This window comes from Rathayibacter caricis DSM 15933, from assembly GCF_003044275.1.
Lineage (GTDB): Bacteria > Actinomycetota > Actinomycetes > Actinomycetales > Microbacteriaceae > Rathayibacter > Rathayibacter caricis.
The window spans coordinates 3,111,638-3,168,681 of record NZ_PZPL01000001.1 but is presented as its reverse complement, the minus strand read 5'-3'; the positions used below and the strand labels follow the sequence as shown (position 1 = coordinate 3,168,681).

Genomic DNA, 57,044 nt, shown 5'->3' with positions numbered 1-57,044 from the left:
GTCGCGACCGGCGCCCTCGTGCCGCGCGACCTGCCGATCCCGGGCCGCGACCTCTCGGGTGTGCACTTCGCCATGGAGTACCTCGTGCAGTCCAACCGCGTGCTCGCGGGCGACACCGTCTTCGAGCAGATCAGCGCCGAGGGCAAGCACGTCGTGGTCCTCGGCGGCGGCGACACCGGAGCCGACTGCATCGGCACGGCGCACCGTCAGAAGGCCGCCTCGGTCACCAACCTGGCGATCGGCAAGCAGCCGCCGTCGGAGCGTCCGGACAGCCAGCCCTGGCCGATGGACCCGACCGTGTTCGAGGTCTCGAGCGCCCACGAGGAGGGCGGCGAGCGGATGTTCCTCGCCTCCACCGTGGAGTTCCTCTCCAACGAGGTCGGCGAGGTCCGTGCCGTGCGCGTGGCCGAGACCGAGTACCTCGACGGCCGCCGCGTCCCCAAGAGCGGCACCGAGCGCGAGATCCCGGCCGACCTGGTCCTGCTGGCCCTGGGCTTCACCGGCCCGGAGTCGGACCGCCTCGCCGGTCAGCTGTCCGTCCCGTTCACGGAACGGGGCAACGTCGACCGCGGCGCCAACTTCGAGACGACCGCGCCCGGCGTGTTCGTCGCCGGAGACGCCGGTCGCGGCCAGTCGCTCATCGTGTGGGCGATCGCCGAGGGCCGCTCAGTCGCGGCCGAGGTCGACCGCTACCTCGAGGGCACCACGCAGCTCCCCGCGCCCGTCGGCCCGAACGACCGCGGCTTCACCCTCTAGTCCCGCCGAGGCGATAGTCTCGCGCTGGCAATCCCTGCTCACCCTCCCCGCTAACGACGCGCCTCCGGGCGCAGAACAACGGAGCACCCCCTCAATGAGACGAGCGAAAATCGTCGCCACCCTCGGCCCGGCAACGTCGTCGTACGAGACCATTCGTGCGATCATCGACGCCGGCGTGGACGTGGCCCGCATGAACCTCAGCCACGGCAGCTACGACGTCCACGAGGGCATCTACCGCATCGTCCGCAAGGCGGCCGACGACGCCGGCCGCGCGGTCGCGATCCTGGTCGACCTCCAGGGCCCGAAGATCCGCCTCGGCAAGTTCGAGGGCGGCCCGTACGCCCTCGCCGAGGGCGACGTCTTCACCATCACGACCGAGGACGTCCTGGGCACCAAGGAGCTCTCGGGCACCACGTTCAAGGGCCTGCCCGACGACGTGAACCCGGGCGACATGCTCCTCATCGACGACGGCAAGGTCGCGGTCCGCGTCACGGCCGTCGAGGGCCCCCGCGTCGTCACCGAGGTCGTCGTCCCCGGCAACGTCTCGAACAACAAGGGCATCAACCTGCCCGGTGTCGCCGTGAACGTCCCCGCGCTGTCGCAGAAGGACGAGGACGACCTGCGCTGGGCGATCCGCCTGGGCGCCGACATCATCGCGCTCTCCTTCGTGCGCAACGCGAGCGACATCACCCGCGTGCACGAGATCATGGCGGAGGAGGGTCGCAAGGCCCCCGTCATCGCCAAGATCGAGAAGCCGCAGGCGGTCGACAACCTGCAGGAGATCATCGACGTCTTCGACGGCATCATGGTCGCCCGCGGCGACCTCGGTGTCGAGCTGCCCCTGGAGGCGGTGCCGATCGTGCAGAAGCACGCCGTCGAGCTGGCCCGCCGCTGGGCCAAGCCCGTCATCGTCGCGACGCAGATGCTCGAGTCGATGATCGAGAGCCCCCGCCCCACCCGCGCCGAGGCGTCCGACGTCGCGAACGCGATCCTCGACGGCGCCGACGCGGTCATGCTCTCGGGCGAGACCAGCGTCGGAGCCTGGCCGGTCGTGACCGTCCAGACCATGGCGCGCATCGTCGAGTCGACCGAGGAGCACGGCCTCGAGCGGATCCCCCCGCTCGGCAGCAAGCCGCGCACCCAGGGCGGCTCGGTCACCCTCGCCGCCGCCGAGGTCGCCGAGTTCGTCGAGGCGAAGTTCCTCTGCGTGTTCACCGAGTCGGGCGACTCCGTGCGCCGCATGACCCGCCTGCGCCACGGCATCCCGATCATCGGCTTCACCCCGGAGCCCGCCGTCCGCCGACGGATGGCGCTCAACTGGGGCGTCCAGTCCTTCGTCACGCCGCGCGTCAACCACACCGACGCGATGTTCGCGCAGGTCGACGCCGTGCTGCTCAACAAGGGCCTCGCGAAGCCCGGCGAGACGGTCGTCGTCGTCTCCGGCTCGCCCCCCGGACGCGCGGGCACCACCAACGACATGCGCGTGCACGTCGTCGGCTCCTCCAGCTCGGTCGAGCCGGTGGAGAACTGGGACCACTGAGTCGTCGAAAAGGGCCCGGCCGCATCGCGGCCGGGCCCTTTTCGACGTCCTCCTCGTTCCTCGTCGGACGTCGCGCAGTCGGCTACCGCAGATGGTTGCGGGGGGAGGAGCGGGTCGCGTTCCGGGTACGACGATCCGCTCGCACGCGGATCGCCGGTGACCCGTCGCACCTTTGTCGACGTTCTCCTCGTTCCTCGTCGATCGTCGCGCGGTCGGCTTTCGCAGAGGGTCGCGTATCAGGGAGCGGGTCGCGGTCCGGGTACGACGATCCGCTGGCACGCGGATCGTCGGTGACCCTGGGAGGGGCGGAGGTGGTCGTCCGCGGCACTGCGGGACCAGGAGCCTGCGCCACCCCGGCTGGTCGATGAGTCGCGCTGCGCCTGGACCAGGGGCGGACGCCACCCTTGCTGGTCGAGTAGCCGCGCAGCGGCGTATCGAGGCCCACGTCCTCCCGGCTGTCGGACCCCGCTCACGCGGTCGTCCTGCTGATCTCGCCGCGCGAAGGGAACGGCTCGGGAGGCCGCATCGGCTCCGGACCTCGGTCGCGGACCACTCAGGCGTGTCCGGAGCGCGGGCGGCGCCGCGCTAGCGTGGGCGCATGCGACTCGGCGTGCTCGACATCGGCTCCAACACGGTCCACCTGCTCCTCGTCGACGCTCATCCCGGAGCCCGCCCCGTCCCGTACCGCTCGCACAAGCGCAGCCTCGCGCTGGTCGCGTACCTGGACGCCGCAGGGGACATCACTGAGGAGGGGCAGCGCGAGCTGATCTCGTTCGTGACGGAGGCGCGCGACGTCGCTCGCGAGCACCGCGCGGAGGACGTCCTCGCCTTCGCGACCTCGGCGATCCGAGAGGCGGGCAACGGCGCCGAGGTGCTCGCCCGCGTCCGCGAGGAGACCGGCGTGCACCTCCAGGAGCTCGGCGGAGAGGCCGAGGCGTCCGCCACCTTCCTGGCCGTCCGTCGCTGGTTCGGCTGGGGCGCCGGCTCGATCCTCGATCTCGACATCGGCGGCGGCTCGTTCGAGCTGTCGATGGGCGTCGACGAGGTGCCGGAGCTGGCCGTCTCGGTGCCGCTGGGTGCGGGGCGGGTGACGCGCGACCTGCTGCAGGGCGATCCTCCGTCGGCCGTGAGCGTCAAGGCCGCACGACGGCACGCGCGCGACCTGCTCGCCGATCCCGCCCGCGCGTTCCTCGCGCTGGGCCGTCCCGATCTGGTCGCCGGCACCTCGAAGACGTTCCGCTCGCTCGCGCGCATCACCGGCGCCGCTCCGAGCGCCGCGGGCCCCCTGGTGCGCCGCGAGCTGCACCTCGTCGACCTCCGGCTCTGGAGCTCGCGACTGGCGGCGATCAGCGCGGCCGACCGCTCCGCGCTGCCCGGCGTCTCCTCCCTCCGCGCGCCGCAGCTGCTCGCCGGCGCCCTGGTCGCCGAGGCGGCCATGGACGCGCTCGGCGTCGAGAAGCTCGTGATCTGCCCGTGGGCCACCCGCGAGGGGCTGATCATCCGCCGCTTCGAGCTCCTCGACGCGCAGCTGCAGCGCGAGGACCTTCAGCTGAGTGCGATACTGTAGGAGAAGGCCCGCTGCTCGCCCGGTGCCAGCACGAACTGCCCGGGCTTGTCGACGATGTCGCCGTCCCAGCCCGCCGGCGTGGGGATGCTGCGCCAGGGCTCGATGCAGACGAACGGGGCGCCGACCGGCTTCCAGATGCCGACGACGTCGAAGTCGCCCGCGTCGACGGTGATCGAGCGGGCTCCGTCGGCCTCGAGGGTCATCACGCGGCGCTTCGGAGTGTCGAAGATCACCGCGTCCTTCTCGAACCAGGCGTCGTCGACGACGAGGGCGCCGTCGACGAGCGGTGAGGGGAAGCGCGGCTCGGCGAGCAGGTTCCCCGGCGCGCGGCGGAAGCCCTCCGGCTCCTCCTCGGCGAAGCGGATGCGGTGCTCGCCGTTCCCGCCGGGGAGCGGCAGCGCGAACGCCGGGTGGTTGCCCACCGACGCGCCCAGCGGCCCGGTTCCGCGGTTCTCGACGGTCTGCGTGATCCGCAGCGTCGATCCGGTCACGGCGTACGCGACGAGCAGGGTCCAGTCGAACGGGAAGACCTCGCGGGTCGCAGTGTCGCTGCGGAGCCGGAACACGGCCTCGTCGCCCGAGGCGCCCGCGAGCTCGAACGCCCGATCGCGCGCGAAGCCGTGCTGCCCCATCGGGTAGGAGACGCCGTCGTGGTGGAGGGTGTCGTCGGGCAGGCGGCCGATGATCGGGAACAGGACGGGCGCGTGCCGCCGCCACTCCGGGCCCGCCTGCCAGAGGTACTCGAGTCCTCCGGCATCGCGGAGCGACGTGAGCTCGGCTCCGGCCGTGGTGACGGAGACGCGGAGCTCATCGCTCCCGATCTCGAGGCGGACAGGGGTGGGGGAGTCGCTCGTGGTCATGCGCCGATTCTCCTCGCCGCAGCGGTCCTGCGGGGGACCGGCGAGCGTGTCGGAGGGCCGTGGGAGCATGGGGCCGTGCCTCCCGAACCGCTCCCGTCCGCCTGGCGCGCCCGTCTCGGCGAGCTCAGCGGCTCGGAGGAGCGGCCGGACGTCGTGGCCGGGCCGCTCACTCCCATCGGGCTGCAGTTCGAGCTGCGCCGTCTCGTGCGACGCGCCGACGATCCGTGGCGGGCGCCGACGAGCGAGCGCGTCGGCGCGAAGGACTACGACCCCGCCGCCCGCGACGACCACCGGCTCGCCACGCGGCCCGTCGTCCCGGGGCGCGGCGGGGCCTGGAACCGCTCGACGCTCACCTGGAAGTCGCTGAACTTCCAGACGCACCGCCTCTCGCTCGATCCGGCCCACCAGCGCTGGTTCGCGGAGTTCGCCGCCCTGCACCGCGCGACGCGGACCGTGCACCTCGGGCAGGACCCCGACTGGATCCACCTCGACGACTACGAGAGCCCACTGCTCTGGCGCCTGCTCGAGCAGGCCCCCGCCCTCGGGATCCCCCTCCTGGCGCCGGACCGCAGCGCGGTGCGCCTGGGTCCGGCGGCGCACGTCGCACTCCTCGCGACCGACCGGTCCGGAGCGCTCGAGCTGCGACCGGTCCTCCGCCTCGGCGAGGAGGACCGGCAGCTCGACGAGGTCCGCCCGGTCGCGCGCCACGGCGTCTACCTCGTCGAGGGCGGGGATCCGTCCGCACTGCTCCTCGCGCCGGCCGCGGCAGCGCTGGAGGACGAGGAGCTGCGTCTGCTCCGCCATCCGGAGGCGACGAGCGTGCCCGCAGAGGACGTCGACGAGTTCCTCCACGACCACCTCCCCGCCCTGCGCGGGCGGGTCGCCGTCCGGCCGAGCGGACCGGGCGTCGAGATCGACGAGCCGGAGCCGCCGAGGCTGGTCTGCACAGTGTCCTTCGAGCCCCGCCGCGCAGTGCGGGTGAGCTGGCGCTGGCGGCGCAGCGCCGATCGCTCGAGCGAGATCGACGGCGAGGGCACGGGGTTCCTCGAGGCGGCGATCCTGCGCCGCGCGACCGCCACGCTCGCGGATGTCGGGTCCCCCGTCGTCCCCGATCTCGCGGCCGGTGCCCTCCTGCGCGGAGCGGACGCCGCGGTGTTCGTCGTCGAACACCTGCCGCGTCTCGAGGAGGTCGGCGGGGTGCGGGTGGAGCGCGAGGGCGTCCCGCCAGACTACCGGCTCCTAAACGGCGATCTCACCCTCACGGTGACCGCCGTCGACACCGCGGACGCCGACTGGTTCGACCTGGCCGTCGTCGTCAGGATCGGCGACGTGAGCGTGCCCTTCCTCCCACTGTTCCGCGCGCTCTCGGCCGGGGGCGACCGCATCCGGCTCGTCGACCACTCCTACCTCTCGCTCGCCCATCCGGGGCTCGATCGACTGCGCGAGCTGCTGAACCGCGCCGATCAGCTCGACGAGTGGGAGACGGGTCCGCGGCTCGGCCGGCACCAGACGGCGCTGTGGGAGGAGCTGGAGGAGCTCGCCGACGACAGCGTCGCCTCGGACGCGTGGCGGCAGGTCCTGCAGCAGGCGCTGGCCGCCGGGGTTCCGGGAGACGTCGCCGCTCCGGAGGGCCTCCGCGCCGAGCTCCGGCCCTACCAGCAGGAGGGGTACTCGTGGCTCGCCCACCGCCGACGGCACGGTCTCGGCGGGATCCTCGCCGACGACATGGGGCTCGGCAAGACCCTGCAGGCCCTCGCGATGATGCTGGAGGCGGTCGAGCAGGCGCGCGCGTCGGGGGAGCGGTGCGCGCCGTTCCTCGTGGTCGCTCCGACCTCGGTGGTGCCCGGCTGGGCCTCCGAGGCGGCGCGCTTCGCCCCCGGGCTGCGGGTGCACACGGTGTCGAGCGCGCGGACCGGGGTCGCGGGGATACCGGACGATGCCGATCTCGTCGTCACGAGCTACGCCGTCCTGCGCCTGGCCGCGGAGGAGTGGGCTGCTCGGAGCTGGTCCGCCCTGGTCCTCGACGAGGCCCAGTTCGTCAAGAACCCCGCCTCGCAGACCCACCGGGCGGCTCGCTCGCTCGGCGCGCCGATCGTGCTCGCGCTGACCGGCACTCCGCTCGAGAACTCGCTCGACGAGCTCTGGGCGATCCTCGCGCTGACGGCGCCCGGCCTCCTGCCCCCGCTGCGCCGGTTCCAGGAGGAGTACACGCGGCCGATCCAGCACGCGGAAGCGCCGCTGGGCATCGCGTCGCCCGACCTGTCCGAGGGGCGGACCGTCTCGCAGGAGGAGGGAGCCCGCCGCCGGCTCGAGCGCCTCCGCCGACGCGTGCGCCCGTTCCTCCTGCGCCGGACGAAGGAGGCGGTCGCGCCCGAGCTGCCCGAGAAGCAGGAGCAGACGATCGAGGTGACCCTCGCTCCCGCGCACCGCGTGCTCTACGACGGCTATCTGCAGCGCGAGCGGAGGAAGCTGCTGGGCCTGGTCGAGGACCTCGACCGGCAGCGGTTCACCGTCTTCCGCTCGCTCACCCTCCTGCGGATGCTGGCGCTCGACGCCTCCCTGGTCGATCCCTCCTACCGGCACGTGCCCTCGGCCAAGCTCGACGCTCTGGTGGAGCAGCTCGACGACGTGCTGGCCGAGGGACGGCGCGCGCTCGTCTTCAGCACGTTCACCACGTACCTGGAGCGGGCGGCGGAGCGACTGCGGGCGCGCGGGGTCCCGTTCGTGCAGCTCGACGGATCGACGCGCGACCGGGCGGGAGTCGTCGAGTCCTTCCGCTCCGGCGACGCGCCGGTGTTCCTCATCAGCCTGAAGGCGGGCGGCACCGGCCTCACCCTCACGGAGGCGGACCACGTCTTCATCCTCGACCCCTGGTGGAACCCGGCGGCCGAGGCCCAGGCCGTCGACCGGGCGCACCGCATCGGGCAGCAGCGCCGGGTCAACGTCTACCGTCTGGTCGCCCTCGACACGATCGAGGAGAAGATCGTGCGGCTGAAGGAGCGCAAGGCCCGCCTCGGCGCCGCCGTCCTGGACGACGGGGAGCTGTTCTCGCAGGCGCTGACGGCCGACGACGTACGCGAGCTGCTGGCCGAGTAGCGAGGCGCGTTAGGCCGAAAGGGTGACAGACAGCCGCGGTACAGGGGGCGAGCGCACACTGGCCGGATGAGCCGCCGCCGCCCCCGTCCCCGCCCCGACTGGGTCGTCGCACTCGAGCAGGGCGAGGGCCCGGGACTCTTCGGTCCCGGCAGTGCGGTGTGGGCGGTCAACGGAGCGATGCCGACGATGATCGCCGGTGTCAGGGCGCTCCTGATGCAGACCCTGCACGCGGGCGCGATGGCCGGGGTCCACGACCATTCGACGTATCGCGAGGATCCGATGGGGCGTCTGGACAACACCGTCCGCTGGGTGCTGACGACGAGCTTCGGCGACCGCGCGGCCGCCACCGGGGCCGCCCGCTGGGTGACCGGCGTGCACGAGCGGATCACCGGGACCTACGAGGACGCGGCCGGCGCCGAGCGCCCCTACTCGGCGCAGGATCCGCACCTGCTGCTCTGGGTGCACGACGCCTTCACCGACGCCTTCCTCAGTACCCACGAGATCTGGGGTCGTCCGATTCCGGGCGGTCCCGACGCCTACGTCCGCGAGTGGGCGGAGTCGGGCCGCCTGCTCGGAGTGCCGAACCCGCCCGAGAGCGTCGCCGAGCTCCGGGAGCAGCTCGTGGGCTTCGCGGCGGAGCTCAAGCCGGACGAGCGGGTCCGCGAGGCGGTCGGGTTCCTCCGCGACATCCGCCTCCCCGGCGAGGCCGGCGTCGTCTACCCGCTGCTCTTCGCCGGTGCCGTCGCCTCCCTCCGTCCGGAGGTCCGCCGGCTGCTCGGGCTCCGCCGCCCCTGGTGGCCGGCGATCACGGCCAACCGGCTCCTGATGCGGGGCCTGGAGATTTATCTCGGTCGCCTCTCGCCCAGCGAGCGCGCGGCGAGGACGCGACTCGGCCGACTCGAGGAGGCGCACCGCCGCTGACTGCGGCACCACGTGACCGTCACTCCCGAACACCTGTCCGGGAAGTGGTAGACTGTCGTCGATGACTTCCGCTCGCGTCGCCTCCCTGCACGGAGCGGGCGCACCCCACGGCCCCGCGTCGGCCGATCCCCGGGCCCGCCGGACGCGTCGCCGCGTCTTCGATGCGGTCGAGCGGCTCGTGATGCACGACGGCGAGCAGCGGACCGAGGGCATCGCCGTCAGCGACATCGTCCGCGAGGCCGGCATCAGCCGCAGCTCCTTCTACGCGCACTTCGAGGACGCGGCCGCGGTCGCCTCCGCTCTGCTGCGCGAGGACCTTGTCGTCGCCGAGGTCGCCGAGGGGGACGCGGAGGACCGCACCGGAGCCACCGCGCTGCGGCGCGGCTACGCGCGGCTCGTCGAGCGCCTCGTCGACCGGCACGCCTTCCACGCCCGGCTCCGCGCCCGCGCGTCGGCCCGCGTCGCCTCGGACGACGCCGTGCTCGACACAGTGCTGGGCCTGCACCGCGAGGTCCTGGCCCGTGCCGGCGTCCCCGCATCCGTCGACCCGGAGCTCACCGCGACCTTCGCCGCGGGCGGCGTCCTCGCCGTCGTCGGAGCCTGGCTCGCCGGCTCGATCGACGGCACTGACGAGGAGCTGGTCGAGCAGCTCGTCGCCCTCCTTCCTCCGTGGCTGGCCGATGCGCCGCTCGGAACCCCGATTCCTCCCACCACAGGCCCCACGATGAAAGGCACGACATGATGACATTCGAGGTCGGCGAGACCCTGGTCTACCCGCACCACGGAGCGGTGACGATCACCGGGCTCGAGAAGCGCTCGGTCAAGGGCGTCGAGAAGACGTTCATGACCATGAACGTGCACACCAGCGAGCTCACGATCACCCTGCCCGTCGAGAACGCCGAGCTGGTCGGCGTGCGCGAGATCATCGACGACGCCGGAGTCCAGGCGGTCTACGACGTCCTGCGCAGCGACGTCGCGGAGGAGGCCAGCAACTGGTCCCGCCGCTTCAAGGCCAACCAGGAGAAGATGGCCAGCGGCAGCGTGTACCGCGTCAGCGAGGTCGTCCGCGACCTGTGGCGCCGCGAGCAGGCCGGCGGAGTGTCGGCCGGCGAGAAGCGCATGCTGCTGAAGGCGCGTCAGATCCTGGTCTCGGAGCTGTCGCTCGCGCTCAAGGGCTCCGACGAGGAGGCCTCGGCCAAGCTCGACGAGGTCCTCGCCTCGGCGATCTGAGCCGCCGTCGCGGCGTGCCCGGTCACTCCGACCGGCACGCCGCGGCCACCCGTCGGGCGACCTCGTCCTGTCCGGCGCTGCCGTCGACGCGGACGAGGATCCCCGCCTCGGCGTAGACCTGCTCGAGCGGAGCGGTCTCCTGCTCGTACACCGAGATCCGGTGACGGATCACCTCGGCGTCGTCGTCGGCTCTCTTCTGCTGCACCGCGCGCGAGAGCAGCCGGTCCACCACCACCTCCGTGTCCGCCACGAGCAGGACCGCCCGCGCCAGTTCCACGTCGCGCTCCCGGAGCATCCGGTCGAGCTCCGCGACCTGCGCGAGCGTCCGCGGGTACCCGTCGAGGATGAAGCCGTCCTGCGCGTCCGATTCGTCGAGCCGCTCCGCGACGAGCGCGTTCGTGATCTCGTCGGGGACGTAGCGGCCCGCCTCCACGATCGTGCGCAGGCGCCGTCCGAGGTCCGTGCCATCGGCCACGTGGGCGCGGAAGAGCTCGCCGGTCGAGATCGCCGGAACGCCGAGCGTCCCGGCCAGGATCGCCGCCTGGGTGCCCTTGCCCACGCCGGGCGGTCCCATCATGATGACGCGCATCGCTCGTCCTCCCTCGGTGTCGTCAGGCGATCGTATCCGGGCCCGTCCACCCGGCCCGCCGATTCGGATCCGCTCTGCCACCCGTTCTAGGCTGGCCGGCACGGACCGGAGGAGGCCCATGACGCACTCGACCGACGCGGCGCGGGCCGCTGAGCGCCTCGGGGAGGTGCTCGCCTCGATGGTCGCCGAGCTCGAGAGCCGAGGCGTCGCCGATCAGGCTCTCGCCGAGCTACGCCGGCCCCGGGCGATCCTCGGCTTCCGCCGCGCGCCGGTCATGGCGCCGGTCACCAGGGCCTGGCGACTCGGCGTCCTGCTCCTGGAGAGGACCGGTTCGCTCTACGCCGTCGGATCGGTCACCCGCGCGGTGGCGCCGCTGCACGCGAACAACCAGTCGGAGTCGCAGGAGGCGCGCCGCGAGATCCGCCGCGCCGCCTTCGACGGACCGTTCCGCGAGGGCGAGATCGTCAACTACGGCTGGCGGAGGCTCGCGCTGGACGCGGACGGCCTGAGCGCAGATCCGGAGCCGCTCGCCCTGCGGGGCGCGGACGTCCTGGTCCGCTGGGCGCCGGGCCTCGGCGAGCAGGGTCTCATGCCGATCGAGCGCTACCTCTCGGAGCGCCTCGATCTGCAGAGCGGGACGTGATCCGCGCTCACTCCTCCTCGACCGCGACCGGGTGGAACCAGGGCGGGTAGACCGCGACGCGCGGTGAGGCGGAGCTGCCCTCGAAGAGCGCCTTCACCTTGTTGCGGGTGGTGACCGAGGGCACGCCGACCACGGCGATCTCCTCGAGCGGGAACCGCTCCGGCACGAGTGCCTCCGCGCTGCGCAGCGCGGGCTCGTCGACGAGCAGGCGGGCGAAGGTGCGGACGAGGGCGTCGCCCTCCGTGAAGCGGGTCAGGACGTGGGACGCGTCGCCGTCGCTCAGGACCGGTGCCGAGGCCAGCGATCCGACGAGGACGACGTACTGCGACGCCGTCGTGTCGTGGGCGCGGGGCGACCAGTGCGGCAGCACCCGCTCACCGCGGAGATCGGCCCAGAGGGCCGCGTCGGGCGAGAGGAAGAAGGGGACGAAGCCGGCGACGCTCGCTCCGTCGCGGACCTGGACGGCGCGGCGGTGCTCGCGCGTGGTCTCCGCGCTGACGTCCATGGCGGGACGCTCGGGGAGGTGCTCGTCGGCCAGGATCGCTCCGGCCGCCACGATCGCGGCGAGGTTGTCGATGTGCGTGACGTGGTAGATCCGCTGGGCGGCGATGTCGACCTTGGGCAGGGGCTTCTCGCGGGCCGTTCCTCGCGCCGCCGCTCGCGCGGTGGCCGCGCGGGAGGTCCCGGGGACGCGCGCCGGGGTGCGCGTGCGCCCGGCCGCGGGCTCGGGAGCCTTGGCGGGGGAGCAGACGTCGCAGAGCGCGATGTCGAGGCCGTGGATGCATTCGGTGGGCACGCTGGATCCTTCTGCGCACGGTCTCGGGGGGTCCGGCGCAAGGACGACGTTACGCGACCGACGGGTCGGCGTGCCGCCGGGGCGGTGATCCGCGGTCGCGGGACGCGGAGCCGCCGGGCATCGGCTGGGAGGCGGAGGACCGCTCGGCGGTGGCGCGTAGCGTGGAGGGATGAAGCGCGTACCGCCCGCCGAGGGCCAGGAATCCGTCTGGGACTACCCGAGGCCGCCACGGGTCGAGGCGAGCTCCGAGCACGTCGTCGTGCGGCTCGGCGGGGTGGTCGTCGCCGACACCCGCGCCTCCTTCCGGGTCCTCGAGACCAGCCACCCGCCCGTCTACTACCTGCCCCGCTCCGCGTTCGCGGACGGCGCGCTCGAGCCGGCTCCGGGGCGCAGCGTCTGCGAGTTCAAGGGCGCGGCCTCGTACCTGAGCGTCCGCGGCGGCGGATCGATCGCCGAGAGCGCGGGCTGGACCTACCCCGAGCCGATGCCCGGCTTCGAGGTGCTGCAGGACACCGTCGCCGTGTACCCGGGGCGGATGGGCTCGTGCACGGTCGACGGCGAGACGGTGCAGCCCCAGCCGGGCGACTTCTACGGAGGCTGGATCACCTCCCGCGTCGTCGGACCCTTCAAGGGCGCGCCGGGCACGATGTTCTGGTGATCCGGTCCGGTCGTCACCGCCTCTGCTGAAGGAGGCCCGGCACCGGCTCCCGCCCGTCCCGCGCGCTGCGCGTCACGGCGGGTAACGTCCGCGACCCTCCGCTGTGTCGCATGCCATCGTGGGGCACCGCCGCGGGGCGGGGACGGGAGGCGGAGCAGGATGAGCGAGCGGACGCACGACTGGGGGTTCTCGACCCGCCAGCTGCACGAGGGGGCGGCAGAGGACGCGCTGCACGCCAGGCGCACCCCGATCTACCTCACCGCCGGCTTCAGCTTCGACTCGTTCGACGAGGCGCGCGACCGGTTCGCGGGAGCGGACGGATACACCTACACCCGCGTCGGCAACCCGACGACCGATGCGGTCGAGCGCCGTCTCGCCGCGCTCGAGGGCGGTGCGGAGGCGCTCCTCGTCGGCAGCGGGCAGGCCGCGGTCTCGGTCGCCCTCCTCGCCCTCGCCTCGGCCGGCGACCACGTCGTGGCCGCCGCAAGCCTCTACGAGGGCACCAGGAACCTCCTGCTCGAGAACCTCGCGCGCCTGGGCATCACGACCACCTTCGTCGAGGACGCCGACGATCCGCTCGCGTGGGAGGACGCCATCACTCCGCGGACCCGGGTCGTCCTCGTCGAGTCGATCCCCAACCCGCGGAACGACGTCGTCGACCTCCGCCTCGTGGCCGATGTCGCGCACCGCGCGGGCGTCCCGCTCGTCGTGGACAACACGTTCGCGACCCCGTACCTCCTGCGCCCGATCGAGCACGGCGCCGACGTCGTCGTCCACTCGGCCAGCAAGTTCCTGGCGGGGCACGGCGCCGTCATCGCGGGAGCGATCGTCGACGCCGGTCGGTTCGACTGGAGCGCCCGGTCCGGCGCGTTCCCGCACCTCGCGGCGACGTCGGCCGCTCCCGGCCGGGCCTTCCTCGCCTACGCCAGGGACGTGGTCGCCGGCCGCATGGGCCCGACCGTCTCCCCGCTGACGGCGTTCCTGCTCGAGCAGGGACTCGAGACGCTCTCGCTCCGCGTGCGCCACCAGTCGCGCAGTGCACTCGTCGTCGCGCGCTGGCTCGAGGGCCGTCCCGAGATCGAGAGCGTCGACTACAGCGGGCTGGCCTCGAGCCCGTCGCACGCTCTCGCGCAGCGCTACCTCCCGCGCGGGCAGGGCTCGGTCTTCTCGTTCACGCTGCGCGGGGGAGCGGAGGCGGCGCGCCGCTTCACCGACGCCCTCGCCCTCTTCACCCGCATGACGCACCTCGGCGACGTCCGCTCTCTGGTCCTGCACCCGGCGAGCACGACGCACACGGGTCGGACGGAGGCGGAGCGCGCTGCCGCCGGGATCGGCCCGGGCCTGCTCCGCCTGTCCATCGGCATCGAGGACGTCGAGGACCTCCTCGCCGACCTCGAGACCGGACTCCTCGCCTCCGCCTCCCCGCTCGTCCTGGCGGCGGCCTCGTGAGCAGGCCGCAGCACTTCGCCTGGTTCCTCTCGCGCGGCTTCGGTCCGCAGGCCTGGGGGCAGCCGAACTGGGACTGGGACCGGCGCTGGACCGGGCCCGACCTCTACCGGCAGAGCGCCCGCGAGCTCGAGCAGGCGGGCTTCGACCTCGTGATCATCGAGGACGCCCTCTCGCTCGGCAGCGCCGACACTCTCGATCTCCGCGTGCGCCGCGCCTACGGCGGGCCCAAGCACGACCCGCTCCTGCTCGCTCCGTACCTCTTCGAGGCGACGCGGCACCTCGGTGTCGCGCCCACCGTGAATCCGATGGCCTGGAGCCCGTACCAGGCGGCGCGCCAGTTCGCGACGCTGCAGCACCTGAGCGAGGGCAGGCTCGGGCTCAACGTGGTCACCGACGTCGGCAGCAGCCGGCACTTCGGACTCGAGCCGCTGCCGCACGACGGGGCCTACGACCGCGCGCACGAGTGGCTCGACTCGATCCGCGAACTCTGGCGCAGCTGGGACGACGGCGCTCTGATCCAGGACGCGGCGACCGGCGTGTTCGCGGACGGCACCCGATTGCGCCCGGTCCGCCACCGCGGCGAGCACTACACCTTCGACGGTCCGCTGAACGCGCTGCCGTTCGACACGGGGGAGCCGGTCATCGTGTCCCCCGGAGGCTCGCCGCGCGGCATCGACTTCGCGGGAGCGCAGTCCGACGTCCAGCTCGCCCTCGCCTCGCTCGACGTCGCGACCGTGCGCGCCTACCGCGAGAAGGCGCGGGCGGCGGCCGCGTCGCACGGCCGCGATCCGGACGACCTCACGGTCCTCTTCGTCGTGAAGCCGATCGTCGTGTCGAGTCGGGAGGAGGCGGAGCGCCTCGTCGCCGCGTCGGCGCACCCGGACGAGGCCGCGCTCCTCGCGATCGCCTCCGCCTGGTCCAGCGATCTCGAGACCGACCTCACCGCGCTCGACCTCGATCGGGCGATCGATCCCTCCGTCTTCGGCGGGCACGTCTCGCGCGGCAGCATCGCCGGCCTCTACGGCTCGGCGGACTCGGATGCGCCCCTGCGGGAGCTGCTCACGGCGAAGGCGCGGCTCGGACTCGTCGCCGACCGGGCCGGGCTCGTGGGCACGGCGGAGGAGGTCGCCGACTTCGTCCAGGAGCTGGGCGACGACGCCGACAACGACGGCATCGCCTTCTCCGGCGACTTCCATCCCGTGACGCTGCACCGGATGCTCGACGAGCTGGTCCCGATCCTGCGGCGGCGGGGGATCCTGCGCCGCGAGCATCCGGGCGGCGGCCTGCGGCGGAGCCTCACGGGGTTCTAGTCCGCCGGAGGGCCGAGCAGGACGCGGCGCGCGTCCTCCACGCCGCCGACGTCGAGGGTCCACGAGGGCCGCACGAAGGTGTCCGGAGTGAGGCGGAACCGGGTCTCCTCGACGCCCGCGCCGTCCGCTCCCACGGTCCGGCTCGTCCCGTTGGGCTCGTAGCCGAGTGCGGAGGAGACGCGGATCGAGGCGTCGTTCCAGGCCAGGGCACTGCTCTCGGCCACCTCGGCGGCCAGGTGGTCGAACGCCAGCATCAGCACGGCGGCCCGCATCTCGCGCCCGAGTCCGCGCCCCTGCGCCGGGCGGGTGAGCCAGGATCCGGAGGAGACGGAGCGGGTCGCGCGGAAGCGGTCGGCGAGCAGGTCCTGGCAGCCGATCACGACGCCGTCCTCGAGGATCGCGAACGCGACGCGCCAGGAGTCGTGCGTCGTCGCGGCCCGCAGCGACCAGTGGTAGCGGGCGAGCTGCATGGGCAGCTCCTCAGCGGGCGCCTCGGCCCAGGGCGCCGGGAAGGGCGACCGTCCCGGCTCGTGGATCCCGGCGGCGGCGGCCTCCGCGAGTCCCGGCAGATCGCTGTCGCGCACCGGGTGCAGCTCCAGCCGCGGCGTCCGCAGCACGAGATCGAACAGGGGCCAGGTCGAGGTCCATGCGCTCATCCGTCGACGCTAGCGGACCCGCCGGGTCGGGTCGGGCCGCTCCGGTACCGGTGGTGGGACTCGAACCCACAAGCCCTCTCGGACAGAGCATTTTGAGTGCCCCGCGTCTGCCATTCCGCCACACCGGCTCATCACGAGCCCGTCGAGAATACCGTAGGCTCGTCCGCGTGACAGACCAGGAAACCGCGCCGACCGCACCCCGTCGTGTCGTCGTCGCCGAAGACGAATCGCTCATCCGCCTCGACATCGTGGAGATCCTCCGCGACAACGGCTTCGAGGTCGTGGGCGAGGCGGGCGACGGCGAGACCGCTGTGGCCCTCGCCACCGAGCTCCGCCCCGACCTGGTGATCATGGACGTGAAGATGCCCCAGCTCGATGGCATCTCCGCGGCCGAGCGCCTCTCGAAGGCGCACATCGCCCCCGTCGTCCTCCTCACGGCGTTCAGCCAGAAGGAGCTCGTCGAGCGTGCGAGCGAGGCCGGCGCGCTGGCCTACGTGGTCAAGCCGTTCACGCCGAACGACCTGCTGCCCGCGATCGAGATCGCCCTCTCGCGCTACGCACAGATCCTGACCCTCGAGGCCGAGGTCGCCGACATGGTCGAGCGCTTCGAGACCCGCAAGCTCGTCGACCGGGCCAAGGGGCTCCTCAACGAGAAGATGGGCCTCACCGAGCCCGAGGCGTTCCGCTGGATCCAGAAGGCGTCCATGGACCGTCGGCTCACGATGCACGATGTCGCCCAGGCGATCATCGAGCAGCTGAGCCCGAAGAAGTAGCCGCCGGGGCGACGTCCCCGATCACGGCCAGAGGCGGGTGCGCTCCCACGGGGAGCCGCCCGCCTCCGCCGTTCCCGGGCGGTACTCGAGCCGGACGTGGTTCTGCTCGGGTGCGCTGGACCCCTGCCAGAACTCGATGCGCTCGGGGACGACCCGGTAGACGGCCCACTCGCGGTCGAGCGTCGCGGGAGAGCAGCTCACGGCCACGCTGGTCTGGAGCGTGACGAGGCCGAAATCGGCGGCGGAGGCCATCGGCTCGCTCTGGCGACCGACCAGCAGCGCGGTCCGCCCGGCTTCCGAGCGGCGGCGGAAGTCCTCGGCCGACTCGGTGGCGGAGCCGCGCTCGACGCGGCCCTCCACGCGCACCTGGCGCCCCTGGACCGGCCAGAAGAAGGTCAGCGCGGCGTGCGGGTTCTCCTCCATCGCGCGGCCCTTCGGGCTCGTGGCGTGGGTCGAGAACGCCCAGCCCTGCTCGTCCGCGTTCCGCAGCACGAGGATCCGCGCCCCGACGACTCCGTCGGCGTCGGCCGTCGAGAGGGTCGCGCCGTGGGGGAGGAGCTGCCCGGCGGTGGCGGCCTCCTCGAGCCACTGCCCGAACAGCTCGAGCGGCTCCTCGGGAGCCGCGTCGACGTCGAACGCGGGGAGCTCGGAGGGCATGGACGGGAGGCTCTTGAGGAGATCGCGGAAGGTCACGCTGCGAGCCTAGGCTCCGAGCTTCCCAGCGACCGGGGCTTGCGTTCGCGCCCGGGCCGGTCGCCTCACCGCAGGATGTTGGTGATCCGCACCGTCGAGAGGCGGCGTCCGGCCTCGTCGCGCACCACGATCTCGTGGGTCGCCAGCGTGCCCCCGAGGTGGATCGCGTCGCAGGTGGCGATCACGAAGCCGGAACGGACGGAGCGGCTGTGGCTCGCGTTCAGCTCGATCCCCATGGCGATCCGGCCCTCGCCGGCATGGATGTTCGCGGCGATCGAGCCCATCGACTCCGCGAGGACGACGTGGGCGCCGCCGTGCAGGATCCCGACCGGCTGGCGGTTGCCCTCCACCGGCATCGAGGCGACCGAGTGCTGCGGGGACAGCTCGTGCCAGACGATGCCCATCCGCTCGGCGAGCTCGCCCATGCCGCGACCGATGCCGGCCACGAGGTCGAGCGCCGGAGGACGGACCCAGGGGCTGTCGAGGGGGGCTGAGTCGGTCACGGATCTCCTCGTCGTCGCGTCCTGCGAGGCGCCCGACGAGCGGCTCGGAACCGTCCTGATCCGGTGTCGGAGGCGCTGTGTAGTCTTGCCGTGTGTCAGATCCGGAACAGCCTACCCTCCTGCTCGTCGACGGCCATTCCCTGGCGTTCCGGGCGTTCTACGCGCTCCCGGTCGACAGTTTCCAGACCCGTGACGGCCAGCACACGAACGCCATCCACGGCTTCCTGTCGATGCTGATCCTGCTGATGAAGAACGAGAAGCCCACGCACCTCGGCGTCGCGTTCGACATCTCCCGGTACTCGTTCCGCACCCGCGAGTACCCCGAGTACAAGGGGACGCGCGGCGAGACGCCGCCGGAGTTCAAGGGCCAGGTGCCGCTGCTCGAGCAGGCGCTGCACGCCATGAACATCCGCACCGTCTCGAAGGAGGACTTCGAGGCCGACGACATCCTCGCCACCCTCGCCAAGCAGGGCGCCGAGGCCGGCTACCGGGTGCTCGTCGTCTCGGGCGATCGCGACACGATCCAGCTCGTCACCCCCGACGTCACCCTTCTCTACCCCTCCACTCAGGGGGTCTCGCAGCTCACGCGCTACGACCGCGACAAGGTGTTCGAGAAGTACGGAGTCGAGCCGCACCAGTACCCCGAGATCGCGGCCCTGGTCGGCGAGACGAGCGACAACCTGCCCGGGGTCGACAAGGTCGGGCCCAAGACCGCGGCCAAGTGGGTCAACCAGTACGGCACGGTGGCCGACATCATCGCCCACGCCGACGAGATCAAGGGCGTCGTCGGCGAGAAGCTGCGCGAGCAGAAGGAGAACGCGCTCCGCAACCGCCGCCTCAACCGGCTCGTCACCGACGTCGAGCTCCCGCTGGGCCCCACCGACCTCGCCCGGCAGCCCATCGACCCGGACGCCGTCCGCGAGATCTTCTCGCGCCTGGAGTTCAAGACGCTCCAGGAGCGCGTCCTCACGATCGCCGCCGACGAGGGCGTCGAGGGCGCGGCCGCCGCGCTCGCGGGCGACACCGTCACGACCGCGGCCCCCGCGGTGCGGACGATGGTCGACGAGGAGCTCGCGCACTGGCTCGCCACCGTCTCCGGCAAAGGCACGACCCCCGTCGCCGTCCAGGCGCAGGTCGGCCCCGACGGCCTCGAGGGCATCGGTCTGTCGGTCGAGAAGGAGTCGGCGTACGTCCCCTGGGCGGCCGACCGCCCCGACTACACGGGTCTCGAGCAGTGGCTGGCGAGCGACGCTCCCAAGTACTTCGCCGACGCGAAGCCGCAGGTGAAGGCGCTGCGCACCGCCGGTCTGCCGGTCGCCGGCCTCGCCTTCGACACGCGCATCGCGGCATGGCTCCTGCAGCCCACGGGGCACGCGGCGACGCTGCCCGCGCAGGTGTCGCAGTACCTCGACGAGACGATGGCGCAGGGCGATCCGAACCAGCTGGTGCCGACGGTCGAGCCCATGAGCCCGGCGACCGAGGCCTGGTACGCGTTCCGCCTCGTCGGAGCTCTCACCGAGATGCTCGGCGAGGGCATGCTGTCGGTCCTCGTCGACATCGAGCTGCCGATCGTGCAGGTCCTCGCGACGGTCGAGCTCACGGGCGTGGCGATCGACCCCGAGGTGCTCGCGCGCCTCCGGAGCGAGCTGACCACCACCTCCGCCGACCTCGCGAGCCGCGCGTTCGCCGAGATCGGCCACGAGATGAACCTCGGCTCGCCGAAGCAGCTCCAGCAGGTCCTCTTCGAGGAGCTCGCGATGCCGAAGACCCGCGCGACCAAGACGGGCTACACGACCGACGCCTCCGCTCTCGCCGATCTGCAGGAGTCGCACCCGCACCCGTTCCTCGGCCTCCTGCTCGAGCACCGCGACGCGACCAAGCTCAAGCAGATCATCGAGACGCTCGAGAAGTCGGTGACGCCCGACCGGCGGATCCACACCAGCTACGACCAGACGGGGACGGCCACCGGTCGCATCTCCTCGAACGACCCCAACCTGCAGAACATCCCCGTGCGCAGCGAGGTGGGCCGCCGCATCCGCACCGCCTTCGTGCACAGCGACGAGGCGAGCACCCTGCTCACCGCCGACTACTCGCAGATCGAGATGCGGATCATGGCGCACCTCTCGGGCGACGCCGGGCTCATCGAGGCGTTCCACAGCGGCGAGGACCTGCACCGCTTCGTCGGCTCGCGCATCTTCGGCGTCGAGCCGGGCGACGTCACCTCGGCGATGCGCAACAAGGTGAAGGCGATGTCCTACGGGCTCGCATACGGACTCAGCGCCTTCGGCCTGTCGAAGCAGCTCCGGATCTCGAGCGCCGAGGCCAAGCAGCTGATGACCGACTACTTCGTCCGCTTCGGGGCGGTCCGCGACTACCTCCGCAGCGTCGTCGAGCAGGCCCGCGAGACCGGTTACACCGAGACGATCTTCGGCCGGCGCCGTCCCTTCCCGGATCTGCAGAGCGCCAACCGGGTGCTGCGCGACAACGCCGAGCGCGCGGCGCTGAACTCGCCGATCCAGGGCTCCGCCGCCGACATCATGAAGATCGCGATGATCGGCGTGCAGTCCGACATCGACGAGCAGGGCCTGGGCTCGCGCATGCTCCTCCAGGTGCACGACGAGCTGATCTTCGACGTCGCCCCCGGCGAGGAGGAGGCGCTCGAGAGCGTCGTGCGGGCGCGGATGGCGCACGCCGTCGACCTCTCGGTGCCGCTCGAGGTCCAGGTCGGTCACGGAGCGAACTGGGACGCGGCCGCGCACTGACCCGTCCCGTCGGTCGCGCCGTGGTCGTGGCTAGGCTCGCAGCATGACCGTCACCCCCCGCGAGCCCACGTCCGTCGACCAGGTCGCCGAGCGCTGGGTCGACACCCTCGTCGAGCTCGATCCCACCGTCGGGACCTGGCTCGGCCGGTCCGGCGGCGGGCTCGCCGATCTGTCCCCGGTCGGTCTCGAGCGTGCGCGCAGCGCGACCGCTGCGGCGCTGGCCGATCTCGATGCCGCGGAGCCGGTGGACGACGTCGACCGCGTCACGGTCGCCGATCTCGGCGCCGAGCTCCGCCTGACCCTCGACGCGCACGAGGCCGGCCTCCCGTTCCGCGATCTGAACGTCATCGCGTCGCCCGCGCAGGAGTTGCGCGACGTCTTCGACCTGATGCCGACCGCCGCGGTCGGCGACTGGGAGGACGTCGCCGAGCGGCTCCACGCACTGCCGGCTGCGCTCACCGGGTACGCCGAGACCCTCCGCGAGGGCATCCGCAGGGGAGTGGTCCCCGCGCGACGCCAGGTCGGCCTCGTCGCGGAGCAGGCCGCGAAGATCGCGGCACCCCGCGGCTTCTTCGCCGAGCTCGCCGCTGACGCGGCGCCGGCAGAGGGTTCCCTGCCCGCCTCGCTCGCCGGTCGGCTCGAGGACGGTGCGAGGCGCGCCGCCGCCGCCTACGGCGAGCTCGAGCGCTTCCTCCGCAGCGAGCTCGCACCCGCCGCGACCGAGCAGGACGCCGTCGGTCGCGAGCACTACGCGCTGCAGTCGCGCCGCTTCCTCGGCGCGGCGGTCGACCTGGACGAGACCTACGAGTGGGGGATCGAGGAGCTCGCCCGGATGACGGCGGAGCAGGAGGCCGTCGCCCGCGAGATCCTCCCCGGCGCCTCGGTCGCCGAGGCGATCGCGCACCTCGAGGCCGATCCCTCCCGCACGCTGCACGGTGTCGAGGCTCTGCAGCGCTGGATGCAGGAGACCAGCGATCGCGCCGTCCGCGAGCTGGCCGGCACGGCGTTCGACATCCCGGACGAGCTCCTCGCGCTCGAGTGCCTGATCGCGCCCACCCACGAGGGCGGGATCTACTACACCGGCCCCAGCGACGACTTCGCGCGCCCCGGACGCATGTGGTGGTCCGTCCCCGACGGCGTGACCGAGTTCGCGACCTGGCGCGAGCTGACCACCGTCTACCACGAGGGCGTCCCCGGACACCACCTGCAGGTGGGCCAGGCCGTGTACAACCGGGCAAGCCTGAACACCTGGCGTCGCCAGCTGGCCGGGAGCTCGGGCCACGCCGAGGGCTGGGCCCTCTACGCCGAGCGGCTGATGGAGGGCTTCGGCTACCTCGACGACCCGGCCGACCGTCTCGGCATGCTCGACGGCCAGCGGATGCGCGCCGCGCGCGTCGTGCTCGACATCGGCGTGCACCTGGGCAAGCGGATGCCGGGGACGGACGAGATCTGGTCCGCGGACTCCGCCCTCGCCTTCATGAGACGGAACGTGAACATGGACGACGCCTTCATCCGCTTCGAGGTCAACCGCTACCTCGGCTGGCCGGGGCAGGCGCCGTCCTACAAGGTCGGCCAGCGGATCTGGGAGCAGCTGCGCGACGACGCGGCGGCCCGCGAGGGGGCCTCCTTCTCGCTCGCGGCGTTCCACCGTCGGGCCCTCGACCTCGGGGGAGTGGGCCTCGACACGCTCCGCGCGAGTCTCGCCTCCTGACGCGGCACCGCTCCGTCTCCCGGATCGCTCCGAGCGGAACCGCGGACGATTGCCACTGCGCTCCCGGGTTCGATAGTCTTGACCGTCACGTTTGTGGCGCCGCCGTGCCACGGCGAGCGAAGAGGCCCCGGGTCACGGCCCGGTGGCGTTCGGAGCCGCCTCCGGCCGACGGCACATCCCCTCACACACCGCGGTGGTCACCACTCGGTCGCGTCGCCAGTCGCGCCGGTGCCCGCCGCCCGATACCCATCCATCCTGGAGCATCCCTTAATGACAACCGCAACGACCGAAAAGGCAGCCAAGCAGGTCGCGATCAACGACATCGGGTCTGCTGAAGACTTTCTTGCCGCGGTCGAAAAGACTCTGAAGTTCTTCAACGACGGAGACCTCATCGAAGGCACCGTCGTGAAGATCGACCGCGACGAGGTCCTCCTCGACGTCGGCTACAAGACCGAGGGCGTCATCCCCTCGCGCGAACTCTCCATCAAGCACGACGTCGACCCCTCCGAGGTCGTCAATGTGGGCGACAGCGTCGAAGCCCTCGTCCTGCAGAAGGAGGACAAGGAGGGTCGCCTGATCCTCTCGAAGAAGCGTGCGCAGTACGAGCGCGCGTGGGGCGACGTCGAGAAGATCAAGGAGTCCGACGGTGTCGTCACCGGTTCGGTCATCGAGGTCGTCAAGGGCGGGCTCATCGTCGACATCGGCCTCCGCGGCTTCCTCCCGGCCTCGCTCATCGAGCTGCGCCGCGTCCGCGACCTCACCCCGTACCTCGGCCAGGAGATCGAGGCGAAGATCCTCGAGCTCGACAAGAACCGCAACAACGTGGTCCTGTCGCGCCGTGCGCTCCTCGAGCAGACCCAGTCCGAGAGCCGCACCACGTTCCTGAACAACCTGCACAAGGGTCAGGTCCGCAAGGGCGTCGTGTCCTCGATCGTCAACTTCGGTGCGTTCGTCGACCTCGGCGGAGTCGACGGTCTCGTCCACGTCTCCGAGCTCTCCTGGAAGCACATCGAGCACGCCTCCGAGGTCGTCGAGGTGGGCCAGGAGGTCACCGTCGAGATCCTCGAGGTCGACCTCGACCGCGAGCGCGTGTCGCTCTCGCTCAAGGCGACCCAGGAGGACCCGTGGCAGGTCTTCGCCCGCACCCACGCGATCGGTCAGGTCGCCCCGGGCAAGGTCACGAAGCTGGTGCCGTTCGGTGCCTTCGTCCGCGTCGCGGACGGCATCGAGGGCCTCGTCCACATCTCCGAGCTGTCGGGCAAGCACGTCGAGCTCGCGGAGCAGGTCGTGTCCGTCGGTGAAGAGGTGTTCGTCAAGGTCATCGACATCGACCTCGACCGTCGTCGCATCTCGCTCTCGCTCAAGCAGGCGAACGAGAACGTCGACCCCGAGGGCACCGAGTTCGACCCGGCCCTCTACGGCATGGCCACCGAGTACGACGACCAGGGGAACTACAAGTACCCCGAGGGCTTCGACCCGGAGACCAACGAGTGGCGCGAGGGCTTCGAGTCCCAGCGCGAGGCCTGGGAGCAGGAGTACGCCGCTGCTCAGGCTCGCTGGGAGGCCCACAAGGCCCAGGTCGCCAAGTCGCAGGAGGAGGCGGCCACCGTCTCCGAGGGCGTCTCGGTCGGCGGCGGCTTCACCAACGAGTCGACCACCGGCGGCACCCTCGCCGACGACGAGTCGCTCGCCGCACTGCGCGAGAAGCTGTCCTCGAACAACTGATCGAGTGCACACCACGAACGGCCGGTCCCCTCGGGGGCCGGCCGTTCGGCGTTCCCGGGGGCGCTGGGTAGGGTGGCGGCGTGCATCTCGTAGCCCTGACCGGAGGCATCGCCTCGGGGAAGTCGACCGTCGCCCGCCGTCTCGCCGAGCACGGGGCGGTCGTCGTCGACGCGGACCGCCTCGCCCGCGAGGTCGTCGAGCCGGGCGAGCCCGCCCTCGGCGCGATCGCCGAGCGCTTCGGCGCCTCGATGCTCCGGAAGGACGGCACCCTCGACCGCGCCGCGCTCGGAGCACTGATCTTCTCGGACGCTCAGGCGCGCGCGGACCTCAATGCGATCACGCATCCCGCGGTCACGACCCGGTCGCAGCGGCTCTTCGCCGCGGCCGCCGAAGCCGACCCGCACGCGGTCGTCGTGTACGACGTGCCGCTGCTCGCCGAGGGGCGCGGCGTCGGCGAGTTCGACGAGGTCGTGGTCGTGCACGCCCCGCAGGACGTCCGCATCGAGAGGCTCGTCACCCTCAGGGGCCTCAGCGAGACGGAGGCGCGCGCCCGCGTCACCTCCCAGGCGAGCGACGAGGAGCGGCTGGCTCTGGCCGACCGCGTCCTGGACTCGAGCGGAACGCTCGAGCAGACGCTGGCCCGGGCGGACGCGCTGTGGGCGGAGCTGAGCCGGGGACGCTGACGGTCGCTGGCAAGGGCTGAAGCGGGACCGTTCGCCGCCAGCGCACGCCGCCTCCGGTGTCGGTGGTCGCGGCTACGCTTCGAGTCATGGAGCCCACCCGTGCCGTGCATCCGTTCGAGGTCGTCAGCGAATACAAGCCGAGCGGCGATCAGCCCCGCGCCATCGCCGATCTGAGCGCCCGCATCACCGCCGGTGAGACCGACGTGGTCCTCCTCGGCGCGACCGGCACCGGCAAGTCCGCGACGACCGCCTGGCTGGTGGAGGCCGTGCAGCGGCCCACTCTCGTGCTGGCGCACAACAAGACCCTGGCCGCGCAGCTCGCGAACGAGTTCCGCGAGCTGTTCCCGAACAACGCCGTCGAGTACTTCGTCTCGTACTACGACTACTACCAGCCCGAGGCCTACGTCCCGCAGACCGACACCTTCATCGAGAAGGACAGCTCGGTCAACGCCGAGGTCGAGCGCCTGCGGCACTCCACCACCAACTCGCTGCTCAGCCGGCGCGACGTCATCGTGGTGTCGACGGTCTCGTGCATCTACGGTCTGGGCCAGCCCGAGCAGTACCTCGAGGCGATGGTCGCCCTGCAGGTGGGGCAGCGCGTGGACCGCGACCGGTTGATCCGCAAGTTCGTGTCGATGCAGTACGCGCGCAACGACGTCGACTTCGCCCGCGGGACCTTCCGCGTCCGCGGCGACACGATCGAGATCATCCCGATGTACGAGGAGCTCGCGATCCGCATCGAGATGTTCGGCGACGAGATCGAGGCGCTGTACACGCTGCACCCGCTCACCGGCGACATCGTCCGCAAGCTCGACTCCGTCTCGGTGTTCCCCGGCTCGCACTACGTCGCCAGCCAGGACGTCATGCACCGGGCGATCGACACGATCCAGCAGGAGCTCGAGGTGCGCCTCTCCGACCTCGAGAAGCAGAACAAGCTGCTCGAGGCGCAGCGCCTGCGGATGCGCACCACCTTCGACCTGGAGATGATGCAGCAGATCGGCTTCTGCTCCGGCATCGAGAACTACTCGCGCCACATCGACGGTCGCGAGTCCGGCGAGGCTCCGCACTGCCTGCTCGACTACTTCCCGGACGACTTCCTCGTGGTCATCGACGAGTCGCACGTCACCGTGCCGCAGATCGGCGCGATGTACGAGGGCGACGCCTCGCGCAAGCGCACCCTCGTCGAGCACGGCTTCCGCCTCCCGTCCGCGATGGACAACCGCCCGCTGAAGTGGGAGGAGTTCAAGGAGCGCGTGGGCCAGACGGTCTACCTGTCGGCGACCCCGGGCCGCTACGAGATGGGCATCGCCGACGGCATCGTCGAGCAGATCATCCGCCCCACCGGACTCATCGATCCCGAGATCGTCGTCAAGCCGACCAAGGGCCAGATCGACGACCTTCTCGAGGAGATCAAGCGCCGCACCGAGCGCGACGAGCGGATCCTGGTCACGACCCTGACCAAGAGGATGGCCGAGGAGCTCACCGACTTCCTCACCGAGGCGGGCGTCCGGGTGCGCTACCTGCACTCCGACGTCGACACCCTCCGCCGGGTGGAGCTGCTGTCCGAGCTCCGCGCCGGCGTCTACGACGTCCTCGTCGGCATCAACCTGCTCCGCGAGGGCCTCGACCTCCCCGAGGTCTCGCTGGTCGCGATCCTCGACGCCGACAAGGAGGGATTCCTCCGCTCGTCCACCTCGCTCATCCAGACCATCGGCCGCGCGGCCCGCAACGTGTCCGGCGAGGTGCACATGTACGCCGACAAGGTGACGGACTCGATGCGGCTCGCGATCGACGAGACCGATCGCCGCCGCGAGAAGCAGGTGGCCTACAACCTCGAGCACGGCATCGATCCGACCCCGCTGCGGAAGAAGATCGCCGACATCACCGAGGTCCTCGCCCGTGAGGGTGCGGACACGGCGAAGCTGCTCGCCGGCCGGGACGCCAAGAAGAAGAGCCCCACGCCCAACCTGCGACGCCAGGGTCTCGCCGCGAACGGCGGCAACGATCTCGAGGCGATCATCGGCGACCTCAACGGGCAGATGCTGCAGGCGGCGGGCGAGCTCAAGTTCGAGCTCGCAGCGCGCCTGCGCGACGAGGTGTCGGAGCTCAAGCGCGAGCTCCGGCAGATGGAGAAGGCCGGTCACCTGACCTGATCCGCAAGCTCGGAGGGGCCGGATCAGCGCCCAGCGAACGCCCGCCGGCGATGTCGGTGGCTCCGCATACACTTTCGAGGTGTCGATCTCGAACGCTGTCAAAGACCCTGCTCCCGCTCCCTCCGAGCACTCCCACCACCCCCACCGGTTCGTCTCCCAGCTCGACGACTCCGTCTCGAAGCTGGTGGTGAGCGGCGCCCGGGTGCACAACCTGCAGGACGTCGATCTCGAGATCCCGCGCGACTCCATGGTCGTGTTCACGGGCCTGTCCGGGTCGGGCAAGTCCTCGCTCGCGTTCGACACGATCTTCGCGGAGGGGCAGCGCCGCTACGTCGAGTCGCTCTCGGCCTACGCCCGCCAGTTCCTCGGGCAGGTCGACCGACCCGACGTCGACTTCATCGAGGGCCTCAGCCCCGCCGTGTCGATCGACCAGAAGTCGACCAACCGCAACCCGCGGTCGACCGTCGGCACGATCACCGAGATCTTCGACTACATGCGCCTGCTCTGGGCGCGCATCGGAGTCCCGCACTGCCCCGTCTGCGGCGAGAAGATCTCTGCCCAGACCGTCCAGCAGATCGCCGATCAGCTGATGGAGCTCGACGCCGGCACGCGCTACCAGATCCTCAGCCCCGTCGTGTCCCAGAAGAAGGGCGAGTTCGTCGACCTCTTCAAGGAGCTGACCGCGGGCGGCTACTCCCGTGCCATGGTCGACGGCAAGCTGGTCCAGCTGAGCGAGCCGCCGACGCTCAAGAAGCAGTTCAAGCACGACATCTCGGTGGTCGTGGACCGCCTCGTCGCGGGGCCCGACATCCTCGGACGCCTGACCGACTCGCTCGAGACGGCGCTCCGCCTCACCGACGGCATCGTGCAGATCAACTTCGTCGACGGCGAGGGCGACGGCGCCTGGACCACCTACTCCGAGAAGCTGTCCTGCCCCAACAACCACCCGATCTCGCTGACCGAGATCGAGCCGCGCACCTTCTCCTTCAACGCGCCGTTCGGCGCCTGCCCCGAGTGCTCCGGCCTCGGCACGCGCATGTCGGTCGATGACGAGCTCCTGCTCGGCGACCCCGACCTCAGCATCGCCGAGGGCGTCATCATCCCGTGGACCACCCAGGGCAAGGGCCTCTTCCAGTACTACGAGAAGCTCCTGGACGGCCTCTCCCGCGACCTCGGCTTCTCGCTGTCCACCCCGTGGAAGCGCCTCAGCTCCGAGGTGCAGCAGGCCGTGCTCCACGGCGACAACTTCGAGGTCAAGGTCAAGTGGAAGAACCGCTACGGCCGCGAGATGAGCTACACCTCCGGGTTCGAGGGCGTCGTGCCCTACATCGAGCGCCAGTACGTCCAAGCCGAGACCGACGTGCAGCGCTCGCGCTGGGCCGAGTTCCTCCGCGAGGTGGCCTGCCCCGTCTGCAAGGGCTCGCGGCTGAAGCCCGAGGTGCTCGCCGTCCTCGTGCACGGGGCGAGCATCGCCGACGTCGCCGACCTCAGCCTCGGCGACGCGCAGGAGTTCATGGGCAAGCTGGAGCTGACCGATCGCGAGGCGCACATCGCCGCGCAGGTGCTCCGCGAGATCAAGGCCCGCCTCGACTTCCTGATCGAGGTCGGGCTGAACTACCTCAACCTCTCGCGCGCCGCGGGATCACTCTCGGGCGGTGAGGCCCAGCGCATCCGTCTCGCGACGCAGATCGGCTCCGGACTGACCGGCGTGCTCTACGTCCTCGACGAGCCGAGCATCGGCCTGCACCAGCGCGACAACCGCCGCCTCATCGACACCCTGATCAAGCTGCGCGACCTCGGCAACACCCTGATCGTGGTCGAGCACGACGAGGACACCATCCGCACCGCCGACTGGATCGTCGACATCGGCCCCGGCGCGGGCGTGAACGGCGGCAAGGTCGTGCACTCCGGGTCCTACGAGGAGCTGCTCGAGAACACCCACTCGCTCACGGGCGACTACGTCTCGGGGCGCAAGTCGATCGAGGTGCCGAAGAAGCGCCGCAAGATCGACCGCAAGCGCGTCATCAAGGTGGTCGGCGCCTCGGCGAACAATCTGCAGAAGGTCGACGTCGAGTTCCCGCTCGGCGCCTTCGTCGCGGTGACCGGCGTCTCGGGCTCGGGCAAGAGCACGCTGGTGAACGACATCCTCTACCGGGTGCTCGCCAACCAGCTCAACGGCGCCCGCAAGGTGCCGGGCAAGCACACCCGCGTCACCGGGCTCGAGAACCTCGACAAGGTCGTGCACGTCGACCAGAACCCGATCGGCCGCACCCCGCGCTCCAACCCGGCGACCTACACGGGCGTCTTCGACCGCATCCGCAACCTCTTCGCCGAGACGACCGAGGCGAAGGCCCGCGGATACCTGCCGGGCCGGTTCAGCTTCAACGTCAAGGGCGGCCGCTGCGAGGCGTGCTCGGGCGACGGCACGATCAAGATCGAGATGAACTTCCTGCCGGACGTCTACGTCTCCTGCGAGGTGTGCGGGGGAGCGCGGTACAACCGCGACACCCTCACGGTGCACTACAAGGGCAAGAACATCGCCGAGGTCCTCGACATGCCGATCGCCGAGGCGGCCGAGTTCTTCGAGCCGATCACGGCGATCCACCGCTTCCTGAAGACCCTGGTCGACGTCGGTCTCGGCTACGTCCGGCTCGGACAGAGTGCCACCACCCTCTCGGGCGGCGAGGCCCAGCGCGTGAAGCTCGCCACCGAGCTGCAGCGCCGCTCCAACGGGCGGAGCGTCTACGTGCTCGACGAGCCGACCACCGGTCTGCACTTCGAGGACGTCCGCAAGCTCCTCCTCGTGCTGAACGGCCTCGTCGACAAGGGCAACACGGTCATCACGATCGAGCACAACCTGGATGTCATCAAGTCGGCCGACTGGCTGATCGACATGGGACCCGAGGGCGGTGCGGGCGGCGGCCAGGTCGTCGCCATCGGCACTCCCGAGAAGGTCGCGAAGGTATCCGAGAGCCACACCGGCTCGTTCCTCGCCGAGATCCTCGAGTGACCGGGGCGGACGGACAGACCGAGGCATGACGCAGACCGTCGACTACCGGCCCAAGGCCGGCGAGATCCCGACCCTCCCGGGCGTCTACCGCTTCAAGGACGCCCGGGGCCGGGTGCTCTACGTGGGCAAGGCCAAGAACCTCCGCGCCCGGCTGAGCAACTACTTCGCGCCGCTCCCGTCGCTCCACGAGCGCACCCGGCGGATGGTTACCTCGGCGTCCGGCGTCGAGTGGACCGTCGTCGGCACGGACGTCGAGGCGCTGCAGCTCGAGTTCACCTGGATCAACGAGTTCGACCCGCCCTTCAACGTCAAGTTCCGCGACGACAAGTCCTACCCCTACATGGCGGTGACCCTCGGCGACGAGGCGCCCCGGGTGATGGTGACGCGCAACGCCAAGATCCGCGGCGCCCGTTACTTCGGGCCCTACCCCAAGATCTGGGCGATCCACGAGACGATCGACCTGATGATCAAGGCGTTCCCGATCAGGACCTGCAACGACTCGAACTACAAGCGCGCGATGCAGAGCGGCAAGCCCTGCTTCGCCTCGCAGATCGGTCGCTGCGGCGGACCGTGCTCGCACCGGGTCACCTTCGCCGAGCACCGCGCGATGGTCGATCGCTTCGTCGCCTTCATGGGGAGCCACGACCGCCGGATGATCGGCGAGCTCGAGAAGGAGATGCGCGAGGCCGCAGCCGATTTCCAGTACGAGCGCGCGGCGAAGCTGCGCGACCAGGCCGCCGCACTCGACGCCGTGCTCGCCAAGAGCGCCGTCGTGCTGAAGGACAACGTCGACGTCGACCTCTACGCGATCGTCCACGACGAGCTCGCGGCCTCGGTCCAGCAGTTCCGCGTGCGCGGTGGGCGGATCCGCGGCGAGCGCGGCTGGGTGGTCGACAAGGAGCTCGACATGAGCACCGCCGAGCTCGTCGACACCGCGCTCCAGGCCGCGTACGAGACGGGCGACATCCCTCCGCGCGAGGTCGTCGTGCCCGAGCTGCCCGAGGATCACGAGGCGCTCGAGGAGTGGCTGAGCGGCCTGCGCGGCGCGAACGTCAAGCTCCGTGCCGCCCAGCGCGGCGACAAGGCCGCGCTGCTCGAGACGGCGACGCAGAACGCCGGTCACTCGCTCATGCTCTACAAGACCCGGCGCTCCGCCGACTTCACCGCGCGCACCCAGGCGCTGGAGGACATCCGCGACGCCCTCGGCATGGAGGAGGCGCCGCTGCGGATGGAGTGCTACGACGTCTCGCACCTCAGCGGTACGAACATCGTCGCCTCGATGGTCGTGTTCGAGGACGGGCTGGCCCGGAAGGACCAGTACCGCCGCTTCTCCATCGCCGACTCGACGGACGACACGGAGTCGCTGCACCAGGTGCTCACGCGCCGTCTCGCCTACCTGAAGGAGCCGGTCGAGCCGGCCGCCGTCGATCCCGAGACGGGGGAGGCGAAGCGGCGCAAGTTCGCCTACCCGCCGAACCTGCTGATCGTCGACGGCGGTCAGCCGCAGGTCGCCGCCGCCCAGCGGGCGCTCGACGAGTCCGGAGTCACGGGCATCACGCTGTGCGGCATCGCGAAGCGGCTGGAGGAGATCTGGCTCCCCGACTCCGACTTCCCCGTGATCCTCCCGCGCAACAGCGACGCGCTCTTCCTCTTCCAGAGGATCCGCGACGAGGCCCACCGCTTCGCCATCACGCACCAGCGGCAGCGCCGCAAGCGCGACATCTCCTCGCAGCTGAGCGAGGTCCCGGGCCTCGGCGGCACCCGCGTCCGCGACCTGCTGAAGCACTTCGGCTCGGTCGCTCGACTGCGCGACGCGAGCGATGCCGAGATCGCCGAGGTCAAGGGCATCGGCCCCACCCTGGCTGCCGCGATCCACTCCCACCTCCACCCCTGAGGGGCGGCCTCGCAGGGCGCACACCCTAGGCTGGACCTCCGGGCGCCCGTCCACCGGGGCCCGACACTTCACACACGAGCACGGAGACACCATGAGCACGGAGAGCGAGCAGCAGGACGTGCTGATCGTCACGGGGATGTCCGGCGCAGGCCGATCGACGGCCGCGAACGCCCTGGAGGACCTGGGCTGGTACGTCGTCGACAACCTGCCGCCGCAGATGCTCCGGCCGCTCGTCGACCTCGCTCAGCGCGCGGGCGACACCCTGCCCAAGATCGCCGCGGTCGTCGACGTCCGCGGGCGCGACTTCTTCGCCGACCTCGGCGAGATCGTCCGGGAGCTGCGAGCCGGGGTCGATCTGCGGGTCGTGTTCCTCGAGGCGACGGATGCGGCGCTCGTCCGCCGCTTCGAGCAGGTCCGCCGCCCGCACCCGCTGCAGGGCCGCGGCACGCTCCTCGACGGCATCACGGCCGAGCGGACGCGGCTGGCGCAGCTGCGGGAGTCGGCCGACATCGTCATCGACACCTCCGACCTCAACATCCACCAGCTGGCGACCTCGATCACCGAGCGCTTCGCCGAGGCGGGTCGCGCCGGCCTGCAGGTCACGGTGATGAGCTTCGGCTTCAAGTACGGACTGCCCACCGACGCCGACATGGTCGCCGACGCGCGCTTCCTCCCCAACCCCTACTGGATCCCCGAGCTGCGACCGCACACGGGGCTCGACGAAGAGGTGCGAGAATACGTGCTGGCCCAGCAGGGCGCGGAGGAGTTCATCGACTCCTACTCGCGCGCGCTCCGCCCGGTCCTCGACGGCTACCAGCGCGAGAACAAGCGTCACGCGACCATCGCGGTCGGATGCACGGGCGGGAAGCACCGCTCTGTCGCCATCGCCGGCCGCGTCGCGGCCCGGCTGGCCGAGCTCCCCGGAGTCGCCGTCAACGTGGCGCACCGCGACCTCGGCCGAGAATGATCCCCGCGCGCTCCGCCGCGCACCCGACGTAAGGAAGACTCCGTGGCCCTCACCGCAGACGTCAAGGGCGAACTGGTCGCGATCGTCTCGCGCAAGAACACCGTCCGCGCCGCTGAACTGGCGACCGTCCTCCGCTTCTCCGGAGGACTGCACATCATCTCGAACCGGCTCGCGGTGGAGGTGGAGCTCGACTCCGCGCCGCTCGCGACCCGCGTCCGCCGCGACCTCGCCGAGCTCTACGGGGTCCGCAGCGAGGGCAGCATCGTCTCGGCCGGCGGCTCGCGCCGCACGACCAGCTGGCTGGTGCGCGTGGTCGAGGGCGGAGACACCCTCGCCCGCCAGACCGGACTGCTCGACCAGCGCGGGCGTCCCGTGCGCGGGCTGCCCAACCGCCTGACCACCGGATCCCGCGAGGAGCTCGCGGCGGTCTGGCGCGGGGCCTTCCTCGCGCAGGGCACGCTCACCGATCCCGGACGCTCCGCCGCGCTCGAGATCGTCTGCCCCGGGAACGAGGCCGCCATGGCGATCGTCGGAGCGGCCGGCCGCCTCGGCGTGCAGGCGAAGTCGCGCGAGGTCCGCGGCGTGCACCGCGTGGTCGTCCGCGACGGGGAGAGCATCAGCGCGATGCTGACCCTCATGGGAGCGACCGCGACGGTCGCCAGCTGGGAGGAGCTGCGCCAGCGCCGCGAGGTCAGGGCGACGGCGAACCGGCTCGTCAACTTCGACGACGCGAACCTCCGCCGCTCGGCGCAGGCCGCCGTCGCCGCGTGCGCCCGCGTCGAGCGCGCGATGGAGATCCTCGGCGACGACATCCCCGAGCACCTGCGCTACGCGGGACGTCTCCGCCTGTCCCACCGCGACGCGAGCCTGGACGAGCTGGGTCACCACGCCGATCCGCCCATGACCAAGGACGCCGTCGCCGGACGCATCCGGCGCCTCCTGGCGATGGCCGACAAGCGCGCCTCCGAGCTCGACATCCCGGGCACCGACGCGAACCTCCCCCCGGAGCTCCAGGACCTGTGACCGGCTGAGACGGGTGCGCGAACGCTGAGTGTCTCCTGGTTGAACGGCGGAGGGACTCCGAGTGCGAAGGTCCCCCGTCACTAGACTGGGCAGGTCGCTCAGGTCGCCGCCGGCGCCCGTCCTCCTCCCCGTGAGGAGACGGATCGAGGCCGGCCGACCTCTCGAGATCGACGATCACGAACAGGAGATTGCGAATGGCTGACTACACGCTCGCCGAACTGCCCTACGACTACTCGGCCCTCGAGCCGAACATCAGTGGGCGGATCATGGAGCTCCACCACGACAAGCACCACGCCACCTACGTGACGGGCGCCAACACCGCCCTCGCCGCGCTCCAGGACGCTCGCGACAGCGACAACCTCGCGAACGTGAACAAGCTGCAGAAGGACCTCGCGTTCAACCTCGCCGGTCACGTGAACCACACGGTCTTCTGGAACAACCTCTCTCCCGACGGAGGCGACAAGCCCGTCGGAGAGCTCGCCGCGGCGATCGACGACTCCTTCGGGTCCTTCGACAAGTTCCGCGCGCACTTCACCGCCTCGGCCCTCGGCATCCAGGGGTCCGGCTGGTCGATCCTCGCCTGGGACTCGCTGGGCGAGAAGCTCATCATCGAGCAGCTCTACGACCACCAGGGCAACCTCGCCGCCGCCACCGTGCCGGTGCTGCTCCTGGACATGTGGGAGCACGCCTTCTACCTCGACTACGTCAACGTGAAGGCCGATTACGTCAAGGCTTTCTGGAACATCGTGAACTGGGCGGACGTGTCCGCGCGCTTCGAGAAGGCCCGCGAGAAGACTTCCGGCCTGCTGCTACTGTCGTAGCGATGTCGGCGTCCCGGGCCCGGCCCGGGGCGCCTTCTCGCAGCGTTCCAACCCTCCACTGCACCGTCCGGGTGCCCTTCCTCACCAGGAGAAATCTGTGTCCGTAAAGATCGGCATCAACGGCTTCGGCCGTATCGGCCGTAACTTCTTCCGTGCGGCCCTCGCCAAGGGCAGCGACCTCGAGATCGTCGCGGTCAACGACCTCACCGACAACAAGGCGCTCGCGCACCTCCTGAAGTACGACTCCATCACCGGCCGTCTGGACGCCACCGTGGAGCTCGACGGCGACAAGATCGTCGTCAACGGCAAGCCCATCATCGTGCTCGAGGAGCGCGACCCCGCCAACCTCCCGTGGGGCGAGCTGGGAGTCGACGTCGTCATCGAGTCGACCGGTCGCTTCACCAAGTCGGAGGACGCGCGCAAGCACATCACCGCGGGCGCCAAGAAGGTCATCGTCTCGGCTCCCGCCACCGGCAGCGATGTCGCGACCCTGGTCCTCGGCGTCAACGAGGGCACCTACGACCCCGCGACCCACGACATCATCTCCAACGCCTCCTGCACCACGAACTGCCTCGCGCCGCTCGCCAAGGTGCTGCTCGACAACTTCGGCATCGAGCGCGGCCTCATGACCACGGTCCACGCGTACACCGCCGACCAGAACCTGCAGGACGGCCCGCACAGCGACCTCCGCCGCGCCCGCGCCGCCGCCGTCAACATCATCCCGACCTCGACCGGTGCCGCCAAGGCTCTCGGCCTCGTCATCCCGGAGCTCGTCGGCAAGCTCGACGGCTACGCCCTCCGCGTCCCGGTCCCGACCGGCTCGATCACCGACCTCACCGTCGAGCTCTCGAAGCCCGCCACGGTCGAGGAGATCAACGCCGCCTACAAGGCCGCTGCCGAGGGCGACCTCAAGGGCATCCTGAAGTACACCGAGGACCCGATCGTCTCGAGCGACATCGTGACCGACCCGCACTCCTCGATCTTCGACGCCGGCCTCACGAAGGTCATCGGCAGCCAGGTCAAGGTCGCGTCCTGGTACGACAACGAGTGGGGCTACTCCAACCGCCTCGTCGACGTCACCGAGTTCGTCGCCGGCAAGCTCTAGGGCCTGACGCAGTGACGTTCCGCACCCTGGACTCACTGGGCTCCCTGGCCGGCAAGCGCGTCGTCGTCCGCTGCGATCTGAACGTCCCCCTGAAGGACGGAACGATCACGGACGACGGCCGCGTGCGCGCCTCGCTGCCCACTCTCCAGCGGCTCGTCTCCGAGGGTGCCCGAGTCGTGGTCGTGAGCCACCTCGGGCGCCCCGACGGGGAGCCGAACCCGAAGTACAGCCTCGCGCCGGTGGCCGAGCGCCTGGGCGAGCTCCTCGACGCTCCGGTGTCGTTCGCCGAGGACACCGTCGGCGACTCCGCGGCCTCGGCCGTCGAGGGCCTCGCCGCGGGTGAGGTCGTCGTGCTCGAGAACCTCCGCTTCAACGCGGGGGAGACGAGCAAGGACGAGGCCGAACGCCGCGCCTTCGCCGAGAAGCTGGCCGCCTTCGGCGACGCCTTCGTCTCGGACGGGTTCGGCGTCGTGCACCGCAAGCAGGCCAGCGTCTACGAGCTCGCGCAGCTGCTCCCCAGCGCTGCCGGCACGCTCATCGCGGCCGAGCTCGAGGTGCTCGACCGGCTCACGGAGAAGCCCGAGCGCCCGTACACCGTGGTCCTCGGCGGCTCGAAGGTGTCGGACAAGCTCGGCGTGATCGACCACCTCCTCCCGCGGGTCGACTCGATCCTCATCGGCGGAGGCATGCTGTTCACCTTCCTCAAGGCCCAGGGCCACGAGGTCGGCTCCAGCCTGCTCGAGGCCGACCAGATCGACACCGTGCTCGGCTACCTCGCGAAGGCGGAGGAGCTGGGCGTCGAGATCGTGCTGCCCACGGACGTGGTCGTCGCCTCGAAGTTCGGCGCCGACGCGGAGTACGAGACGGCGTCGGCCGACGCGATCGAGGGCACCCCGTGGGGCGCCTCCGGTCTGGGCCTCGACATCGGACCGGACACCGCGAAGCGGTTCGCCGGGATCGTCGCGGCCTCGAAGACCGTGTTCTGGAACGGGCCGATGGGCGTCTTCGAGATCGAGCCGTTCGCGGCCGGCACGAAGGCCGTCGCCCAGGCCCTCACCGAGGTCGACGGACTCAGCGTCGTCGGCGGCGGCGACTCGGCAGCCGCAGTGCGCGCCCTCGGATTCGAGGACGAGCAGTTCGGCCACATCTCGACGGGAGGCGGAGCGAGCCTCGAATTCCTCGAAGGCAAGCGCCTCCCCGGACTGGAGGTCCTCGGATGGCAGTAGACACCCGCACCCCGCTCATCGCCGGCAACTGGAAGATGAACCTGGACCACCTCCAGGCCATCGCGTTCGTCCAGAAGCTCGCGTGGAGCCTCAAGGACGCGGACCACGACTTCGACGGTGTCGAGGTCGCGGTGTTCCCGCCGTTCACCGACCTGCGCCCGGTGCAGATCCTCGTCGACTCCGACAAGCTGCCGCTCAAGTACGGCGCGCAGGACCTGTCGAAGTTCGACAGCGGGGCCTACACCGGTGAGATCTCGGGGCAGTTCCTCAAGCAGCTCGACTGCGACTACGTGATCGTCGGCCACTCGGAGCGTCGCACGCTCCACGGCGAGACGGACGCGGACATCGCCGCGAAGACGGCCGCGGCCGTCAAGCACGGCGTGCCGCCGATCGTCTGCGTCGGAGAGACCGCCGAGGACCTCGAGAAGCACGGACCGTCCGCGGTCCCGGTCGCTCAGTTGAAGGAGGCCCTCACCGGCCTCCCCGCGGACGCCGACCTGGTCGTCGCGTACGAGCCCGTCTGGGCCATCGGCTCCGGACAGGCTGCGACGCCCGAGCAGGCCCAGCAGGTCTGCAAGGCGCTGCGCGGCGTCGTCTCCGAGATCCTCGGAGCCGAGACAGCGGCGAAGACCCGGATCCTCTACGGCGGTTCGGTGAAGTCGGGCAACATCGCCGGCTTCATGCGCGAGCCCGACGTCGACGGCGCCCTCGTCGGAGGCGCGAGCCTCCAGGTCGAGGAGTTCGCCGCGATCGCGCGCTTCCGCAACCACGTCGGGGTCTGATCCTCTGCGACGGAAAGGGGCGGGCCCATCGGGCCCGCCCCTTTCCGTCGTCCACGCCGCTCCCTGCGCGGCGTGGCGCAGTCGGTTGATCGAAGTGGTCGCGTTCTGCAGAGCGTCCGTCGTCCGGCCACGACGATTCGCTCGCACGCGAATCGCCGGTCGGCCTCGCTGCGCGAGGGCCGTCGTCCGATCGATCGTCCGGACGGGGCCCATCGGGCCCGCCGCCTTTCCGTCGTCCACGCCGCTCCTACGCGGCGTGGCGCAGTCGGTTGTTCGAGGTGGTTGCGTTCCGCAGAGCGTCGTAGGTTCAGCCACGGCGATTCGCTGGGACGCGAATCGCCGGTCCGCCCTGCTGCGCGAGGGCCGTCGTCCGATGGACCGATTGGACGGAGCCGATCCCAACCCATTCTCGGTTCCGGGTCGTTCGCCGTTACTGCTGGTGGGGTGCCTCGCGGCACCCGGGCGGAGGGGGTGGTCTCGTCGCGGCGACCGGCTCGGGTCTGGCGGGCGCCCCGCAGGGGCGCGGGAGGGCGCCGCGACGAGGCCACCCCCTCCGCCCACTCCAGCAGTCGCACCACGCCGTATACAGCGAGCCGAACACGGGTGGACGCATTCCGCGCGGATTCGCAGGCGCCGTTATACTCGTCGGGGCGCGCAATGCGCCGGAACTTCGAAAGGTACCGCGTGGACATCCTCCAGGTCGTGCTCCAGGTCATCCTGGGCATCACGAGCCTCCTGCTCACCATGCTGATCCTGCTCCACAAGGGGCGCGGCGGCGGACTGTCCGACATGTTCGGCGGTGGAGTCACCTCCAACCTCGGCGCCTCGGGTGTCGCGGAGCGCAATCTCAACCGCATCACCGTGATCCTCGGCCTCGTCTGGCTGGCGTGCATCGTGGTGCTCGGTCTCATCACCAAGTTCGACACCGGAGCATAGGGGTACACGGAATGGCATCAGGCGGCAGTGCAATCCGCGGTTCGCGCGTCGGCGCGGGACCCATGGGCGAGCAGGACCGGGGCTTCCACGCGGAGCGAGTGGCGGTGTCCTACTGGGATGCTCTCGGCAACGAGACGGTGCGCCACTTCTCGGCGGCCCTCCCCGAGGACGAGATCCCCGAGGTGATCGACTCGCCCCAGTCCGGTCTTCCCGCTGGACGCGACCGTGCGAACCCCCCGCAGGTCGCGAAGACCGAGCCCTACAAGACACACCTCGCCTACGTGAAGGAGCGTCGCACCGAGGCCGAGGCGGCCCAGCTCCTCGAGGAGGCGCTGCAGCAGTTGCGCGCCCGTCGCGGCACCGCGACTCCGTCCTGATCCTGCTCCCGCAGGAACGAGGAAAGGCCCGATCCGCTGAGGATCGGGCCTTTCGCCGTGGTGGGCCCGGATGGACCGGGCGCGCTCAGTAGCTGGGTGCGATGAGAGACTCCGGAACCTCGGCCGCGGCCTCCTGGTCGACGAAGAAGACCGTGCGCTTGCGGCCGAAGGCTCCGGCGACCGGCACTTCGTTCGTGTTGGCACCGGCGAGCGCGAGACCGAGAGCAGACGCCTTGTCCGCTCCCGCGAGCACCATCCAGATCCGGTCGGACTGGTTGATGAGCGGGAGGGTCAGGGTGAGGCGCTCCGGAGGCGGCTTGGGGGAGTTGCGCACCGGGAGCACCCCGGCCTCGGTGGAGCGGATCGCCGAGCGCTCGGGGAACAGCGACGCGATGTGACCGTCGGGACCCACTCCCAGGAACGTGATGTCGAACCGGGGGTAGTCGCGACCCTCCGTCGCGTGAGCGCGCAGCTGCGCGTCGTAGAGGGTCGCGGCCGCGTCCAGGTCGATCCCGTCGTCGGATGCGGGGAACGCGTGCACGTTCTCGGCGGGGACGTCGAGGCGGGTGAACAGATCACCCGCCTGGACGTCGTTGCGGTCCTCGTGGCCGCGGGGAACCCAGCGCTCGTCCCCCCACCAGAAGTGGACTCTCGACCAGTCGACGTTGCCGGAGGCGGACGACGTCGCGATCTCGGCGAGCGTCGCCGCCCCCATGGTCCCGCCGGTCAGGATCACGTTGGCGGCCCCCAGATCGTCGAGGATGTCGATCGTCTTCGTGATGAAGCGGGCGGCGACCGACCCGGCGAGGGTCTGCTTGTCGCGGTGGACGAGCACTCGACGTTCGGTGGTCATGAGAGGTCTCCTTCGGGTTCGAATGCCGATCGGCGGATGGTCGGCTCCGTGTCAGGAAGCGCTGCGGGCCCCGGTCTGCTCGGTGAGCATGTCGACGCCGCGCGAGATGACTTCACCGTACAGGTCATCCGGGTCGAGCCTGCGCAGCTCCTCGGCCAGGCAGTCGCGGAGGCTGCGGCGGGGGAGCGAGATGTCGTGGACGGGCTGCTCCGGCTGCGTCAGCGTCGCCACGTTGGGGATCGAGCGCTCCAGCTCGATGGTCCCCGACGCGCGGATCAGCTTGACGCCGTGGATGCCGCTCGACCCTGTCGCGCTGATGGTCAGCTCGTGATCGACCGGGATGTCGAGTTCGAGCTGGAGCCACGCGGCGAGCAGGATCGTCGACGGCGAGTCGGGAGCGCCCGACACCTCGACGGCCGTGATCGGCTCGTACGGCGGCTGGTCGAGGACCGCGGCGAGCTGCGCGCGCCAGAGGGTCAGCCGCGTCCAGGCGAAGTCGGTGTCGCCGGGGGCGTAGGTGGAGGCGAGGTGGTGCAATGCCTCCGCCGGGTTCGACTGCGCCGAGGCGTCGGTGATGCGCCGCTGCGCGATGCGGCCGATGGGCGACTTCGAGGCGCTCTCGGGCGCACTGTTCGGCCACCAGGCGACCACGGGGGCGTCGGGCAGGAGGAGGCCCGTGACCAGGCTCTCCTCGTCGTTCGCCGCGTCGCCGAAGGGGCGGAGCACGACGACCTCGCTCGCGCCGGCGTCGCCGCCGACCCGGATCTGGGCGTCGACCCGCGGGGTGGCGTCCACGGGGACCGTGGTGAGCCCGTCGTCCTTGGAGACGACGATGACGCGCATCGGGTGCTCGCGCGAGGCGTCGTTCGCCGCGTCGATCGCCTCCTCCTCGTGACCCCGGGAGGTCGCGATGATGAGGGTCAGCACGCGTCCGAGAGCGACGGCGCCGCCCTCCTCGCGGATCTTGACCAGGGTCTTGGAGACCTCGCTGGTCGTGGTGTCGGGCAGATCGACGATCATGGACGCCTCCAGGTACGGCCGTCGCGGGCGAGGAGCTCGTCGGCGGATTCGGGGCCCCAGGTTCCGGGGCGGTACTGCTCGGGCTGGCCCTGGGTCTCCCAGAACTCCTCGATCGGGTCGAGGATCTTCCAGGAGAGCTCGACCTCCTCGTGGCGGGGGAACAGCGGGGGCTCGCCCAGGAGGACGTCGAGGATCAGACGCTCGTAGGCCTCGGGGCTCGCCTCGGTGAACGCGTGGCCGTAGCCGAAGTCCATCGTCACGTCGCGCACCTGCATGCCGGCGCCCGGGACCTTCGAGCCGAAGCGCATGGTGACGCCCTCATCCGGCTGCACGCGGATGACGAGTGCGTTCTGACCGAGCGAGGTCGTCTGGCTCTCGGCGAAGAGCTGCTGCGGAGCCCGTTTGAAGACGACCGCGATCTCGGTGACGCGACGACCGAGGCGCTTGCCTGCGCGCAGGTAGAACGGGACACCCGCCCAGCGGCGCGTGCCGATGTCCAGGCGCATGGCTGCGAACGTCTCGGTCGTCGAGGTGGGGCTCATGCCGTCCTCCTCGAGGAAGCCGAGGACCTTCTCGCCGCCCTGCCAGCCGCCGGCGTACTGCCCGCGGGCGGTGGCGGTGGAGAGGTCCTTCGGGAGGCGGACCGCTGCGAGGACCTTCTCCTTCTCGGCGCGCAGGTCGGCGGCGTCGAACGAGATCGGCTCCTCCATCGCCGTGAGGGCGAGGAGCTGGAGGAGGTGGTTCTGGATCACGTCGCGCGCGGCCCCGATGCCGTCGTAGTACCCGGCGCGGCCGCCCACTCCGATGTCCTCGGCCATGGTGATCTGCACGTGGTCGACGTAGTTCGAGTTCCAGAGCGGCTCGTACATCATGTTGGCGAAGCGCAGCGCCAGGATGTTCTGGACCGTCTCCTTGCCGAGGTAGTGGTCGATGCGGAACACCGAGTCGGGCGGGAAGACCGACTCGACGACGGCGTTCAGCTCACGGGCGGTCGTGAGGTCGCTGCCGAAGGGCTTCTCGATGACGACGCGCCGCCACTGGCCCTCCTTCTGCTCCGCGAGACCGGAGTTGCGCAGCTGCTCGGTGACCTGCGGGAAGGACTTCGGGGGGATGGAGAGGTAGAAGGCGAAGTTGCCCATCGTGCCGCGCTCGCGATCGAGCTCGTCGACGGTGGTCTTCAGGCGGGTGAACGCCTCGGGGTCGTCGAACTCGCCCTGCACGAAGCGGATGCCCTGCGCGAGCTGCGCCCAGACCTCCTCGTGGAACTCGGTGCGCGCGTACTTCTTGACGGAGTCGTGCACCACCTGCTCGAAGTCCTGGTCGTCCCAGTCGCGCCGGGCGAAGCCGACGAGCGCGAATCCGGGGGGCAGCAGTCCGCGGTTGGCGAGGTCGTAGACCGCCGGCATCAGCTTCTTGCGCGAGAGATCGCCGGTGACGCCGAAGATGACGAGGCCGCTGGGCCCCGCGATCCGGTTCAACCGCCGGTCGAAGCTCAACCGCAGGGGGTTGAACTCGGGGGTGATGTCCACAGACATGTGCAGTGTCCTTCTGTGTGCCGGCTACTCCGGCGCACTGCTCTCGATGAGGAGTGGGTGGGACCGATCGCGGGCACGCCGCCCCGCCCCGGTGGGGGCGGAGCGGCGTGCCCGTCGGATCAGCTGTTGAGGGCCTCGAAGAGGGCCTCGAGGTCGGCCTCGGGATCGGTCAGCGTCAGCGTCAGCACCGGTCGGCCGTGCTCGGCGAGCACGCTCGCGTCGCCGGCCGCCTGCGCGAGGATCAGCTGCCCGAAGGTGAACGGGCTGTCCGGGATCTCGAGATCGGCGGTAGCGCGCTCGGTGATCTGCAGGAAGACGCCGGTCGGGGCGCCGCCCTTGTGATACTGACCGGTCGAGTGCAGGAAGCGGGGACCCCACCCGAAGGTGACGGGCCGCTGGGCCTGCGCGGCGAGGAGATCGCGGACGCCCTCCAACTGCGGCACGGCGAGGCGGTCGACGTAGGCCTGGATGGCCACGTAGCCGCCCTCGCCGAGCTGCGCGAGGAGGCGGTCGACGGCCTCGGCGACGGTCGAGACGCCCTCGGTGACCACGGGGCTGCCCGTGACCTCGATGCCGGCGTCGGTGAAGGCCGGCGCCTCGGGCTCGGGACGCTTCTCGAGCAGGGCGCGGGTCGCGATCTTCGCGGACTCGACGTCGGGCTGGTCGAACGGGTTGATGCCGAGCAGTCGTCCTGCGACGGCGACCGCGTACTCCCAGGTCAGCATCTGCGCGCCGAGCGAGCCCGAGAGCAGGATCTCGCCCTCGTGGCGGTCGCGCGGGAACAGGTGCAGCGCGCTCGCGTCGTCGACCAGGCGGACGACCTGCACGTCGGGCAGGTCCTCCGACAGCTCGGGGGCGAGCGTGCCGAGCACGACCGGCAGGATCCCGGTGCCGTCCTTGCCGGTGGACTCGGCGATCAGCTGCTCCGCCCAGTCGGCGAAGCCCACGATGTGGGTGCCGTCGGCGACGATCGCGAGCTTGTCGCGGCGCGGGCTGGTGGCGGCGATCGCCGCTCCGAGCACGAGCCCCGGGTTCTCGGGGGAGTCGACGGCGAGACCGAGCGAGGCCTCCGCGGCCTCGTCGAGGAGGGCCTCGATGTCGGCGCCGGCGAGTCCGGAGGGGACCAGGCCGAACGCGGAGAGCGCCGAGAAGCGGCCACCGATGTTCGGGTCGGCGTTGAACACGCGGTAGCCGGCCTCGCGTGAGGATGTATCCAGCGGCGAGCCGGGGTCGGTCACGATGACGATGCGCTCGAGGGGGTCGATGCCCGCCTCGGTGAACGCCTTCTCGTAGGCCTTCTTCTGGCTCGCGGTCTCGACGGTCGAGCCCGACTTCGACGAGATCACGACGGCGGTCGAGGAGAGGCGGTCCCGGAGGGCCGCCAGCACCTGACCGGGAGCGGTCGAGTCGAGGACGGTCAGCTCGACGCCGGCCGTGCGGGTGATGACCTCGGGGGCGAGCGACGATCCGCCCATCCCGCCGAGCACGATGTGATCGATGCCCTTCGAGGCGAACTCCTCGCGGAGCGCCAGGATCTCGGGGATCAGCGGGCGCGACACCGACGTCGACTCGGTCCAGCCGAGGCGCTTGGCCGACTCCTCCTCCGCGGCGGCGCCCCACAGCGTGGGGACCTGCGCGGTGATGCCCGAGGCGACCTCGTCGGCGACGAGATCGGGGACGACGCGGTCGACGGCCTTCTCGGCGTCTCCGCTGACGTGGATCTGGATCGCCATGATCAGGCCTGCGCCTTCGCGCCCTCGAGAGCTGCGGTGACGGTGTCGAGCAGCTCGTTCCAGGAGACGATGAACTTCTCCACGCCCTCCTTCTCGAGCAGCTCGGTGACCTCGGCGTACGAGACGCCCTGCGCCGCGACGGCGTCGAGGACGGCGTTCGCGTCGGCGTAGGCGCCCGTGACCGTATCGCCGGTGATGACGCCGTGGTCGAAGGTCGCCTCGAGGGTCTTCTCGGGCATCGTGTTGACGACGCCGGCCGCGACGAGCTCGGTGACGTAGAGCGTGTCGGGGAGATCGGTCGACTTCACGCCGGTCGAGGCCCACAGCGGACGCTGGCGATTGGCGCCGGACTCCTGCAGGAGCAGGGCGCGCTCGGTCGCGAACGCCTCGACGAAGACCTCGTAGGCGAGCTGGGCGTTGGCGACGCCCGACTTGCTCTTGAGCGCCTTCGCCTCGTCGGTGCCGACGGCCTCGAGGCGCTTGTCGATCTCGGTGTCGACGCGCGAGACGAAGAACGAGGCGACGGAGTGGATGGTCGACAGGTCGATGCCGGCGTCCTTGGCCTTCTCGAGGCCGGCGAGGTACGCGTTGATGACGGCGCGGTAGCGGGCGAGCGAGAAGATCAGCGTGACGTTGACCGAGATGCCCGAGCCGATGACCTCGGTGATGGCCTCGAGGCCCTCGACGGTCGCGGGGATCTTGATCATGGCGTTCGGGCGGTCGACCTTGGCCCACAGGGCCTTGGCCTGCTCGATGGTGCCCTGCGCGTCGTGCGCCAGGCCGGGCTCGACCTCGATCGACACGCGGCCGTCGTAGCCGTTGGTGGCGTCGTAGATCGGACGGAAGACGTCCGATGCGGCGGCGACGTCGTCGGTGGTGATCTCGAAGACGGCGTCGGTGACGGAGGTGCCGGAGGCGGCGAGCTCGCGCACCTGGGCGTCGTACGACTCGCCGTTGGCCAGGGCGGCCGCGAAGATCGTCGGGTTCGTCGTGACTCCGACGACGTTCTTCTCGTCGATGAGCTTCTGGAGCCCGCCCGAGGAGATGCGCGTGCGGGAGAGGTCGTCGAGCCAGATGCTGACGCCGGCGGCGGAGAGGTCTGCGGTGGGGGTGTTCTCGGTCATGTCTCTTCTTCTCTTCTTCGTTCGGAGGTGATGCGGGCGTGGAGCCGGAGCCCCGACGGCGAAGGCCGCGTCCGTGTGGACGCGGCCTTCGGCTCAGGAGGCTGCGAGCGACTCCTTGGCGGCGGCGAGTGCCGCCTCCGTGGTGATCCCGAACTCGCGGAACAGGGTCTTGTAGTCGGCCGACGCGCCGAAGTGCTCGATCGAGACCGAGCGGCCGGCGTCGCCGACGTACTTCTGCCAGCCGAGGCTCAGTCCGGCCTCGATGGAGACGCGGGCCTTCACAGCGGAGGGCAGGACCTTCTCGCGGTAGGCCGCGTCCTGCTCCTCGAACCACTCGAGCGACGGAGCCGAGACGACGCGGGCGTTCACGCCCTCGGCCTTCAGCTTCTCGCGCGTCTCGACGGCGATCTGGAGCTCGGACCCGGTCGCGATGAGGATGACGTCCGGCGTGCCGCCGGGCGCCTCGGCGAGCACGTACGCGCCCTTGGCGACGTTCGAGGCGTGAGCGAAGGTCTCGCCCTCGGCCTCGCCCTCGCCGCGCTCGAACACCGGGATGTTCTGACGGGTCAGCGCGAGGCCCGCGGGGCCCTCGCGGCGCGCGAGGATCGTCTTCCAGGCGTAGGCGACCTCGTTCGCGTCGCCGGGGCGGACGATGTCCAGTCCCGGGATCGCGCGGAGGGACGCGAGCTGCTCGACCGGCTGGTGCGTCGGGCCGTCCTCGCCGAGCGCCACGGAGTCGTGGGTCCAGACGTAGATGGCCGGCGCCTTCATGAGCGCGGCGAGACGGACCGCCGGGCGCATGTAGTCGGAGAAGATCAGGAAGGTACCGCCGAAGGGGCGGGTGTTCCCGTGCAGGACGATGCCGTTGAGGATCGAGCCCATGGCGTGCTCGCGGATGCCGAAGTGCAGCACGCGGCCGCCCTTCTTCCCCGTCCACTCGTGGGTCGAGAACTCGGACGGCACGAACGAGCCGGCGCCCTCGATGGTGGTGTTGTTCGACTCGGCGAGGTCGGCCGAGCCGCCCCACAGCTCCGGGATCACTCCGGCGAGGGCGTTGATGACCTTGCCGGACGCGGCGCGGGTCGACACCTCCTTGCCGGGCTCGAACACGGGGAGCACGTCCTCGACGCCCTCGGGGAGGTCGCCGCTCAGGACGCGGTCCAGCAGGACCTTCTTCTCGGGGTTGGCCGCGGCCCACGCGTCGAACTGCTCGGTCCACTCGGCGTGCTGCGCCTGGCCGCGCTCGACGGCCTTGCGAGTGTGCTCGATGACCTCGTCGGCGACGTCGAAGGTCTTCTCGGGGTCGAAGCCGAGCACCTCCTTGAGGCCGCGGAGCTCATCGGCGCCGAGGGCGGAGCCGTGGATCTTGCCGGTGTTCTGCTTCTTCGGCGAGGGCCAGCCGATGATGGTGCGCAGGATGATGAGCGACGGCTTGCCGGTCTCGCCCTTGGCTGCCTCGATCGCGGCGTGGAGTTCGGCGACGTCCTCGTGGTACTCGCCGGTCTTCTTCCAGTCGACGATCTGGACCTGCCAGTCGTACGCCTCGTAGCGGTCCTTGACGTCCTCGGTGAAGGCGATGTTGGTGTCGTCCTCGATCGAGATCTGGTTGGAGTCGTAGATGACGACCAGGTTGCCGAGCTGCTGGTGGCCGGCGAGCGAGGAGGCCTCGCTGGTGACGCCCTCCTGCAGGTCGCCGTCGCCGGCGATCACGTAGACGAAGTGGTCGAACGGCGAGGTGCCCGCGGCGGCCTCGGGGTCGAACAGGTCGCGCTCGAAGCGCGAGGCGTAGGCGAAGCCGACGGCAGAGGCGAGGCCCTGGCCGAGCGGGCCGGTCGTGATCTCGACGCCGTCCGTGTGGCCGTACTCGGGGTGCCCGGGGGTCTTGGAGCCCCAGGTGCGCAGCGCCTTCAGGTCGTCGAGCTCGAGGCCGTAGCCGCCCAGGTAGAACTGGACGTACTGGGTCAGCGAGGAGTGGCCGACCGACAGGATGAAGCGGTCGCGGCCGATCCAGGTGCTGTCGGAGGGGTCGCGGCGCATGACCTTCTGGAAGAGGAGGTACGCGGCCGGAGCGAGGCTCATGGCGGTCCCGGGATGACCGTTGCCGACCTTCTCCACGGCATCCGCGGCGAGGACCCTCGCCGTGTCGACTGCCTTCTCGTCAATGGATTCCCATTGCAGTTCTGACACTTGGTACTGACCCTTCTCGAGACGTGGGGCAGACGCAGACCGTCGGCCCTCTCGCATGGTGGAGCACGCCGCGCGACGACTTCGGCACGATGCTCCGGCGGCGACCCTCTGGGCCTCGCGGCGACCGATCGGTCGGGGCGGGCTCGGGTGCGTGCCGGGCGCTCTGGCGAGCAGTCCCGAGTATACGGAGGGGGGTGCGCTCGCCGACGGGGGTTGCGGGATGCATATGTCGGGAGTCGTTTGGGCAAGCGTGCACGCGGCGGGAGCGGTGTGACGGAACCGATGGACCGGGCCCGGGTCCAGCCTGCGCGCATTACACTCGTTCGGGATTGTCGAACGTTAGAGGAGCAATGGACGTAGCCGTAGAGACCACCGCGATCGAACGGGGCGGATCGCCCGGGGCGACCCTGTCTCGCAAGGTGAAGGCCTTCGTCTCGCTGACGAAGCCCCGCGTGATCGAGCTCCTCCTCGTGGTGACGGCCCCGACGATGATCCTCGCCCAGGGCGGCATCCCGAACCTCTGGCTCGTGCTCAACGTCCTCATCGGCGGAGCGCTGAGCGCAGGGTCGGCCGGCGCCTTCAACTGCTACTTCGACCGCGACATCGACCGCATCATGAACCGGACGAAGAACCGCCCGCTCGTGACGGGCGAGATCTCGGACCGGGCCGCGCTGGTGTTCGCCACCGCGATCGGAGTGCTGTCGATCGTCTGGCTCGGCCTGACGGCGAACTGGCTGGCTGCCGGCCTCTCGCTCGCGGCGATCCTCATCTACGTCGTCTTCTACACGCTCTTCCTCAAGCGCCGCACTCCGCAGAACATCGTCTGGGGCGGCATCGCCGGCTGCATGCCCGTGCTCATCGGCTGGGCCGCCGTCACGAACTCGCTCGACTGGGCGCCCGTGATCCTCTTCTCGGTCATCTTCCTGTGGACCCCGCCGCACTACTGGCCCCTGTCGATGAAGTACCGCGACGACTACCAGGCGGCCGGAGTGCCGATGCTCGCCGTGGTCCGCGGCCGCACGGTCGTCGGGCTGCAGGTCATCCTGTACGCCTGGGCGACGGTGGCCTGCTCGCTCCTGCTGATCCCCGTGGCCGGGATGGGCGTGGTGTACACCGTCGTCGCGCTCGCGAGCGGTGTCTGGTTCATCGCCGAGACGCACCGCCTCTACAACCTCGCGATCCGTCACGAGCACGTCTCGCCGATGCGCGTGTTCCACGGCTCGATCGGGTACCTCACCCTGCTGTTCCTCGCCGTCGGCATCGACCCCCTGCTGCCGTTCTGATGGTGACCCCCTTCTCGTTCCTCGCCGAGCGGGTCACGCTCTCGCCGCGGGCCCTGCGCTGGGGCACGACCGCGGCACTCGTCGCGAGCATCCTGATCATCTTCTTCGGGGGAGTGGTGCGACTGACCGGATCGGGCCTCGGCTGCCCGACCTGGCCGGCCTGCGACGCGGGATCCCTCACATCGACCCCGGAGCTCGGGATCCACGGTTTCATCGAGTTCACCAACAGAGCCTTCACCGGCGTGCTGATCATCGCCGTCGGCTGGGCGATCACTGCGGCGCGACTCCAGAAGCCGCGCGACCGGACGATGACGCGACTGGCCTGGTCGCAGTTCTGGCTGGTCGTCGCGAACGCCCTCGCGGGCGGAGCGACCGTGCACTCGGGTCTGAACCCCTACATCGTCGCGGGGCACTTCGTCCTGGCCATCGCCCTGCTCACCACGACGTCGCTGACGTGGCACCGCGCCCACCGGTCGCAGTCCACGGACTTCGAGCCGGACGCGCTCACCCGCGCCGTCAGCATCGCCCTCGTCGTGGTCACCCTGCTGGTGATCCTCGTCGGCACGCTCGTGACCGGCACCGGTCCTCATGCAGGCGACTCCGCGGAGGTGCCCCGGATGCGCTTCCACTGGGAGAGCGTCACCGTGGTGCACGGCGTGCTCGGCACGGCGTCGCTCGTGCTCGGCATCGTCCTGTTCGCGCTCCTGCGCCGGGTCGCCGGTGCGGAGCTCGCGCGCCGACGGGCGGCGACCTACATCGCCGTGGTCGTGCTGCAGGCGCTCGTCGGGGTCGCGCAGTCCCTCCTCGCCCTCCCGGAGGCCCTGGTCGCCGTGCACCTGCTGGGTTCGGCGCTCGTCTGGGTGGGCACCGTGCGCGTGCTCCTCGACGTGAACCCCCGCCTGTTCACCGTCCGTGCTCAGCGCCGCCGGGCGGCGGAGGAGCTCGAACCCGTCCACTGACACCGCCGGCCGAGCTCCCGACGGGTCCCCGCGGCTCATCGACCGGCGCCTCCTCGCGACGGCCGCCGCAGGTGCCCACGGAGTCGCAGCAGGGCGAGCGGCAGCGCCCGGACGGGCAGGTCTCGCGCGAGCGCGGTGCCCAGGCGGCGGTGGAGCGCGGCCTCCGCGGGCGGGAGACCGAGGCCTGCGGAGGCGAGCAGGAGGCGGGGGAGCAGTGGGATCGAGTCGTCGTTCGGCATGCCCGAAGATCATCACGGACCACCGACACCGGTATGGCCACCATCGTCTGGTGGCGCGGGACGTCGCACCCGGCCGACACCCAGGTGAGCGGGTTCCCATCCGGGCGCGCCTCTGTAGAATGAATAGTTGGTTCAGGTACGACGTGAGACCCCGGCATCCGCGCGGACACGGCGTCGACAGGGACCACCGGCCCGATGACGCGCCGCAGCACTTCTCTTAGGACATCTCAGGCACGCACATCAACCGCCCCCGCGCATCGTCCACGATCGCGACCAGCCGGAATGTGCTCCGGGTCGCCCCACGGGGAATGACTCCGGAACCCGACCGGTTAGCAGTGGGTAGGAAACGAGGTACACATGTCAGACATCCTGATCGACCGCCCCGAGCTCGAGAGCCTCGGCGTCTACGAGTTCGGCTGGGCCGACTCCGACTCCGCGGGGGCGTCCGCGCGCCGCGGGATCTCGCCCGAGGTCGTCTCCGACATCTCCGCGCTCAAGAACGAGCCGGCCTGGATGCGCGACCGCCGCATGAAGGCGCTGAAGCTGTTCGAGCGCAAGCCCATGCCGACGTGGGGCGCCGACCTGTCGGCGATCGACTTCGACAACATCAAGTACTTCGTCCGCTCGACCGAGAAGCAGGCGCAGACCTGGGACGACCTCCCCGACGACATCAAGAACACGTACGAGAAGCTCGGGATCCCGGAGGCGGAGCGCCAGCGCCTCGTCGGCGGCGTCGCGGCGCAGTACGAGTCCGAGGTCGTCTACCACCAGATCCGCGAGGATCTGGAGGAGCAGGGTGTCATCTTCATGGACACCGACACCGCGCTGCGCGAGCACCCCGAGATCTTCGAGGAGTACTTCGGCACCGTCATCCCCGCGGGCGACAACAAGTTCGCGGCCCTGAACACCGCCGTGTGGTCGGGCGGTTCGTTCGTGTACGTCCCCAAGGGCGTGCACGTCGACATCCCGCTCCAGGCGTACTTCCGCATCAACACCGAGAACATGGGCCAGTTCGAGCGGACGCTGATCATCGCCGACGAGGACAGCTACGTGCACTACATCGAGGGCTGCACCGCGCCGATCTACAAGTCGGACTCGCTGCACTCGGCCGTGGTCGAGATCATCGTCAAGAAGAACGCCCGCGTGCGCTACACGACGATCCAGAACTGGTCGAACAACGTCTACAACCTCGTCACCAAGCGCGCGATCGCGCACGAGGGCGCGACGATGGAGTGGATCGACGGCAACATCGGATCCAAGGTCACGATGAAGTACCCGTCGATCTTCCTGGTCGGCGAGCACGCCAAGGGCGAGACCCTCTCGGTCGCGTTCGCGGGCCCCGGGCAGCACCAGGACGCCGGCGCGAAGATGGTCCACATGGCGCCGTACACGCAGTCGTCGATCGTCTCGAAGTCGATCGCCCGCGGTGGCGGTCGAGCGGGGTACCGCGGAGAGGTCCGGGTCGACGCCAACGCGCACCACTCGGCCAACACGGTGCGCTGCGACGCGCTGCTCGTCGACACCATCTCGCGCTCCGACACCTACCCGGCGATCGACATCCGCGTCGACGACGTGCAGCTCGGCCACGAGGCGACCGTGTCGAAGGTCAGCGAGGAGCAGCTCTTCTACCTGATGTCGCGCGGCATGCCGGAGGACGAGGCCATGGCCATGATCGTCCGCGGCTTCATCGAGCCGATCGCCCGCGAGCTGCCCATGGAGTACGCCCTCGAGCTGAACAAGCTCATCGAGATGGGGATGGAGGGCAGCGTCGGTTGACGCCCGCCTCCCCCCTCGAAGGGGCGCCCGGACGGGGCGCCCCGCACCCATCGAAAGGAACCATCGTCTGATGACGGTCCCCACGAGCGCCGCGACCCCCGAGATCGACGGCGCTGCCGCTGCCGAGCGCCTGGGCATCAGCGCCCACTCCGACGGGGCCTTCACGCCCGTGCAGACGCGCTCGGAGCGCTTCGCGTCGGTCGACGTCGACGCCTTCGAGGCCGTCACCGGACGCGAGATCGCCTGGAAGCTGACCCCCGTCGCCCGCCTCGCCGATCTCATCGACGGACCGCTCGACGGCTCGCCGACCGCGTTCGAGCACGCCGCGGTCGACGGCGTCGACGTCTCGTGGGTCGGCCGCGACGACCAGCGGATCGGCACCGCCGGACTGCCCGAGGACCGCGCGGCCGCCAACGCCTGGTCGAGCTTCGAGCAGGCTCTCGTCGTGCGCATCGCGGGCGAGGACGAGAAGGTGGCGACCCTGGTCCGCTCGGATCTCGGGTCCGCTCCTCGCGCCGCTCACACGATCATCGAGGCGGCGCCGTACGCGCGCGGCGTCGTCGTCCTCCAGAACGACGGCCCGGCGACGCTCGCCGAGAACGTCGAGATCCTGGTCGGCGAGGGAGCCCAGCTCACCGTCGTGTCCGTGCAGGAGTGGGACGACGAGGCGCGCCATCTGGCGAACCACTTCATCCGCGTCGGCCGCGACGCGAAGGTCAAGCACATCGTCGTCACCCTCGGCGGCTCGATCGTCCGGGTCAACCCCTCCGCGCACCTCGTCGAGCGCGGTGCCGACGGCGAGCTCTTCGGGCTCTACTTCGCCGACGGCGGCCAGCACCTCGAGCAGCAGGTGTACGTCGACCACGATGCCCCCGACACCCGCAGCCGCGTGACCTACAAGGGCGCGCTGCAGGGTCAGGGCGCCCGCACGGTCTGGATCGGCGACGTCCTGATCCGCAACAGCGCGACCGGCACCGACAGCTACGAGCAGAACCGCAACCTGGTCCTCTCGGACGGCACCCGTGCCGACTCCATCCCGAACCTCGAGATCGAGACCGGCGACATCGCCGGAGCGGGCCACGCCTCGGCGACCGGCCGGTTCGACGACGAGCAGCTCTTCTACCTGCAGTCGCGCGGCATCCGAGAGGACGAGGCGCGCCGCCTGGTCGTCCGCGGCTTCCTCAGCGAGATCGTGCAGCAGATCAAGGTCGCCGAGCTGGAGGACCGTCTGCAGCTCGCGATCGAGGCCGAGCTGGCGGGCAGTGCGGGCCAGACCGGCTCCGGTAACTCGGCGGTGACCGCATGAGCAACGCCGCGATGATCTGCTCGGTCTCCGAGCTCGTCCCCAACCAGGCCATGCGCGTCGAGGTCGACGGAGTCGCGATCGCCGTCGTCCAGGACTCGGCCGGTGAGATCCACGCCATCGGCGACACCTGCACGCACGGCGAGATCTCCCTCTCGGAGGGCTTCGTCGAGGGCGACAGCCTCGAGTGCTGGGCCCACGGCTCGCAGTTCTCCCTCCGCACCGGGACGCCCCTCAACCTGCCGGCCTACGAGCCGGTCCCCGTCTTCGTCGTCGAGATCATCGACGGCGACGTCTACATCGACCCGACCGTCACGAAGGAAGTCTGAATGTCCGTTCTCCAGATCAGCGATCTCCACGTCAGTGTCGAGACCGAGCAGGGGACCAAGCAGATCCTCCGCGGTGTCGATCTCACCATCAACCAGGGTGAGATCCACGCGATCATGGGCCCGAACGGGTCCGGCAAGTCGACCCTCGCCTACACGATCGCGGGCCACCCCAAGTACCACGTCGACGGCGGCTCGATCACCCTCGACGGCGTCGAGGTCCTCGACATGTCCGTCGACGAGCGCGCCCGCGCCGGCCTCTTTCTCGCCATGCAGTACCCGGTCGAGATCCCCGGAGTGACGAACACGAACTTCCTTCGCACCGCCAAGACCGCGATCGCGGGAGAGGCGCCGGCGATCCGCACCTGGACCAAGGACGTCAAGGCGGCCATGGGCAACCTGCGGATGGACCCCTCCTTCGCGGCGCGCAACGTCAACGAGGGCTTCTCGGGCGGCGAGAAGAAGCGCAACGAGATCCTCCAGCTCGAGCTGCTCGCCCCGCAGTTCGCCGTGCTCGACGAGACCGACTCCGGCCTCGACGTCGACGCGCTCAAGATCGTCTCGGAGGGCGTGAACCGCGCCCACGCCAACACGGGACTGGGCGTGCTGCTGATCACGCACTACACGCGCATCCTGCGCTACATCGAGCCCGACTTCGTGCACGTCTTCGTCGCCGGCCGCGTCGCCGAGCAGGGCGGCAAGGAGCTCGCCACCCGGCTCGAGGACGAGGGCTACGACCGCTTCCTCACGACGGCGACGGCCTGATCATGGCCGTCACGACGCTCGAGCCGAAGCTCTTCGACCAGGTCGAGGAGGCGCTCAAGGACGTCATGGATCCCGAGCTCGGGATCAACGTCGTTGATCTGGGCCTCATCTACGACCTCGGGTGGGACGACGAGAACGACGCTCTCGTCATCCACATGACGCTCACCTCGGCGGGCTGTCCGCTGACCGACGTGCTCGAGGAGCAGACCGCCGAGTCGCTCGACGGCATCGTCGAGGCGTTCCGGATCAACTGGGTCTGGATGCCGCCGTGGGGTCCCGAGCGGATCACCGACGACGGCCGCGACATGATGCGCGCTCTCGGCTTCTCGATCTGAGACCGGTACGGCGAAGGGCCGGGAGGATCATCCTCCCGGCCCTTCGCCTTACCGTCGTGCGGGCTCAGTTCGAGCGGTGGCGGAGCAGAGCCCAGGTCGTGGGGACCAGTGCGGCGGCGAGCACGATCTTGAGGGCGTCGCCGATCAGGAACGGGACGAGACCGGCGGTGAGGACGGAGCCGAGATCGGCGGGGTAGCCGAGCGAGCCGAGCGCGATCGCGAGCCAGGGGAGTCCGACCAGGTAGATGGTCGCGGTGCCCGCGAGGAAGGTGACCAGGGTGCCGACGACGCGGCGGTCCCACTGGCGCTGCGCCAGCCATCCGGTGACGATCGAAGCGAGGACGAAACCGACGATGTAGCCACCGGTCGGGCCGGCGAGGACGGCCCAGCCGCTCGAGCCCTCGGTGAAGACCGGGGCGCCGAGCACGCCGACCAGTGCGTAGACGCCCATCGCGAGCGCTCCGCGGAGCGCGCCCAGCGTGGTTCCCGCGAGGAGCACGGCGAAGGTCTGGCCGGTGATCGGCACGGGCCACATCGGGATGTAGAGCTGGGCCATCCCGGCGGTGAAGGCCGCGGCGGCGACCACCAGGACGAGATCGGTGACGATCGAGCGCGCGAACAGTCGGTCCGCGAGGACCGGCCGCGACGGGGCGAGCGAGTAGCTGGACATGAGTGTCTCCAAAGACCGTGGCGCCCGGTGGCGACGAAGGACGAGCTCGACGGGGTCGAGCCTGCAGGTGGCCGAGCGCAGGGGGTCCGGACGCGTCCGCGGACAGCGGACGTGAACCGGCCCCGCGGCTCAGGAAATATACTAGAGGGCTGCCGCATCGCGGCCCCTTGCCCCACACCTCCCGAAGCGACCGCCATTTCTTGGCGAGAACGGACAGCACTGTGCTGAGCGTCCACGATCTCGAACTCCGAGTCGGCGCCCGACTCCTGATGGAGAACGTCTCCTTCCGGGTGGGCGACGGCGACAAGGTGGGCCTCGTCGGCCGCAACGGGGCGGGGAAGACGACGCTGACCAAGGTGCTGGCCGGCGACCTCATCGCCGCCAAGGGCACGGTCGATCGCGGCGGTGAGATCGGCTACCTCCCGCAGGACCCGCGCTCGGGCGACCCGGAGGAGCTGGCGCGCACGCGCATCCTCGACGCCCGCGGTCTGGGCTCCCTCGTGGTGGGCATGTCGGAGGCGACCGAGGCGATGTCGAGCAGCGACCCGGCGATCAGTGCGGCGGGGATGAAGAAGTACGGCAACCTGACCGACCGCTTCCTCGCGCTCGGCGGTTACGCCGCGGAGGCCGAGGCGGCCTCGATCGCGAGCAACCTGAACCTGCCGGACCGGATCCTCGATCAGCCGCTGAAGACGCTCTCGGGCGGTCAGCGTCGGCGCATCGAGCTCGCGCGCATCCTGTTCTCGGATGCCAGCACGCTGATCCTGGACGAGCCGACCAACCACCTCGACGCGGACTCGGTGGTGTGGCTCCGCGAGTTCCTGAAGAACTACCGCGGCGGATTCATCGTCATCAGTCACGACATCGAGCTGGTCGGCGAGACGGTCAACCGCGTCTTCTACCTGGATGCGAACCGCCAGGTCATCGACGTCTACAACATGAACTGGAAGAACTACCAGCGCCAGCGCGCCGCCGACGAGGAGCGCCGCAAGAAGGAGCGCGCGAACGTCGAGAAGAAGGCTGGCGCCCTGCAGCTGCAGGCGGCGCGCTTCGGCGCGAAGGCCTCCAAGGCGGCGGCGGCGCACCAGATGGTGGCGCGCGCCGAGAAGATGATGAGCGGCCTCGAGGAGGTGCGCGCCGTCGACCGCGTCGCCAAGCTGCGCTTCCCGACGCCGATGCCCTGCGGCCGCACCCCGCTGCAGGCCGAGAACCTGTCGAAGAGCTACGGCTCGCTCGAGATCTTCACCGCCGTCGACCTGGCGATCGACCGCGGGTCCAAGGTGGTCATCCTGGGTCTGAACGGCGCGGGCAAGACGACCCTGCTGCGGATCCTCGGCGGGGTGGACGCGCCGGACACCGGGTCGATCGAGCCCGGCCACGGTCTGCGGATCGGCTACTACGCCCAGGAGCACGAGACGATCGACGTCAAGCGCTCGGTGCTCGAGAACATGGTGTCGAGCAGCCCGAACCTCACCGAGACCGAGGCGCGCCGCGTCCTGGGCTCGTTCCTGTTCACCGGCGACGACTCGCACAAGCCGGCCGGAGTGCTCTCGGGTGGCGAGAAGACCCGTCTGGCCCTCGCGATGATCGTCGTCTCCGGGGCGAACGTCCTGCTGCTGGACGAGCCGACCAACAACCTCGACCCGGCGAGCCGCGACGAGATCCTCGACGCGCTCGCGCACTACGAGGGCGCGGTGGTCCTGGTCAGCCACGACGAGGGT

49 protein-coding genes and 1 tRNA gene (2 of these 50 running past the window's edge) are annotated in these 57,044 nt (G+C 70.6%); 35 read left to right on the top strand and 15 right to left on the bottom strand.

Going from position 1 to position 57,044, the window contains the following annotated elements:
• The 3 genes from C1I63_RS14740 to C1I63_RS14730 form a co-directional block, all read left to right on the top strand.
• A protein-coding gene (locus tag C1I63_RS14740) for a glutamate synthase subunit beta (RefSeq protein WP_107575261.1) crosses the window boundary here: on the top strand, nt 1-756 show its 3' portion. Its footprint begins 702 nt before the window's first position; only the last 756 of its 1,458 coding nucleotides appear in the window; its start codon lies beyond the left edge, outside the window; its stop codon occupies nt 754-756.
• Between the two features lie 94 nt (nt 757-850).
• On the top strand, nt 851-2,296 hold the full coding sequence (pyk, locus tag C1I63_RS14735; protein WP_055791872.1) for a pyruvate kinase: 1,446 nt from the start codon (nt 851-853) through the stop codon (nt 2,294-2,296).
• Nucleotides 2,297-2,894: 598 nt separating this feature from the next.
• A complete protein-coding gene (locus tag C1I63_RS14730; RefSeq protein ID WP_107575260.1) occupies nt 2,895-3,863 on the top strand; it encodes a Ppx/GppA family phosphatase in 969 nt (322 codons plus the stop codon).
• On the opposite strand, the gene C1I63_RS14725 is transcribed toward C1I63_RS14730, so the two are convergent.
• Entirely contained in the window at nt 3,842-4,723 is an 882-nt protein-coding gene (locus C1I63_RS14725; protein ID WP_170116395.1) for an aldose 1-epimerase family protein, read from the bottom strand. The genes C1I63_RS14730 and C1I63_RS14725 overlap by 22 nt on opposite strands.
• Before the next feature lie 75 nt (nt 4,724-4,798).
• Here C1I63_RS14725 and C1I63_RS14720 point away from each other — a divergent pair, with 75 nt between their 5' ends.
• From C1I63_RS14720 to C1I63_RS14705, 4 genes are all read left to right on the top strand, one after another.
• A complete protein-coding gene (locus C1I63_RS14720; protein ID WP_244907096.1) occupies nt 4,799-7,819 on the top strand; it encodes a DEAD/DEAH box helicase in 3,021 nt (1,006 codons plus the stop codon).
• A gap of 66 nt (nt 7,820-7,885) precedes the next feature.
• Nucleotides 7,886-8,740, top strand: coding sequence for an oxygenase MpaB family protein (locus C1I63_RS14715; protein WP_107575258.1), 855 nt, complete (start codon nt 7,886-7,888; stop codon nt 8,738-8,740).
• A 61-nt stretch (nt 8,741-8,801) separates the two neighbouring features.
• Complete coding sequence (locus C1I63_RS14710) at nt 8,802-9,482, top strand: TetR/AcrR family transcriptional regulator (protein WP_107575257.1); 681 nt, start codon at nt 8,802-8,804, stop codon at nt 9,480-9,482.
• Nucleotides 9,482-9,970, top strand: a complete 489-nt coding sequence (locus tag C1I63_RS14705; RefSeq protein ID WP_055793090.1) for a CarD family transcriptional regulator — start codon at nt 9,482-9,484, stop codon at nt 9,968-9,970. The genes C1I63_RS14710 and C1I63_RS14705 overlap by 1 nt, the downstream gene beginning before the upstream one ends.
• A gap of 22 nt (nt 9,971-9,992) precedes the next feature.
• Here C1I63_RS14705 and C1I63_RS14700 read toward each other — a convergent pair whose 3' ends face one another.
• The gene (locus C1I63_RS14700; RefSeq protein WP_055791888.1) at nt 9,993-10,559 is read right to left on the bottom strand and encodes an adenylate kinase; all 567 of its coding nucleotides are present in this window, start codon (nt 10,557-10,559) and stop codon (nt 9,993-9,995) included.
• 118 nt (nt 10,560-10,677) lie between these two features.
• Here C1I63_RS14700 and C1I63_RS14695 point away from each other — a divergent pair, with 118 nt between their 5' ends.
• On the top strand, nt 10,678-11,202 hold the full coding sequence (locus tag C1I63_RS14695) for a hypothetical protein (RefSeq protein ID WP_055791891.1): 525 nt from the start codon (nt 10,678-10,680) through the stop codon (nt 11,200-11,202).
• Between the two features lie 7 nt (nt 11,203-11,209).
• Here the strand turns inward: C1I63_RS14695 and C1I63_RS14690 are convergent, their stop codons facing one another.
• Nucleotides 11,210-11,998: a DarT ssDNA thymidine ADP-ribosyltransferase family protein gene (locus C1I63_RS14690; protein ID WP_146168471.1), complete on the bottom strand. Its 789-nt coding sequence runs from the start codon at nt 11,996-11,998 to the stop codon at nt 11,210-11,212.
• Between the two features lie 169 nt (nt 11,999-12,167).
• Here C1I63_RS14690 and C1I63_RS14685 point away from each other — a divergent pair, with 169 nt between their 5' ends.
• The 3 genes from C1I63_RS14685 (at nt 12,168) to C1I63_RS14675 (ending at nt 15,415) form a co-directional block, all read left to right on the top strand.
• The gene (locus tag C1I63_RS14685; protein ID WP_107575255.1) at nt 12,168-12,656 is read left to right on the top strand and encodes a DUF427 domain-containing protein; all 489 of its coding nucleotides are present in this window, start codon (nt 12,168-12,170) and stop codon (nt 12,654-12,656) included.
• Nucleotides 12,657-12,815: 159 nt separating this feature from the next.
• Nucleotides 12,816-14,105 (top strand): O-acetylhomoserine aminocarboxypropyltransferase/cysteine synthase family protein, encoded by a 1,290-nt coding sequence (locus C1I63_RS14680; protein WP_107575254.1) that lies wholly within the window; start codon nt 12,816-12,818, stop codon nt 14,103-14,105.
• Nucleotides 14,102-15,415, top strand: coding sequence for an NtaA/DmoA family FMN-dependent monooxygenase (locus C1I63_RS14675; protein ID WP_107575253.1), 1,314 nt, complete (start codon nt 14,102-14,104; stop codon nt 15,413-15,415). The genes C1I63_RS14680 and C1I63_RS14675 overlap by 4 nt, the downstream gene beginning before the upstream one ends.
• Here the strand turns inward: C1I63_RS14675 and C1I63_RS14670 are convergent.
• Complete coding sequence (locus C1I63_RS14670; RefSeq protein WP_107575252.1) at nt 15,412-16,071, bottom strand: GNAT family N-acetyltransferase; 660 nt, start codon at nt 16,069-16,071, stop codon at nt 15,412-15,414. The genes C1I63_RS14675 and C1I63_RS14670 overlap by 4 nt on opposite strands.
• A gap of 45 nt (nt 16,072-16,116) precedes the next feature.
• Nucleotides 16,117-16,199, bottom strand: a tRNA-Leu gene (locus C1I63_RS14665).
• A gap of 39 nt (nt 16,200-16,238) precedes the next feature.
• Here C1I63_RS14665 and C1I63_RS14660 point away from each other — a divergent pair.
• Nucleotides 16,239-16,844: an ANTAR domain-containing response regulator gene (locus C1I63_RS14660; protein WP_055791910.1), complete on the top strand. Its 606-nt coding sequence runs from the start codon at nt 16,239-16,241 to the stop codon at nt 16,842-16,844.
• Between the two features lie 21 nt (nt 16,845-16,865).
• On the opposite strand, the gene C1I63_RS14655 is transcribed toward C1I63_RS14660, so the two are convergent.
• Entirely contained in the window at nt 16,866-17,537 is a 672-nt protein-coding gene (locus C1I63_RS14655; RefSeq protein ID WP_107575251.1) for a pyridoxine/pyridoxamine 5'-phosphate oxidase, read from the bottom strand.
• Nucleotides 17,538-17,602: 65 nt separating this feature from the next.
• A complete protein-coding gene (locus tag C1I63_RS14650) occupies nt 17,603-17,962 on the bottom strand; it encodes a PaaI family thioesterase (RefSeq protein WP_055793093.1) in 360 nt (119 codons plus the stop codon).
• A 170-nt stretch (nt 17,963-18,132) separates the two neighbouring features.
• Between C1I63_RS14650 and polA the strand changes: the two genes are divergently transcribed.
• The 15 genes from polA to C1I63_RS14575 all read left to right on the top strand — a co-directional run bounded on the left by polA (nt 18,133) and on the right by C1I63_RS14575 (nt 39,215).
• Nucleotides 18,133-20,802 (top strand): DNA polymerase I, encoded by a 2,670-nt coding sequence (polA, locus tag C1I63_RS14645; RefSeq protein WP_107575250.1) that lies wholly within the window; start codon nt 18,133-18,135, stop codon nt 20,800-20,802.
• A gap of 43 nt (nt 20,803-20,845) precedes the next feature.
• The gene (locus tag C1I63_RS14640; protein WP_107575249.1) at nt 20,846-22,513 is read left to right on the top strand and encodes a DUF885 domain-containing protein; all 1,668 of its coding nucleotides are present in this window, start codon (nt 20,846-20,848) and stop codon (nt 22,511-22,513) included.
• Nucleotides 22,514-22,783: 270 nt separating this feature from the next.
• Entirely contained in the window at nt 22,784-24,238 is a 1,455-nt protein-coding gene (gene rpsA / locus C1I63_RS14635) for a 30S ribosomal protein S1 (RefSeq protein ID WP_055791923.1), read from the top strand.
• A gap of 80 nt (nt 24,239-24,318) precedes the next feature.
• Complete coding sequence (coaE, locus tag C1I63_RS14630) at nt 24,319-24,921, top strand: dephospho-CoA kinase (protein WP_055791926.1); 603 nt, start codon at nt 24,319-24,321, stop codon at nt 24,919-24,921.
• Nucleotides 24,922-25,007: 86 nt separating this feature from the next.
• Nucleotides 25,008-27,074, top strand: a complete 2,067-nt coding sequence (uvrB, locus tag C1I63_RS14625) for an excinuclease ABC subunit UvrB (RefSeq protein WP_055791929.1) — start codon at nt 25,008-25,010, stop codon at nt 27,072-27,074.
• 181 nt (nt 27,075-27,255) lie between these two features.
• The gene (uvrA, locus tag C1I63_RS14620) at nt 27,256-30,084 is read left to right on the top strand and encodes an excinuclease ABC subunit UvrA (RefSeq protein WP_107575888.1); all 2,829 of its coding nucleotides are present in this window, start codon (nt 27,256-27,258) and stop codon (nt 30,082-30,084) included.
• Nucleotides 30,085-30,109: 25 nt separating this feature from the next.
• The gene (uvrC, locus tag C1I63_RS14615; protein WP_055791932.1) at nt 30,110-31,978 is read left to right on the top strand and encodes an excinuclease ABC subunit UvrC; all 1,869 of its coding nucleotides are present in this window, start codon (nt 30,110-30,112) and stop codon (nt 31,976-31,978) included.
• A gap of 91 nt (nt 31,979-32,069) precedes the next feature.
• On the top strand, nt 32,070-32,945 hold the full coding sequence (gene rapZ / locus C1I63_RS14610) for an RNase adapter RapZ (protein ID WP_107575248.1): 876 nt from the start codon (nt 32,070-32,072) through the stop codon (nt 32,943-32,945).
• A 42-nt stretch (nt 32,946-32,987) separates the two neighbouring features.
• Nucleotides 32,988-33,968 (top strand): DNA-binding protein WhiA, encoded by a 981-nt coding sequence (whiA, locus tag C1I63_RS14605; protein ID WP_055791947.1) that lies wholly within the window; start codon nt 32,988-32,990, stop codon nt 33,966-33,968.
• A gap of 194 nt (nt 33,969-34,162) precedes the next feature.
• Nucleotides 34,163-34,789, top strand: coding sequence for a superoxide dismutase (locus C1I63_RS14600; RefSeq protein WP_077223065.1), 627 nt, complete (start codon nt 34,163-34,165; stop codon nt 34,787-34,789).
• Nucleotides 34,790-34,886: 97 nt separating this feature from the next.
• Nucleotides 34,887-35,894, top strand: a complete 1,008-nt coding sequence (gap, locus tag C1I63_RS14595; RefSeq protein WP_107575247.1) for a type I glyceraldehyde-3-phosphate dehydrogenase — start codon at nt 34,887-34,889, stop codon at nt 35,892-35,894.
• A gap of 11 nt (nt 35,895-35,905) precedes the next feature.
• The gene (locus C1I63_RS14590; RefSeq protein ID WP_107575246.1) at nt 35,906-37,120 is read left to right on the top strand and encodes a phosphoglycerate kinase; all 1,215 of its coding nucleotides are present in this window, start codon (nt 35,906-35,908) and stop codon (nt 37,118-37,120) included.
• Nucleotides 37,111-37,902 (top strand): triose-phosphate isomerase, encoded by a 792-nt coding sequence (tpiA, locus tag C1I63_RS14585; protein ID WP_055791958.1) that lies wholly within the window; start codon nt 37,111-37,113, stop codon nt 37,900-37,902. Before C1I63_RS14590 ends, tpiA begins: the two co-directional genes overlap by 10 nt.
• A 684-nt stretch (nt 37,903-38,586) precedes the next feature.
• The gene (gene secG, locus C1I63_RS14580) at nt 38,587-38,838 is read left to right on the top strand and encodes a preprotein translocase subunit SecG (protein ID WP_055791960.1); all 252 of its coding nucleotides are present in this window, start codon (nt 38,587-38,589) and stop codon (nt 38,836-38,838) included.
• Nucleotides 38,839-38,849: 11 nt separating this feature from the next.
• Nucleotides 38,850-39,215: an RNA polymerase-binding protein RbpA gene (locus C1I63_RS14575; RefSeq protein WP_055791968.1), complete on the top strand. Its 366-nt coding sequence runs from the start codon at nt 38,850-38,852 to the stop codon at nt 39,213-39,215.
• 85 nt (nt 39,216-39,300) lie between these two features.
• Here the strand turns inward: C1I63_RS14575 and pgl are convergent, their stop codons facing one another.
• The 6 genes from pgl to tkt all read right to left on the bottom strand — a co-directional run bounded on the left by pgl (nt 39,301) and on the right by tkt (nt 47,667).
• The gene (gene pgl / locus C1I63_RS14570; RefSeq protein ID WP_107575245.1) at nt 39,301-40,068 is read right to left on the bottom strand and encodes a 6-phosphogluconolactonase; all 768 of its coding nucleotides are present in this window, start codon (nt 40,066-40,068) and stop codon (nt 39,301-39,303) included.
• A 51-nt stretch (nt 40,069-40,119) separates the two neighbouring features.
• Nucleotides 40,120-41,088, bottom strand: a complete 969-nt coding sequence (locus C1I63_RS14565; RefSeq protein ID WP_055791976.1) for a glucose-6-phosphate dehydrogenase assembly protein OpcA — start codon at nt 41,086-41,088, stop codon at nt 40,120-40,122.
• Nucleotides 41,085-42,623, bottom strand: a complete 1,539-nt coding sequence (zwf, locus tag C1I63_RS14560) for a glucose-6-phosphate dehydrogenase (RefSeq protein ID WP_055791978.1) — start codon at nt 42,621-42,623, stop codon at nt 41,085-41,087. The genes C1I63_RS14565 and zwf overlap by 4 nt, the downstream gene beginning before the upstream one ends.
• 119 nt (nt 42,624-42,742) lie before the next feature.
• Nucleotides 42,743-44,356: a glucose-6-phosphate isomerase gene (locus C1I63_RS14555; protein ID WP_107575244.1), complete on the bottom strand. Its 1,614-nt coding sequence runs from the start codon at nt 44,354-44,356 to the stop codon at nt 42,743-42,745.
• 2 nt (nt 44,357-44,358) lie between these two features.
• Nucleotides 44,359-45,480 (bottom strand): transaldolase, encoded by a 1,122-nt coding sequence (gene tal, locus C1I63_RS14550; protein ID WP_107575243.1) that lies wholly within the window; start codon nt 45,478-45,480, stop codon nt 44,359-44,361.
• A 93-nt stretch (nt 45,481-45,573) separates the two neighbouring features.
• Nucleotides 45,574-47,667, bottom strand: a complete 2,094-nt coding sequence (tkt, locus tag C1I63_RS14545; protein ID WP_107575242.1) for a transketolase — start codon at nt 47,665-47,667, stop codon at nt 45,574-45,576.
• A 350-nt stretch (nt 47,668-48,017) separates the two neighbouring features.
• Between tkt and C1I63_RS14540 the strand changes: the two genes are divergently transcribed.
• Complete coding sequence (locus C1I63_RS14540) at nt 48,018-48,950, top strand: heme o synthase (protein WP_107575241.1); 933 nt, start codon at nt 48,018-48,020, stop codon at nt 48,948-48,950.
• On the top strand, nt 48,950-49,909 hold the full coding sequence (locus C1I63_RS14535; protein ID WP_107575240.1) for a COX15/CtaA family protein: 960 nt from the start codon (nt 48,950-48,952) through the stop codon (nt 49,907-49,909). The genes C1I63_RS14540 and C1I63_RS14535 overlap by 1 nt, the downstream gene beginning before the upstream one ends.
• A gap of 35 nt (nt 49,910-49,944) precedes the next feature.
• On the opposite strand, the gene C1I63_RS19530 is transcribed toward C1I63_RS14535, so the two are convergent.
• Nucleotides 49,945-50,148: a hypothetical protein gene (locus tag C1I63_RS19530; protein WP_055791993.1), complete on the bottom strand. Its 204-nt coding sequence runs from the start codon at nt 50,146-50,148 to the stop codon at nt 49,945-49,947.
• Between the two features lie 357 nt (nt 50,149-50,505).
• On the opposite strand from C1I63_RS19530, the gene sufB reads away from it, so the two are divergent.
• The 5 genes from sufB (at nt 50,506) to C1I63_RS14505 (ending at nt 54,653) form a co-directional block, all read left to right on the top strand.
• Complete coding sequence (gene sufB / locus C1I63_RS14525) at nt 50,506-51,924, top strand: Fe-S cluster assembly protein SufB (protein WP_107575238.1); 1,419 nt, start codon at nt 50,506-50,508, stop codon at nt 51,922-51,924.
• A 70-nt stretch (nt 51,925-51,994) separates the two neighbouring features.
• Nucleotides 51,995-53,230 carry a Fe-S cluster assembly protein SufD gene (gene sufD, locus C1I63_RS14520; RefSeq protein WP_107575237.1) on the top strand — a complete coding sequence of 412 codons (1,236 nt, stop codon included), beginning with the start codon at nt 51,995-51,997 and terminating at the stop codon, nt 53,228-53,230.
• Nucleotides 53,227-53,556, top strand: a complete 330-nt coding sequence (locus C1I63_RS14515; protein ID WP_082481418.1) for a non-heme iron oxygenase ferredoxin subunit — start codon at nt 53,227-53,229, stop codon at nt 53,554-53,556. The genes sufD and C1I63_RS14515 overlap by 4 nt, the downstream gene beginning before the upstream one ends.
• Complete coding sequence (sufC, locus tag C1I63_RS14510) at nt 53,557-54,318, top strand: Fe-S cluster assembly ATPase SufC (RefSeq protein WP_055792001.1); 762 nt, start codon at nt 53,557-53,559, stop codon at nt 54,316-54,318.
• Between the two features lie 2 nt (nt 54,319-54,320).
• Entirely contained in the window at nt 54,321-54,653 is a 333-nt protein-coding gene (locus C1I63_RS14505) for a metal-sulfur cluster assembly factor (protein WP_055792004.1), read from the top strand.
• A 64-nt stretch (nt 54,654-54,717) separates the two neighbouring features.
• Here C1I63_RS14505 and C1I63_RS14500 read toward each other — a convergent pair whose 3' ends face one another.
• Entirely contained in the window at nt 54,718-55,323 is a 606-nt protein-coding gene (locus tag C1I63_RS14500) for a biotin transporter BioY (RefSeq protein WP_107575236.1), read from the bottom strand.
• Nucleotides 55,324-55,544: 221 nt separating this feature from the next.
• On the opposite strand from C1I63_RS14500, the gene abc-f reads away from it, so the two are divergent.
• A protein-coding gene (abc-f, locus tag C1I63_RS14495) for a ribosomal protection-like ABC-F family protein (protein WP_055792009.1) crosses the window boundary here: on the top strand, nt 55,545-57,044 show its 5' portion. The gene runs 99 nt beyond the window's last position; the window shows 1,500 of its 1,599 coding nt (coding positions 1-1,500); it begins with the start codon at nt 55,545-55,547; its stop codon lies beyond the right edge, outside the window.

What these genes read in the sequence shown, in the direction of transcription:
- pyk (WP_055791872.1), top strand. Translation starts at nt 851, where the DNA reads ATGAGACGAGCGAAAATCGTCGCCACCCTCGGCCCGGCAACGTCGTCG.
- C1I63_RS14730 (WP_107575260.1), top strand. Translation starts at nt 2,895, where the DNA reads ATGCGACTCGGCGTGCTCGACATCGGCTCCAACACGGTCCACCTGCTC.
- C1I63_RS14725 (WP_170116395.1), bottom strand. Translation starts at nt 4,723, where the DNA reads ATGACCACGAGCGACTCCCCCACCCCTGTCCGCCTCGAGATCGGGAGC.
- C1I63_RS14715 (WP_107575258.1), top strand. Translation starts at nt 7,886, where the DNA reads ATGAGCCGCCGCCGCCCCCGTCCCCGCCCCGACTGGGTCGTCGCACTC.
- C1I63_RS14710 (WP_107575257.1), top strand. Translation starts at nt 8,802, where the DNA reads ATGACTTCCGCTCGCGTCGCCTCCCTGCACGGAGCGGGCGCACCCCAC.
- C1I63_RS14705 (WP_055793090.1), top strand. Translation starts at nt 9,482, where the DNA reads ATGACATTCGAGGTCGGCGAGACCCTGGTCTACCCGCACCACGGAGCG.
- C1I63_RS14700 (WP_055791888.1), bottom strand. Translation starts at nt 10,559, where the DNA reads ATGCGCGTCATCATGATGGGACCGCCCGGCGTGGGCAAGGGCACCCAG.
- C1I63_RS14695 (WP_055791891.1), top strand. Translation starts at nt 10,678, where the DNA reads ATGACGCACTCGACCGACGCGGCGCGGGCCGCTGAGCGCCTCGGGGAG.
- C1I63_RS14685 (WP_107575255.1), top strand. Translation starts at nt 12,168, where the DNA reads ATGAAGCGCGTACCGCCCGCCGAGGGCCAGGAATCCGTCTGGGACTAC.
- C1I63_RS14680 (WP_107575254.1), top strand. Translation starts at nt 12,816, where the DNA reads ATGAGCGAGCGGACGCACGACTGGGGGTTCTCGACCCGCCAGCTGCAC.
- C1I63_RS14670 (WP_107575252.1), bottom strand. Translation starts at nt 16,071, where the DNA reads ATGAGCGCATGGACCTCGACCTGGCCCCTGTTCGATCTCGTGCTGCGG.
- C1I63_RS14650 (WP_055793093.1), bottom strand. Translation starts at nt 17,962, where the DNA reads ATGGGCGAGCTCGCCGAGCGGATGGGCATCGTCTGGCACGAGCTGTCC.
- C1I63_RS14640 (WP_107575249.1), top strand. Translation starts at nt 20,846, where the DNA reads ATGACCGTCACCCCCCGCGAGCCCACGTCCGTCGACCAGGTCGCCGAG.
- rpsA (WP_055791923.1), top strand. Translation starts at nt 22,784, where the DNA reads ATGACAACCGCAACGACCGAAAAGGCAGCCAAGCAGGTCGCGATCAAC.
- uvrB (WP_055791929.1), top strand. Translation starts at nt 25,008, where the DNA reads ATGGAGCCCACCCGTGCCGTGCATCCGTTCGAGGTCGTCAGCGAATAC.
- uvrC (WP_055791932.1), top strand. Translation starts at nt 30,110, where the DNA reads ATGACGCAGACCGTCGACTACCGGCCCAAGGCCGGCGAGATCCCGACC.
- rapZ (WP_107575248.1), top strand. Translation starts at nt 32,070, where the DNA reads ATGAGCACGGAGAGCGAGCAGCAGGACGTGCTGATCGTCACGGGGATG.
- C1I63_RS14600 (WP_077223065.1), top strand. Translation starts at nt 34,163, where the DNA reads ATGGCTGACTACACGCTCGCCGAACTGCCCTACGACTACTCGGCCCTC.
- tpiA (WP_055791958.1), top strand. Translation starts at nt 37,111, where the DNA reads ATGGCAGTAGACACCCGCACCCCGCTCATCGCCGGCAACTGGAAGATG.
- C1I63_RS14575 (WP_055791968.1), top strand. Translation starts at nt 38,850, where the DNA reads ATGGCATCAGGCGGCAGTGCAATCCGCGGTTCGCGCGTCGGCGCGGGA.
- pgl (WP_107575245.1), bottom strand. Translation starts at nt 40,068, where the DNA reads ATGACCACCGAACGTCGAGTGCTCGTCCACCGCGACAAGCAGACCCTC.
- C1I63_RS14565 (WP_055791976.1), bottom strand. Translation starts at nt 41,088, where the DNA reads ATGATCGTCGATCTGCCCGACACCACGACCAGCGAGGTCTCCAAGACC.
- zwf (WP_055791978.1), bottom strand. Translation starts at nt 42,623, where the DNA reads ATGTCTGTGGACATCACCCCCGAGTTCAACCCCCTGCGGTTGAGCTTC.
- C1I63_RS14555 (WP_107575244.1), bottom strand. Translation starts at nt 44,356, where the DNA reads ATGGCGATCCAGATCCACGTCAGCGGAGACGCCGAGAAGGCCGTCGAC.
- tal (WP_107575243.1), bottom strand. Translation starts at nt 45,480, where the DNA reads ATGACCGAGAACACCCCCACCGCAGACCTCTCCGCCGCCGGCGTCAGC.
- C1I63_RS14540 (WP_107575241.1), top strand. Translation starts at nt 48,018, where the DNA reads ATGGACGTAGCCGTAGAGACCACCGCGATCGAACGGGGCGGATCGCCC.
- C1I63_RS14535 (WP_107575240.1), top strand. Translation starts at nt 48,950, where the DNA reads ATGGTGACCCCCTTCTCGTTCCTCGCCGAGCGGGTCACGCTCTCGCCG.
- C1I63_RS19530 (WP_055791993.1), bottom strand. Translation starts at nt 50,148, where the DNA reads ATGCCGAACGACGACTCGATCCCACTGCTCCCCCGCCTCCTGCTCGCC.
- sufB (WP_107575238.1), top strand. Translation starts at nt 50,506, where the DNA reads ATGTCAGACATCCTGATCGACCGCCCCGAGCTCGAGAGCCTCGGCGTC.
- sufD (WP_107575237.1), top strand. Translation starts at nt 51,995, where the DNA reads ATGACGGTCCCCACGAGCGCCGCGACCCCCGAGATCGACGGCGCTGCC.
- C1I63_RS14515 (WP_082481418.1), top strand. Translation starts at nt 53,227, where the DNA reads ATGAGCAACGCCGCGATGATCTGCTCGGTCTCCGAGCTCGTCCCCAAC.
- sufC (WP_055792001.1), top strand. Translation starts at nt 53,557, where the DNA reads ATGTCCGTTCTCCAGATCAGCGATCTCCACGTCAGTGTCGAGACCGAG.
- C1I63_RS14505 (WP_055792004.1), top strand. Translation starts at nt 54,321, where the DNA reads ATGGCCGTCACGACGCTCGAGCCGAAGCTCTTCGACCAGGTCGAGGAG.
- C1I63_RS14500 (WP_107575236.1), bottom strand. Translation starts at nt 55,323, where the DNA reads ATGTCCAGCTACTCGCTCGCCCCGTCGCGGCCGGTCCTCGCGGACCGA.